This is a genomic window from Hydrotalea lipotrueae (assembly GCF_019249625.1).
Lineage (GTDB): Bacteria > Bacteroidota > Bacteroidia > Chitinophagales > Chitinophagaceae > Hydrotalea > Hydrotalea flava.
Map to the genome: position 1 here is coordinate 115,343 of NZ_JAESDL010000003.1, position 57,671 is coordinate 173,013.

The window sequence follows — 57,671 nt, forward strand, 5'->3', positions numbered from 1 at the left end:
TTCCCCAGCATCAAAACAATACATCCAATTCATATCTATCTAAAAATAGCTATTTACCAAACAAGCAGTTATTGCGCCCTCAAAGTACCACCAGCCATAACGCATTATCAGGCCAAACCTTCTCCCCCACATTCAATCGCAATTTACCCGGCTACTCAGATAATAATCAAGATGCAGCAAATAACTTCTCTTATAATCAGGTAAATGCTTTTATTTCATTAAAAAATAATTTATTATATAATACTGGTTCCCTGCATTTACCACCGCTTAATTTACGCCGCATTTTAGGTTTGGATGCCTGCCCTAATGCCAATGGCAGCCAGCGAAACGACTGGTATATTGAATTATATGGTGCGCCGGATTATACCATGAAATCAGTATTAACCAGTGGCGCCAGTGCCAATTACCTGCAGAAAAAAGACAGTAGCGAACGCATGAAAGGCGGCTTTACGTTTGGTGCCAGATTTAGTAAAACCATTGGAGAACACACTTATCTGAAATTAGGCTTGCAATACAGCCAGATGAATGAATTATTTAGCCAGCGAAAAGAAAACGAAACGCAAACAACTACAGTAATTGTACGGCGCACCATTACAACACCACAAGGCAATTCAACAACTATTATGGATACTTCTTCTGTTACTCAAATTGGTTATAGAGTTATCAGAAGTCTCAATCATTATAAAAACTTAGAAATCCCGGTAATGCTGGGTTATGAATTTGGCCGGACCGATGATAACTGGCGTATGGCAGTTAATGGCGGACTCATTTTTGATCTTTCCTCCTGGTACATGGGCGAAACTTTAGATACCAGTTTACAGGTAGTTGCCATCAATAGTAAATCAAACAATGGGGTGTATCAGCATTCACTTACCACCAGCATTTATGGAAGTGTTAGTATTTACAGAAGGCTCTCGGATCTGGTTGATGTATTTGCAGAGCCTTATTTCAGGTATAATCTTTTTGGTACAAATAGTCTTTACGGCGTGAACCAACGTTTTGGTGCCGCCGGTTTAAACATTGGCACCCGCATAAAGTTAAATGGCCGAAGGCAGCATTTATAACCCATTCCATATCTTATTCAGTAACCATGAAAAAAGTATTTTTTTATATATTCATCATTTTCGCAACCATTACAAGTTGTAAGAAAGATTTTTCTGATGAATTTACGCCTTATCAGGGCATGTCGTTTAATGACACAACCTGGACCAATGAGCCTATTAGCAATGACCTTATTGATTCATTGCAAGTGCAATTAGGCTTACCGATGGCTTACTATACTACATTTAATCCCACCCATGATACAGCTTTTTGGCTGAATAATGATATACAACTAAAAATTCCTGCTTATACCAGTGCGTATGTGAGCAATACAGCCAATCCTGTAACAGATCCTGTTTACTTGAGGCTAATTACCTTAAAAGAACGGGGTGATTTTATCAGATATCTGATTTCCACTACTTTTAATCAATATCCACTGGTTTGTGCGGCAGATTTTTATGTGAGTTTCACTTCAAACAATCAGCCCATTGCGATTGCACCTGCTAAACCTATTACCATACAATGGATGGATGATAATGTAAACAACGCCATGCAATTTTATTCGGGATCATCCAACACAGGCGGCCAATATGAAGTGAATTGGCAACAGGACAATAATGGTTCTGTTACACGTTGGGATACTTTGGTAAATGGAATGCACAAAACCGGCTATCGTTTACAATCGCCGCACTTGCAATGGATGGGTGCCAATTATTTAATGGATACCACACAGGCTACTACCAATTTGAATGTAGTATTACCGCTTAATTTTAATAATAAAAACACAATAGCTTTTGCAGTTTTTAATAATGTAAAGTCTGTTATTCGGTTAACACCATCGGCAATTGAAAAAGGCTTTTATACCACTAATCTTCCTACAAATGCCAATATTACCATTGTTAGCATTTCATTGATTAACAATAGTTTTTATCTGGGTACAAATACATTATTTGGGCTCAGTGCAGGTTTGCAAAAATTATACCCTAAAAAAATTAGTGTTCAAAGTTTAAATGTATTTTTAAACAGTTTATAAAGGGTAAGCATTTATTTTTGGAAGTGCTACTTAAAATCGAATAAAGTAGCTGTAAATACTGCACGTTCACGTTTCTTAAATATCACATCCCAATTACCTTTATATCTTAAAACAGCGGGTACTAAAAAATTTTTATAATGTGTCATTTCTACTTCCATGCTTACATCAAAATCGTATACACCGGCTTTATAACTTAAAATATACCTTCTGCCCTGCACTTCTAATGTATTGGTATTAAACCAGGTAACCATTTCATCAACCACTACATCATCTCTTTGCGATGCTGTTAAATCTTCTTTTGGAGTAATGGTAAACACATAACATAATTGATGATGATATTCCTGAATATCTAATCGGTAATCGTATAATTTGTGCGCTTTCTCATCGTATAGATCTAACTTATTACCTATAAAAGGTATACCGGCAATTTTTTTACCGGGATTAAAAAATAACATTTTTAATTGTTCTTTATGCTTATCTATACCACTTTTAGCAGATGTAGAAATTTCATGACCCTTTACAATATTATTTTCGCCGCAAATGGTGCCTTTCGTAAAAAATAAAGCTGCATATAATTCGGGGGTTAGGTAGTTATACTGATGTTTTTTATTGTAGAAATCACCGGTTGTTTTTTCTTCCAGTACATCCATGGTGCGGCAACCATTTACATAATTTTGTCTGATTTTACTATATAATGATGCAATAGTATTACCCGTTTTATCCTTCATTTGTATATCGTTGTAAGCAGAATAACCCAAAATCCGTAAGTTGCGAAAAGCCTTATAAAAACTGGTATCTTCTTTAATTTGTTGCAGTAATTTTTCGTAGTTAAAGTTGGTTCGCACCATTACTTCGGGTAAAGTAAACAGACCCGATTTTCCAAAGCCCACCGTAGTATCTGCCTTTGATGGATGCAAAGTGGTATCCTGAGCGTATACAGATGAAATGCTACAGCAGATTAGTACCAATATTTGTACATATTTCATTTAACAAAAAGCATTTTGTAATCCACTTTCACCTTGCCTTTACTAATATCATTCAACTTGCCTTGCAGTAATTTTTTCTTGAGAGGTTTTAAATAATCAATGAATAATTTACCATCAATATGGTCGTATTCATGCTGAATAATTCTGGCGGTTAAGCCGGTAAATGTTTCTCGGTGTGGTACAAAATGTTCATCCACATATTCTATTGTAACTAATTCAGGGCGTTGAATATCTTCCCGTATTTTAGGAATACTCAAACATCCTTCATTATACACCCATTCTTCTCCATTTAATTCCACTAATCTGGTATTGATAAATACTTTTTTTATACCCGGTTCATCCGGATAGGTTTCATCTTCTTCTTCGCGGTTAGCGAAAATTTGAGCACTATCCATTACAAACAAGCGGATGGGTTTATTGATTTGAGGTGCAGCTAACCCTACGCCATTACTGGCATACATGGTTTCCCACATATCTTCAATCAATGTATACAATCCGTCATAATCAGATGTTATTTCTGCTGCCGGTTTTCTTAATACAGGATTGCCGTATGCAACTATTGGTAAAATCATATACAAAAAGGGAGAAATTATAAATTTAAATACAACTGCAAAGATAATTGAATGTGGCTACATAGCCCTTTCCTGCAGGTAAGTTTGTAACATAATGGTGGCAGCAATCTGATCTATATTTTCTTTGATTCTTCTTTGTTTTTTCTTCATGCCCATTTCTACCATGGCTCTCGATGCCATTTTAGAAGTGTATTGCTCATCTACAGTTTTTACGGGTATTTGCGGAAAATATTTTTTTAGCTGTTCGATTGCTTTTAACACCAATGGGGTTGCATGGGTAGCTGTTTGGTCTAAATTATAAGGTTCTCCAATTAAAATCAGCTCTACTGGTTCTTTGGCTATATATTCTTTTAAAAAAGAAAATAATGTTTGTGTAGGAATGGTGGTTAAAGGCGTAGCAATGATTTGCAATGGATCGGTAACAGCAATGCCGGTTCTTTTTCCTCCATAATCAATACAAATAATTCTGGCCACAATTTCATTTTTAAAAAATAAATAAATCGGCAATTACAAAAACACTAAACACCACACTGGCAATACCATTGGCAGTCATAAATGCAATATTTACCCTGCTTAAATCATTGGGTTTAACAATGGAATGCTGGTAAAGCAACATACCTGTAAAAAGCAAAATTCCTATCCAATACAACCAGTGAAAATGACCATAATAACCGGCCAATATTACACAAGCAGCACTTAAAAAATGTAAAAACGAGGAAATACGTAGTGCGGCAGCTTTTCCAAATACAGCAGGAATGGAGTATAAATCCTGCGATTGATCGAATTCTATATCCTGTAAGGCATAAATTACATCAAAGCCACTTACCCAAAATATTACTGCAAATGAAAATAAAACAGGCAGCAGGTTAAAGGTTCCGGTTACTGCCAGATAAGCCCCAATTGGTGCCAATGAAAGCCCTAAACCCAGCACTAAATGGCATAATGCAGTAAACCGTTTGGTATAACTGTAAAATAATACTACAAAAAGCGCTACCGGTGCCAAATAAAAACAAATTTTATTGATGAAATAAGTTGTACCCATAAACAAAAGGCAATTCAGCAAAACAAATCTTAGCGCACTTTCAGGAGAAATAATGCCTTTGGGAATTTCGCGAATGGCGGTACGTGGGTTGCGTGCATCGAAATGCCGGTCTAAATATCTGTTAAATGCCATTGCAGCATTTCGGGCAGTAACCATACATATTATTACCAATAAAAATTTTTCCAATACATACTGATTACTAAAATAGCTGTGTTGTATAATTGTTTTATTATTGCCAACTTCCTGAAACATATTAGATGTTTTCCGGTGTATTACACCAAGAAAAAAACCAATGAATGCAAAAGGCATGGCAAAAATGGTATGAGAAAACTTTACGAGACTTAAATATTTTTTTACCTTATGCATAAATTTTATTTTCTTTTAAAATGATTGGATTTTCTTCACCAGCTCCCATAAAACAATACCGGCTGCAACAGATACATTCAGTGAATGTTTGGTTCCCCATTGTGGAATTTCAATACATCCATCGCACAAACTTAATGCATCTTCACTCACCCCTTCTACTTCATTTCCCAGTACAATAGCAATTTGGGTGTTTGAAGTTATTGCAAACTGCTGTAATGATATACTTCCTTTAGCCTGTTCTACACCCCAAACGGAATAGCCTAAACTTTTCAATGAATGAACTGCGGCGGAGGCAGTTGGCACATACATCCAGTCTACCGTTTCCGTAGCTCCCAAAGCTGTTTTATGGATATCCCGATGCGGTGGTTGAGGAGTATAACCGCAAATACAAATTCCTTCCATTAAAAACGCATCGCAGGTTCTAAAAATACTGCCCACGTTGTGCATACTGCGAATATTATCTAAAACAACAATCAATGGGTGTTTAGCAGATGCTTTAAATTCCTGAACCGACTTGCGGCCCAATGCATCCATACTTAATTTTTGCATATGCAAATGTACATAGTATGTATGCTTTGAAAAGATGAGCAATTAAAAAGTTCCCCCATAAATATGAAGGAACTTAACCCTTAAAACAACCAACATGAAAAAATACAATAAACAACATAATTAATGGTTGTTTTGTTCATGCGGCTGGCTACATATTTTATACCAATGCCAAATCAAGCACTTGTTGCATGGTTTTAACATAATGAAACTGCACACCGGTTATAAAATTGCTATCTATTTCCTGTACATCTTTTTCATTCTGCCAACACATAATAATTTCTTTAAGACCGGCTCTTTTTGCTGCCAGTACTTTTTCTTTAATACCTCCTACTGGTAATACCTGGCCACGCAAAGTTATTTCACCTGTCATAGCTAAATAAGGTTTTACCTTTCGGCCGGTAAATGCTGAGGCTAACGATGTAAGCATGGTAATACCGGCACTTGGCCCATCTTTTGGTGTTGCGCCTTCAGGTACATGTACATGCACATTATGGGTAGTAAAGGCACTCATTTCAATCCCAAGTTTTTTGGCGTTGGCCTGTAAATAAGTGTAGGCTGTGGTGGCACTTTCTTTCATCACATTACCCAGATTGCCGGTAAGCTTCAATTCTCCTTTTCCTTCACTCAGTACTGTTTCAATAAATAAAATATCGCCGCCTACATAAGTCCAGGCTAAACCTACTGCTACACCGGGCATATTCGCCATTTTGTATATTTCATTATTATAGCGCTGCGGACCTAATATTTTTTCAATATCTGCTAATGAAACCGATAGTTTAATTTTATTTTTTGTAGCCAGTTCCTTGGCTTCATAGCGCATAACGGAGGCTAATTGACGGTCTAATTCTCTTACGCCACTTTCACGTGTATAGTTTTCAATAATTTTTTCTAAAATCTTATCACTGAATTTCAGATTTACTTTTGCTAACCCATGCGCTTCCATTTGTTTTGGAATGAGGTGTCGTTTGGCAATTTCAACTTTTTCTTCAATGGCATATCCACTTAAATCAATTATTTCCAACCTGTCGCGAAGTGCGGGTTGTATGTTTTGAATATCGTTGGCAGTAGCAATGAACAATACCTTGCTTAAATCATATTCCAATTCTAAATAGTTGTCATAGAAACTGTTGTTTTGTTCGGGATCCAATACCTCTAACAATGCAGAGGATGGGTCGCCGCGAAAATCGTTACCAATTTTATCAATTTCATCTAAAATCATTACAGGATTAGATGTTTTGATTTTTCTGATATTCTGAATAATTCTCCCTGGCATAGCACCAATATAGGTTTTCCGGTGCCCTCGTATTTCACTTTCATCGTGCAGACCACCTAAACTTACACGCACATATTTTCTGCCTACTGCATGGGCTATACTTTTACCTAAAGATGTTTTACCAATTCCGGGAGGGCCAATAAAACAAAGAATCGGGCTCTTCATATCGCCTTTTAATTTGAGCACGGCCAAATACTCCAGAATTCGGTTTTTTATTTTTTGCATGCCATAATGGTCGGCATCTAAAATTTTTTTGGCATTTTTTAAATCGTAATTATCATCGGTATATTCTCTCCATGGTAAATCAAGCAATAAATCTAAATGATTGTACACCACAGAATAATCGGGTGTACTGGGATGCATTCTTTCTAATTTCTCAATACCAGATTTAAACATGGCTTTGGCAGCTTCAGGCCATTTTTTGGCTTCAGCTTTCTTTTTCATTTCAGCAATTTCTCTTTCATTGGGATCGCCGCCTAACTCCTCTTTAATGCTTTTAAGTTGTTGCTGTAAAAAATAATCACGTTGTTGTTTATCCAGTTCTGTTCTGGTTTTTGTGGTAACCTTATTTTTCAGTTCTGCAAACTGCAATTCTTTGTGTAAAATACCGGTTAATTTCTCTGCCCTTATTTTGATGTTTTCAAGGGATAACAATTCCTGCTTTTCTGTAATAGAAGTATTTAAATTGCTGCTTACAAAATTGATGAGAAAGGAAGGATTTTCTATATTTTTTAAAATGATAGAAGCCTCGGTAGGTAAATTGGGAGACAACTGAATAATTTCTGTTGCCAGATCTTTAATAGTACTGATGTATGCATCAAAATCCGGGTCATTTAAAACCGGTTGATCTTCTAATAATTGTATTTGGGCTTTAAAAAATGGTTCTTCGGCTATTACTTGCATTAATTCAAACCTTTTTTTACCCTGAATAATGATGGTTGTCCCACCATCGGGCATTTTAATCAGTTTCAAAATTTTTGCAACTGTACCAATTTTACACAAATCTTTTACCGCAGGATCTTCTACTTCGGTATCGTTTTGTGCCAATACGCCAATCAGCTTATCGTTTTTATAAGCTTCATTTACTGCCTTTATGCTTTTATCCCGCCCTACTGTTATGGGCAATACCACCCCCGGAAATAATACTGTGTTTCGTAAGGGTAACAAGGGTAAAGTATCGGGAATTACAATTTTTTCTTCTTCACCTTCCCGTTCATTAATGGCAATGATGGGCATAAAATCATTCTCGTCTTCTGCTGAAAAAAGAAATTTGTTTTTGTTCATACACTACAATCTATGGTAAAAAGTCATTTTGTCACTTACAACCAATAAAAATGATTTATTTATTGGCGTATGTTTGGGGCAATATTAATGCCATTGGCAACAAAGATGGGCAAACGGTACAAAATGGCGCAAAAAAATGGCATACCCGGTAAGATATGCCATGCCATGCATTATGCAGAAATTTACATTAAAACCTAAATCCCATACCCATTTGTATTTGCTGACTTTTCCAATTATTTTGATTACTTACATCGTTCAAATTATTCAAACCTACCGCATAACGACCATAAATACGCAATACGTTAAAATTCAACTGCACGCCTCCAACCATGGCAAAATCGCCCGATTTAAAAGCATTTTGCCCATTCACCAACAAGTTGTCATTTTTATTCAGCAGTATACCAAATTGCGGCCCAAGATTGAAGGTTACCAATTTTCCAACATTATAGCGCAACAATACCGGAATGGTTAAATAATCTAATTTAATATTTTGATCGGGCGGAAAAATACCAGAAAATGTGGCTGATTTTGTGGCAGATTGGCTCCAGAGTAATTCCGGCTGAATACCAAATTTTTTATTAAAATCTATTTCGGCAAAACCACCCACCTGATATGACAATTGAAAGCCCTGATCAAAAGTTTGCCCATCAATCTTAGTTAAATTACCGCCTGCTTTAATACCGGCTCTAAAACCTTGCGCCTGTGCTATGGCCGTTAAACAAAACACACCAATGGTTAATACTATTATTTTTTTCATAAATGATTGTTTTACAGGGATAAAAGTCAATGATTGTGCCAAACTTAATTCTATATGTAAACAAGTTGCAAACAAGCAGTATTGTATGATAATATTTAAAATTAACGCTTTGTTCTATTAAGCTCTGAAAAGCTTACTGGGCATGGGTTTTAATAAACTTGGCTCAACAGTCATTAGTTATACAGAGTTTACTGAAACACTATTTGGCAATGAGTTTCAAACGAAAACAGATTTTAATAGCACAACACGTTATTTAAAATTAAAAAAGGCTAAAATTTTTTCTTGATACAATGAATGACCAATTAACTGTGCTATTGCTGCTGATTTAAACCAGTTCTATTATGGTAATTTCAGGCAAAAAACCTACTCTGCCCGGATAACCAATGAAGCCATATCCGCGGTTTACATATAAATACTGCGAGCCTTCCTGATATAATCCTGCCCATTGTTTGTACATCCATTGTACCGGACTCCATTTAAAAAAAGGCGTTTCTACACCAAATTGCATACCATGTGTGTGGCCAGACAGTGTTAAATCAATATCGGGATATTTTGTTCTAACTTCAGCATCCCAATGGCTGGGATCGTGGCTCATTAATATTTTAAAAGAATATTTTTCTGTTCCGGGATAAGCTTCCTCCATTTTACCATATTTTGGGAATCTGCCTTTTGCACCCCAGTTTTCAATTCCCAGTAATGCAATGGCATCACCGTTCTTTTCCAAAATAGCATGTTCATTCATTAAAAGGCGCCAGCCTAAAGCTGCATGTACTGCTTTCAACTTTTCCAAATTCAGTTGTTTAGCCTGTATAGATGGCCATTGAACATAATCGCCATAATCATGGTTACCCAATGTACTGTACACGCCCATTGGCGCTTTTACTTTTTCAAATACATCCATATAATCGTTCATCTCTTCGTAGCGGTCGTTTACCAAATCGCCGGTAAACAATACCAAATCGGGCTTTTGTTGCAACAACATGTTTACCCCATGCGCAACAGCCTGTTTGTTGTTAAAACTGCCGCTGTGTATATCACTAATCTGAGCAATCCTTAAACCTTTAAATGCATTGGGCAAATTCGCAAATTGCAGGCGTATATATTTTATTTGATAATTGTATTTATTTCCAAAACCATATAAAAGGATACCCATTAATGTAATACTCATACCAATACCCATCCAGCTTAAAAATAAGGAACGTGAAATAGTTTCAGCTCCATTATCGGCAAAATGAGTACCAGATTTCGTGGAAAAAAATGTTATAAGCCAAACTATACCACGCCGAATATCATCCATTAAAAAGAATACGGAAGCAATCAGTTTGGCCATGAATAAGCCAACTAATATAAAAAAAACATAATTTCTAAAAAATTTAGAAATCTGTAAGTCCTGAATATAGGGCAATGCAATTAAAGCAATCCAGCAAAGTAGGGCAATCAACCAGTAAATAACAGTTACCCATATCCGGGTTTTTTCTGAAGCGTTTTGCAGTACTGTTTTAACAGCCTGAAATACATAAACATCTAAAATAATTAAAATGGAGATAATGATCCACCAAATTCCGGTACTACGCATAAATATTTTTTTAACAGGCAATATTTTGTTCACTAAAGTTTTAATAGCATTGCAACATTGTTTAAACATCTTTCTACTAATTTTGTTAAGCAGATGACATTAAATTTTTAAATGCTTAATAATACAACTATGCAATTTACGTATTACGGACATTCTTGTTTTTTGGTTGAAGTGAAAGGCAAAAAAATTCTTTTCGATCCATTTATTACTTACAATGAATTAGCAAAAAATATTAAGGCAGATGCCATTGAAGCCGATTATATTTTTTTAAGCCATGGCCATGCCGATCATATAGCCGATTGTATTTCCATTGCCACCAAAACAGGAGCAAAAGTGGTTGCAGTTTTTGAAATTCATGAATGGCTCAATAAAAATGGCGTTGCCAATACACACCCCATGAACACAGGCGGCAAATGGCAATTTGATTTTGGAACCGTTAAATGTGTGGTAGCACAACATAGCAGCGCACTGCCCGATGGAACTTATGGCGGCAATCCGATTGGATTTGTTTTTACTACTGATGAAGGTAATTTTTATTATAGCGGCGATACGGCACTTACCTTAGACATGCAACTCATTCCCGGTTGGGCTGCCTTAAATTATGCCATTTTCCCCATTGGAGATAATTTTACCATGGATGTTGCCGATGCGGTAAAAGCAGCCGATTTTGTGCAATGTAAACATATTATAGGCGTACATTATAACACATTCGGTTTTATTAAAATAGACACCGAAGCTGCAAAAATAGCATTTGCCACCGCCGGCAAAACGCTGCATTTACCAGCTATAGGCGAAACCATTCCGCTTTAAACATTCTAATCAATCATAAAATACCAGCCTCTTCCGCAAAAAAGAAGGGTTTTTTTAAGTTTTGGCAACAACCACCACCGCTTATTATGCATCATTCATTTTTTTGCAACCCCGCTATTAAAAAAATTCTAACTGAAAAAACACATCAAAATATGAGAAATTAAATATGAACACATGCAACAGAATACTTTAGATTTGCAATCTTGATAAATTGGGAAATCCTTTCTTATTTTTAATTGCATTTTAAGCAATCAACCCTATGGCGAGAATTATTAGTATTGCAAACCAAAAAGGAGGTGTAGGTAAAACCACTACAGCTATTAATCTGGCTGCCAGTTTTGCAGTTTTAGAGTACAAAACATTATTGGTCGATGCTGATCCACAGGCCAACAGCACTACCGGTGTTGGTTTCGATTTGCATAATATTACCAACAGTTTATACGATTGTATGGTAAATAATGCATCCGCAGAAGATGTGGTTTTGAAAAGTGAAATGCCTTATTTAGATGTTATCCCTTCTCATATTGATTTGGTAGGCGCCGAAATTGAAATGATCAATTACCCCAATCGGGAAAATGTTTTAAAAACAGTTTTAGAACCCATTAAAGAAAAATACGATTTTATTGTTATTGATTGTTCCCCTTCTCTTGGATTGATTACTGTAAATTCATTGGTTGCGGCCGATAGTGTTGCTGTTCCGGTTCAATGCGAATTTTTTGCTTTGGAAGGATTGGGGAAATTATTAAATACCGTAAAAATTGTGCAAAACAGGTTGAATCCGAATTTACAAATAGAAGGCATATTAATGACGATGTATGACGGCCGCTTACGTTTATGCAATCAGGTAGTCAGTGAAGTGAGAAGGCATTTCGACGATTTGGTTTTTTCAACCATTATTCATAGAAATACCAGATTAAGTGAAGCACCCAGTGTAGGCAAACCCGTTATTTTGTACGATGCAGAAAGCAAGGGCTCTGTTAATTATCTGAATTTAGCCAAAGAAATTTTACAAAAAAACGAAATGACCAATATGTCGAACACAGAACGAATAATTGAATAGACCTTTTTACCTGTCATTTCAAAATAACTAATTCATCAGAACACATCATTGATTATGAGTGCACCAAAACAAAATAAAGCTTTATTGGGTAAGGGCATCCGCTCTTTACTGCAAAATATTGATGAAGATTTAAAAAATACAACCGGCCATCTTAAGAACCAGGTAGTTGAACAGGTTACCGGAGTAATGCGCATACCCATTCAGGATATTCAAATCAATCCCAAACAGCCCCGGCGTGATTTTGATGAAAATGCTCTTCAGGAATTAGCAGCTTCAATTAAATTACACGATATCATCCAACCTTTAACAGTATCTAAATTAGCCTCCGGAAAATACCAGCTCATTGCAGGCGAAAGAAGATACAGAGCAAGCAAATTAGCCGGATTAAAAGATGTACCGGTATATATTCGACAGGCTAATGATACAGAATTATTAGAGCTGGCTTTATTAGAGAATTTACAGCGTGAAGATTTAAATGCGATTGAAATTGGCTTAAGCTACAAACGCATGATGGAAGAATTAAATTATACACAGGAGCAGGTAGCCGAAAGAATGGGTAAGGAAAGAAGTACCATCACCAATTATATACGTTTATTAAAATTGCCGCCTGATATTCAGTTGGCAGTAAGAGGCGGTAAAATTAGTATGGGGCATGCAAGAGCATTAATCAATATTGATAGTGTTGATAAACAGCTATTTGTTTTTAATGAAATTAAATCAAAGGAATTAAGTGTGCGCCAAACCGAAGAATTGGTGCGCCAAATGTATAAGGCACAAAACCATCAGGCTGTTAAATCTTCCTCAAAAAACCAATTACCACCGGCTTATAAAAAAATTGAAGATAATTTAGCCTCTCACTTTGGTACCAAAGTTTCGCTGGCACATCAAAAAACAGGGAAAGGAAGTATTACATTGGAATATTATTCTTTACAGGAATTGAATAAAATTTTAGAGCTTATGAATATAAGCGTTAGCTAAAAATGAAGGTAAGCATTACAATATTCGGTATCATTATTTTTTTGAATACTGTATCTACTGCATTCAGCAGGAATGGCAGCAGTTTACCCGGCAGCAACATTCATGAAAAATTTCTGATGGATACTACGGGTGAAAACAACCAGAAAGAGGCCACAGGTCCTATTATCAAAAAAAAACACAATCCAAAAATTGCCACGCTCCGCTCTGCCATATTACCAGGTTTAGGCCAGGCATATAATCGCGAATACTGGAAAATTCCTATTGTTTATGGTGCTTTGGCTATTCCTACCATTACCTATTTATACAACAATACCTGGTACAAACGAACCAGAGATGCATACAACATAAAAATTAATAACGATACTGCTCATTTTGCCAATATTTATCCCATTTTACAAAATGTAGATCCGTCTGCTTTACAAACCTATCGCAACTCATTTAGAAAAGACAGAGACTACTCTATTCTCTGGTTCATGATTTTATGGGGTTTAAATGTAGTAGATGCCACAGTATATGGGCATTTAAAAGATTTTGATGTTAGCAACAATTTAAGTTTACATATTGAACCCACTTATAATCCTATGCTTTCGGCACCGGGATTAAGTTTTACCTTTAGTTTCAGAAATAAACACAATATTTTAAAACCATTACCCGATGTCAGGTAAATGGTATTTGTTTAAACCCCAAGCAATCGAATCATGAAAATTGCATTAATAGGTTATGGTAAAATGGGCCAGGCCATTGAAAAAGTGGCAGTAGCCAAAGGTCATGAAATTGTTCTAAAAATTGATGTAAACAATGCACATGAATTGAATGCAGCACATTTACAGAAAGCAGATGTTGCGATTGAGTTCACGGGCCCGCACAGCGCCTTCAGCAATGTAATGCAATGCATCAACAGCGGCACACCGGTAGTTTGTGGTTCAACCGGCTGGTTAGCAAAATGGCATGCAATAGAAGCGGCTTGTATACAACAAAAAGGTTCATTAATTTATGCCAGCAACTTCAGTATAGGCGTTAATCTGTTTTTTGAATTAAATAAATTTCTGGCACATTTAATGAAACAGCATCCGGAATATGAAGTAACTATTACAGAAATTCATCATACACAAAAAAAAGATGCACCCAGCGGTACAGCTATTTCATTGGCAGAACAAATTATGCAGGAAATACCATCGAAAAAAAAATGGGTTAATACCATTACAAACCTCGCAGATGAATTAAGTATCATTTCAGAGCGAATTGATCCTGCACCCGGCACACACAAAATTTTGTACCACTCAACAATTGATGATATTGAAATTGTACATACCGCACATAGCCGAATGGGCTTTGCCGACGGAGCAGTTTTGGCTGCCGAATTTTTGATAGGTAAACAGGGAATTTTTACAATGAAAGATGTATTAGGGTTACATTAAAACCGCTTACATGTTTTTTGAATCAGAAAAACAACTTCCTTTCTTGTAGCAATCAATACAAACTAACGTATTGTGCTATTAAGCTCTGAAAAGCTTACTGGGCATAAGTTTCAATAAAATTGGCTCAACAGCCATTAGTTATACAGAGTTTACTGAAACACCATTAGGCAATAAGTTTCAAACGAAAACTGATTTTAATAGTACAACACATTACAAACTACTCAACATTTAGCATGGTGATTGTTATTCTATTATCATGAATTTACAAATGCATAACAATAAAATAACTACATTTAACAGCATGTTGAAAAAGCAAAATAGTTCACGATATTCGTTAAAAGTTTTAACATTGAATATAAAATAACCCTGAGTATGCTGTCTAAAAAAACACAATATGCTTTTAAAGCACTGATTTATCTTGCACAACATCAGGATAATGATCCTGTTTTAATTGCAGAAATTTCTAAAAAGAAAAATATTCCAATAAAATTTCTGGAAAACATTCTGCTCGAATTAAAAAAAGTAGGCATTTTAGAAAGTAAGAAAGGCAAGGGTGGTGGCTATTTTTTTAAAAGTCCACCTTCATCCATTCCTTTGGCAAAGGTGATGCGTACTGTGGAGGGGCCTATTGCTTTATTACCTTGTGTAAGTTTAAATTTTTATGAGAAATGTAAAGATTGTGAAGAAGAAGTCTGTGGCCTGAATAGAGTGATGATAGAAGTAAGAGACGCTTCTTTAAAAATTTTAGAAGGTAAAACTGTGGCAGATTTAGCCATGTTGTCATGATAAAAAAAGCAAATATTATTTTTACTCCTGAACATTTTCATTGCCGTCATCGTATCTGCACAGCCCGTACACGAAATAAAACATAGTGATACAACAAAACCTGTATTATTCACTACAGTGTATCAAAATAATTTTTAAAACTAAACATGCGGCAAATTAGCAATCATATCTGCAGTCATTAATTGCAAATTAAAATCGGGTTGCCAGTTCCAATCTTTTCTTGCGGTAGTATCATCAATACTTTGCGGCCAGCTATCGGCAATGGTTTGGCGGTAATCGGGCTGGTATGCAATGGTAAAATCAGGAATAAGTTGCTGAATGGCTGCTGTAATTTCTTTTGGTGAAAAACTCATGGCAGCAACATTATAAGAAGTTCGTACAGTTATTTGATCCTGTGGTGCCTCCATTAAACTTAATGTGGCTTTAATGGCATCGGGCATATACATCATTGGTAAATAAGTGTCTTCTTTCAGAAAACAGGTATATTTTTGTTCTTCAAGTGCACCATGGAAAATTTCAATGGCATAATCAGTTGTACCACCACCCGGGGCAGACTTATAACTGATTAAACCTGGATAACGAAGGCTTCTTACATCAACACCATACCGTTGATGATAATAATTACACCAAAATTCACCTGCGTATTTACTGATACCATAAACAGTAATAGGCTCAATAATGGTTTGTTGCGGACAATTTATTTTTGGTGAAGTAGGTCCAAAAACTGCAATACTGCTTGGCCAGTAAACTTTATGAATTTGCTCCTCCCGAGCAATATCTAAAACATTTAATAACCCCTGCATATTCAGGTTCCAGGCAAGATTTGGATTTTTTTCGCCGGTAGCAGATAAGATAGCCGCCAATAAATAAATCTGTGTAATATTTTGCCGTATTACCTGCACATGCAACATTTCCTTATTCATTACATCTAAACTAACATAAGGCCCTGTACCCTTCAGTAAATCATTTTCTTCCCGTAAATCAGAAGCCACAACATTTACATTGCCATACACTTTTCTTAAAGCAAGGGTTAATTCTACACCTATCTGTCCGCTGGCTCCAATCACCAAAATTTTATCTTTCACCATTTAATTTAAATTTACTAACAATTGTTAGCGCAAAGAAAACAAAAATGCATGTAAGTTCGCATTTCAATAACTCATTTAATTTTATGATGCCTGCATACTTATCTTCTGTATTAAAAAATCAACAATATCATCCACAACAATTTTTTTTAATTGCCGGGCCCTGTGTAGTAGAAAATGAAGAATTGGTAATGGAAGTAGCAGATAAAGTATATAGCACCTGCATAAAATTAGGTATACCTTATATATTCAAGGCCAGTTATCGAAAAGCGAACAGAACCAGTGCTAACTCCTTTACCGGTTTGGGCGATGAAGTTGGATTATCGTTAATTGAAAAAGTAGGTAAAACGTTTGGCTTGCCTACAACATCAGATATTCATGCACATGATGAAGCAGCCGAAGCAGCAAAGTATATAGATATTTTACAAATCCCCGCTTTTCTTTGCCGGCAAACTGATTTATTGCAGTCTGCCGCAGTTACCCATAAAATTATTAATGTAAAAAAAGGACAATTTTTAAGTGGCCCTGCCATGCAGTTTGCAGTTGATAAAATTAAAAAAGCCGGAAACCAACAAATCATGTTAACAGAACGAGGTACTACATTTGGGTATCAGGATTTGGTGGTAGATTACAGAAATATTACCTGGATGAAAGCTTTAGATACACCGGTGATAATGGATTGTACCCATAGTTTACAACAACCAAATCAAACCAGTGGCGTTACCGGCGGTAACCCTGCGTTAATTGAAACCATTGCAAAAGCAGCAATAGCAACCGGGGCAGACGGTTTATTTATTGAAACCCATCCCAACCCGGCAAAGGCGCTTAGTGATGGAGCCAATATGCTGCCACTTCATTTACTGGAAAATTTACTTGAAAAACTGGCCGCTCTGAGGGAAACAGTGGTTAAAATTGGTTAATACAATTGAAAAATATTTTATAAATACTTCAGCGGATTTCTTCTCGCATTGAGAATGTATCGCTTTATATTCATCCAGAAAGCAAGAATCATATATATAATCAGTGGTGAGCCCATGGTTAGAAATGAAATATAAATAAACCACATCCTAATTCTTGAAGTGGCAATACCAAGTTTTTCACCTATTGCTGTGCAAACACCAAAAGCATGCATTTCCATAAACTCACGTAACTTATTCATCAGTTTCATAGTGTTTATTTTAGAAATAAACTTTATGCAATTTACTGTATTTACAAATAGTAACTGCAAAACAATTCATAAAACAGTTTTTTATCGCCTTTTGTTTTATCGTAATTTTGCATTTTTAAAAAACTTGAAACAGTTCACTTTATTAAAGTCATCTCTTTTCATTCATCAAATTATAAAATAGCAATTATGGCATTCGACATTGAAATGATTAGAAAAGTTTACGCTGAAATGCCGGCTAAAATAGCCGCAGCCCGTAAAACTTTAGGCAGACCCTTGACACTGGCAGAAAAAATATTATTTGCACACCTACACTCAGAACAACCTTTAAATAACTTTGAAAGAGGCAAAAGTTATGTTGACTTTGCTCCAGACAGAGTAGCGATGCAGGATGCTACCGCACAAATGGCCCTGTTACAATTTATGCAGGCAGGAAGGCCTAAAGTTGCCGTACCCTCAACAGTACATTGTGATCACTTAATTACAGCACGTGTAGAAGCAAAAGAAGATTTGCAGGTAGCTACTACCGAAAGCAAAGAAGTATATGATTTTTTAGCTTCTGTTTCTAACAAATATGGCATTGGTTTTTGGAAACCCGGTGCCGGAATTATTCACCAGGTGGTTTTAGAAAATTATGCTTTTCCAGGCGGTATGATGATAGGTACTGACTCTCATACTGTAAATGCAGGTGGCTTAGGTATGATTGCAATTGGAGTTGGTGGAGCAGATGCCTGCGATGTGATGGCGGGTTTACCCTGGGAACTGAAATGGCCTAAATTAATTGGCATTAAACTAACCGGAAAATTGAATGGATGGGCCGCACCTAAAGATATTATTCTTAAAGTAGCAGGCATACTAACAGTAAAAGGCGGAACCGGCGCCATTGTTGAATATTTTGGTGAAGGAGCAGCTGCCCTTAGTTGCACCGGAAAAGGAACCATTTGTAATATGGGGGCTGAAATTGGTGCCACCACTTCTACATTTGGTTATGATGATAGCATGAGCCGTTATTTAAAAGCCACCGGCCGCAAAGAAGTAGCTGCAATGGCAGATACCATCAAATCATATTTGAATGCTGATCCGGAAGTATATGAAAATCCCGAAAATTATTTTGATCAGGTGATTGAAATTAATTTAAATGAATTGGAACCGCATTTAAACGGGCCTTTTACACCCGATTTGGCTACACCTGTTTCTAAAATGAAAGAAGCTGCCGCTGCAAACGGATGGCCCACCAAAGTAGAAGTTGGGTTAATTGGCAGCTGTACCAACTCATCATACGAAGACATTAGCAGAGCGGTTAGTTTAGCAAAACAAGTTGCTGATAAACAATTAAAAACAAAAGCAGAATATACAATTACCCCCGGTTCTGAACAAGTAAGATTTACCATTGAAAGAGATGGCTTTTTAGATACATTTGAAAAGATTGGTGCAAAAGTTTTTGCCAATGCCTGCGGGCCTTGTATCGGCATGTGGGATAGAATGGGCGCAGAAAAGCAGGAAAAAAACACCATTGTACATTCATTTAACAGAAACTTTGCCAAACGTGCCGATGGTAACCCCAATACCTATGCTTTTGTGGCTTCGCCTGAAATGGTAACCGCATTAGCCATTGCCGGCGATTTAACTTTTAATCCATTAACAGATTATTTAACGAACGAAAAAGGTGAAAAAGTAAAACTAGACCCTCCGGCAGGCATTGAATTACCCGCCAAAGGTTTTGCGGTAGATGATCCCGGTTATCAGGCACCCGCCGCCGATGGAAGTAAGGTGAACGTTGTGGTTGACCCTCAATCAAAACGTTTACAACTCTTAGCACCTTTCCCGGCATGGGAGGGTACTGATTTAAAGGGATTAAAACTACTCATTAAAGCAAAAGGAAAATGTACCACTGACCATATCTCTATGGCAGGCCCATGGTTAAAATACCGTGGCCATTTAGATAATATTTCCAACAATTTATTAATTGGTGCTATTAACTTTTTTAACGAAAAACCCAATTTGGTAAAAAACCAGTTAACAGGCGCTTACGGCCCCGTTCCCGATACCCAAAGGGCTTATAAAGCAGCTGGTATTGATACCATTGTGGTGGGCGATGAAAATTATGGAGAAGGCTCTTCCCGTGAACATGCCGCCATGGAACCCCGGCATTTAGGTGTACGTGTAGTTTTAACCAAATCATTTGCCCGGATTCATGAAACCAACCTAAAAAAACAGGGCATGCTGGCATTAACTTTTGCTAATAAAAACGATTACGACAAAATTGCTGAAAATGATACCATTGATATTATTGGTTTAACCGAATTTGAACCCGGTAAGCCTTTAACCATAGTTTTACATCATGCAGATGGCAGTTCAGAAGCAATTATTGCCAACCATACCTACAATCAGCAACAGATTGAATGGTTTAAAGCTGGGGCTGCTTTAAATATCATCCGCAAACAAGTAGCCGGGAAATAAATAGGTTGATCAATTCAATTAAAAAAAGAGGAGCGCTGAGCAATAGGCGCTCTTTTTTTTATTTCATCCGCATTGATCGGATCAATGTATGAATAACTTAGCCTTCCAAGAGCATATCTACACTTATTTTAAAAAACAGTTTCTTATTTTAACCATAAACACTTACTTTTGCAGCCCCAATTCTGTTTTGGCAGAATCATACTTTCAAAAGGAAGTTTGTCCATTGGGTAAAAACCAATTTAAACAATTAAAAAAAGGGTAATGAACAATTACGAATTAATGATCATTTTTACCCCGGTACTTTCAGAAGATGATTTTAAATCAGCACAAAAAAAGTATACGGAACTGGTAACCGAAAATGGCGGCACCATTGTGCACAGCAATCCCTGGGGATTGAAATCACTGGCTTATCCCATTCAGAAAAAAACAACGGGTATTTATTGGGTATTAGAATATACCGCCAATCCCGGTTTCAATGAAAAATTGAAAATTCAAATGTTACGTGATGAGCAAATCATGCGTCACATGATTACAAAACTCGATAAAAACGCCGTCGAGTACAACTATGTAAAAAGAAATGGCGGATTTAAAATAACCGAAAAAATGGAGGGATAAACCATGGCAAAGAATGAAATTAAATACCTTACCGCCATTAAACAGGAAAAACCCAAAAAGAAATTCTGCCGGTTTAAAAAATATGGCATTAAATACGTTGATTATAAAGATGTTGAATTTTTAAAGAAATTCATCAATGAACAAGGTAAAATGTTGCCCAAACGCTTATCAGGCAATTCTTTAAAATACCAGCGTAAAGTAGGTGATGCCATTAAAAAAGCACGCCAAATGGCCTTATTACCATACGTAACCGATCTCTTAAAATAAAATTTCTTAGTAACCTCCCTAACCTCTGTAAAATTGAATGAGGGACAGTTTCATCAACTGGGTAAAGGGAACTAAATTCAATAATATGCAAGTTATTTTAATTCAGGATGTAGATAATTTAGGAGGCAAAAACGAGTTAGTAGCTGTTAAAAACGGTTATGCCCGCAATTACCTTATTCCTCAAAAATTAGCAGTAGAGGCTAGTCCTTCCAATTTAAAACAATTAGAAGAACGCTTAAAAGTACAGACCAAAAAAGAAACAGCTATGCTGGCTGAAATTCATAAGGTTACTGAAGTACTGAAATCATCTCCAGTAAAAATTGGCGTAAAAACCGGTACCAGTGGCAAAATTTTTGGAACGGTTACTGCTTTACAAATTACCAGCGCCATTCGCAACCAAAAAGGATATGAAATTGATCGCAGAAGAATTCATATTGTATCAGAAGTGAAAGAAATTGGCCTGCACAAAGCATCGATCGATTTTGGCAATGGCAACCTTGCAGAAATTGAATTTGATGTGGTAGCTGAGTAAAACAGCCTTTTCACCATATTTTAAACCGTAGCAAGTGCTGCGGTTTTTTTGTGCCCATCCACCACAAACCCACTTATTTAAAAAAAAATTGGGGAACCAAATAAAAAAATTATCTTCGTTTGTCCAATGACCAGTTCTTCCATTTCTCTAGAAGGTTTTCACGTAAATGCTTCAGGGCTTTTGGTTACTGTTTTCATCATTGGTATCACTTAACTTAATTTTTTAAAATGAACATTTACGTTGGAAATTTGAACTGGAACATGACCAGTGAAGACCTGCAAGAACTTTTTGCGCCTTATGGCGAAGTTACCTCAGCAAAAATCGTAACAGACAAATTCAATAACAACCGCAGCAAAGGTTTCGGTTTTGTTGAAATGCCTGATGACGAAGCTGCAAGAACTGCTATCAGTGCATTACATGACACAGATGTGCAGGATCGCAAAATCGTTGTAAACGAATCTACCCCTCGCCCTGAAGGCGAAAGAAAAAGCGGTGGCTTTAAGAAAAGCTACGGCGGTGGCGGCGGAAGCCGCGGTGGTGGATTTGGTGGTAACCGTGGCGGAAGCGGCGGTGGCTACAATCGCGATCGCGGTGGTAACGGTGGTGGATATAACAGATATTAATACCCGCAGTTCTTCTTACCTCAAAACAATTCAATCCCATTCCAAATATGAACGGAATGGGATTTTTATGTAGCATAACCTTATGGTTAAAATATCAGCATTCCTTCGTATTTACGCGTTTCAACCGTTATTTTTGCATTGAAAAATTTTTGAGCATGTCAATTGTAAATGTAGGACTGGCACAAATGAGCTGCACCAAAGAAAAACAATCCAATTTATTAAAAGCTATTGAACAAATAAAAGTTGCAGCTGCCAAAGGCGCTCAAATAGTTTGTTTACAGGAATTATTCACTTCACTATATTTCTGTGATGTAGAAGATTATGATAACTTTCTTTTGGCAGAAAATATTCCGGGGCCATCCACCGATGCATTATCAACTGTAGCAAAAAAATTGAATGTGGTAATAATAGCCTCCTTATTTGAAAAAAGAACACAGGGAATATATCATAATACCACTGCTATTATTGATGCTGATGGCACTTATTTAGGTAAGTACCGTAAAATGCATATACCAGACGACCCTGCTTATTATGAAAAATTCTATTTCACGCCAGGCGATTTGGGTTATAAAACCTTCAAAACAAAATATGCTACCATTGGGGTACTGATTTGCTGGGATCAATGGTATCCGGAAGCAGCCCGTATTACCAGTTTAATGGGGGCAGAAATACTCTTCTATCCTACTGCTATTGGTTGGGCTTCGGCACAAGATGAAGCTACAAATATTGAGCAATTTAATGCCTGGCAAACCATGCAAAAAAGCCATGCAATTGCCAATGGAGTGCATGTAGTATGTGTGAACAGAGTAGGTACAGAACAAAATGGATTAATGAAATTTTGGGGTGGTTCATTTGTTTGTAACCCATTCGGCACCATACTTCAGCAGGCATCGCATGATCATGAAGAAGTAATGGTAGTGCCTATTCATCTTGAAAAAACAGATAGCTATCGAGTACACTGGCCTTTTATGAGAGATAGACGAATCGATTCTTATCAACCCATTACAAAAAGATTTATAGACGAACCATAATGGAACAGACAACCCCGCAACAACAAGGCTATTTTTTCCCCGCCGAATGGCACCCACACAGGGCTACATGGCTTAGCTGGCCACATAAAGAAGCCAGTTGGCCCGGAAAAATAGATGCTATCTATTCGCCCTATGCACAATTTATAAAAGCAGTATCGGCAGGAGAAAGAGTGTGTATTAATGTGGCTGATGGAAAGATGGAACAATTTGCCGCAGAAATTTTACAACAGGCTTCAGTTGATCTTTCGATGATCGACTTTTTTCATCATCCTACCAACGATGCCTGGTGCCGCGATCACGGCCCCGCATTTCTGTTACACCGTACTGAACAAAAAAAAGCCATTGTTGACTGGAATTATAATGCCTGGGGCAACAAATACCCACCCTATGATTTGGATGATATTATTCCAACTCGCATTGCGGAAAAATTAGGATTACCAGTTTTTTATCCGGGTATTGTTATGGAAGGCGGTTCAGTAGATTTTAATGATGCAGGTACGCTAATTACCTCAGCTGCCTGCTTACTCAATAAAAATAGAAACCCACAATTATCAAAAACTGACATAGAAAAATATTTGCATGAATATTATGGGGTGGAGCAAATTTTATGGGTTGATGAAGGAATTGTTGGAGATGATACCGACGGGCATATTGATGATACTGTTCGATTTATAAATACCGATACCGTTGTTACTGTTGTGGAAGAAAATAAAAATGATGAAAATTATGCATTGCTGCAACATAACCTTAAACAATTGCAACAAATGCGATTATTGAATGGCAAACAACTAAATATTGTTGAATTACCCATGCCATTACCTGTTATTTATGAATCGCAAAGATTGCCTGCTTCCTATGCCAATTTTTATATTGCAAACAAAGCGGTTATTGTGCCTACATATCGAAATAAAAATGATGAAAAAGCATTTGATATTTTATCACAGTTATTCCCTGATCGGGCTGTTATCGGAATCGATTCAGCAGATGTTATATGGGGCCTGGGTAGCTGGCATTGTTTAAGTCAGCAAGAACCTACTAATTAATTTTATACTTAATAACAATAGCTATGCCTACAATAAAAGCACCAATAGCCGGTTGTATGCGCTGGGGGAAATGGGGCGCTGATTTTTCATTTACCGATTATAGTAATGTTATTGAAGCCTGTATTGAAGCAGGTATTACCAGTTTTGATCATGCAGATATATATGGAGATTATACAACTGAGGCTGCATTTGGCAAGGTGTTACAATCGCAGTCTTCAATAAGAACCAAGATTCAAATTATAACAAAATGTGGCATTGTTTTGCCTAATCCGCAGAGTGGCATTGATGCCATTAAAACCTATAATACAACTGCCAGGCATATTATACAATCTGCAGAGCAATCACTCCTTCATTTTGGAACAGATTACATTGATGTGTTGCTCATTCACCGACCCGATCCTTTAATGCATCCTTTGGAAATTGCAGAAGCAGTACACACATTACAACAACAGGGGAAAATATTGTCATTTGGCGTTTCAAATTTTCTACCCCATCAATTAAAAATGCTTTCAAAATACTTGAAAATTGAATACAACCAAATTGAAGCATCTATTTTACATCTTCATCCTTTTGTGGATGGCACTTTAGATGCGTGTATTGAACACAATATTACACCAATGGCCTGGTCGCCTTTAGGGGGTGGATTAATTAATGATGACAATCATCCCCGATATAGAAGTATTATTCAGGTGGCAACCACCATTGCAACAAGATTCAATACAGGAGCGAATGAAATTTTAATTGCCTGGTTGCACAAACATCCCTCAGGTATTTTACCGGTTGTAGGTACTACTAAAATGGAAAGATTAATTCAGGCAAAAAATGCCGCCTCCATTCAACTCACCAATGAAGATTGGTTCCGGTTATGGGTAGCAGCAAGGGGTGAGGAAATTGCCTGATTTAATCAGCATCTTTTTTCCCGGAATCTGGTATCAAGACAAATGCAGCACGCATTGGTTTTGGAACAGTGGTATGTAACCCTTTTATTCCTTTCCAAAGCACTTCATTAAATGCTTCTTCAGGCACTCTGTCTTCTTTGGTAAAATCAAAATGCTGGCTCATCATTGATAACCTGTTCTTATGAACATTTATTTCATCCAAATCTACGTTTGAAGGAATGTGCTGATAAGGCGTATAATTAGCCTGATTGGTAAACGAGCGCCACAATGGTGTAGCAGCCGCATCATACTGCGACATAGGTGGTAAACCTAATATTAATTCAATGGTTCTTAATACAGAACTGGTTGAATACATGGTATGATCAACAAATCCTCTTTTAATAAAGGGGCTGATTACATAAACAGGCGCCCGATGCGCATCTACATGATCGGGTCCATTTTGTGCATCATCTTCTACAATAAATACTACAGATTGATTCCAGACAGCACTATGCGATAAATGCTCAATAAATAAACCCACTGCTAAATCGTTATCAGCCACATGAGCAAATGGGGAAGGCCTGCCTAATTTCATACCTTCAGTATGATCGGTAATAAGCCTTAAAGTATTGAATTGTGGTAATTGATGAATAGCTACTAACGAATCAAAATCTCTTTTCCACTGAGTCACCCGGCTGGTATCTCTAACATACATATCCCAACCTGTAAAATATGGGCAAATATGGTTTTTTAGCACCGGGATGTTAGGTTTATAATCATCTGCAAATTCACCATAAGTTCGGTAACTGATGCCTTGTTTTTTACACCAGCTCCATATAAATCCATTTTTATTATTAGCAATAGGTCTTTTACCTTCCGCATCATAGGAACCACCTCTACCGCCATAGCTGGTTGGCCATGTTTTTTCCAGATAATCGTTGGCATAAGCACCTAAACTCCAGTTATGTCCATCGGCACTTACTTCTGCATCACAATAAAAATTATCTAATAAAACAAATTGTCTGGCCAATGCATGCTGGTTAGGCGTAATTTTTTCACCGAATAAAACCAATGACGTATCTCCATTGCCTTCTGGCATATCACCCAGTACCTGATCATAAGTACGATTTTCTTTAATAATATAAAAAACATACTTAATAGGGGAAGTATCACCAACCTTTGCAGGAATAGGGTTACCGGCCTCACCCTCGGCATGTAATTCTTTATACTTATTATAGGGTGTATTTTGATATACCTGTTGTGAATACAGTGCCAATAATGCTTTATCAGGTTCAGGAATAATACTCAGGCTACCTTTAAACATTCCTGCAATATATTCAACAGGTCCTTTTACTGTATTATCGGCTTTATGATACCATACACTTTCACTTTTAGAAGCAGGATTGGGGCCTAAAGGATTCGCAAAAGATTGTAAACCTTTCCCGTTCGTAACAAAAATATTTTTGCCAATTACTTTTACATTGGTAGGATACCACCCAACAGGAATAAAACCTTTAGAAAAACTTTTTCCGGGAATAGCAACATCAAACACTGCAAGACAATTGTTATCTGCATTTGCAACATATAAAGTATGACCATCTTCCGACAAAGCAACACCGTTGGTAGTTGACCCCGTTGGTGCATTCGGATACAATGCAGTGTTGAGCGTTTCAATTACTTGATGTAAGTTTGTATTAATAACGGATACGGTATTATCATCCGCATTTGCTACAAAAAGATATTTTCCGCTGTGCGATAAAACCATTTCATTAGGATGACTGCCTACATGAATACTGTCTGTAATTTTTTGTTTCAAAGTATTGTAACAGAGAATTTTTTCTCCACCCCATACACTGATATACAATTTATTCTTTTTAGGAGAAAATAAACAGGTATAAGCTTCAGCACCTAATGGAAGTTTTGAAAGAATGGTATTTTTTTGTAAATCAATGATATAGAGGCTATTGTTTTCTTTGGTAACAACATACAATTGATGCTGTTGATGATCAACAGCTATGCCTGCCGGTGAAACTTTTACCGGCCATTTTTTATCTAAAATAATAGAGTCATGTAAGTGCAGTTTACTATTATTGATTTTGTAAACCAAAATACGATTATCATTTCCGCCGGATACGTATAGATACTGATCATTTTTACCAAATACAAGGCCATACCAACTTTTGGGAATGGTTACACTATCTAATCTTAATTGCTGTTGAGCATCAAATAATTCAATGGATTGTGTGCTTTGTCCATTATTGGTTACTGCCAAATATTTTTTTGAAGTACTAACAGCCATATTCAAAGGCAAATCGTCCAAAGATAATTGTTTACCGGCGGGGGTTAAGCTCCATCCATTGGGTAGCATAGTTTTAGTACCGGGCAAACTAACCTGTTGTGAAAACAAGGACGAGCCATACAACATAGCAACAAACATTAAAATACGATAGCGCATCATGGTATGTTTTAAAAATAAAGTTATGAAAGATTTCATAAACCTTGGTTTAAGGAATTATGAAATGCCATATTATTGGAATACTTCAAATTTTTAGAGTGATTGAATATATTGCCTACAACGGTTTCGCATTGGCGATATGGCGACATTAGAATTCCGTACTTCAGTTTTGCTTTTGTCAATTAATTACAAATAAATATACTATTATAAATTTTCTTTTTTTGCTACTTTTTTCTTTTAGTATACAGTCCGGAAACAATGATAAAAAATACAAAAGTTCATTATTTATGCTAAAGATCAGCATTCTTCGTCTGCCGAAACTGAAGCTGATTAGCGATATGCAGCCGATTTTTCTTACGTCGCCACGCTATATATGTCAATGCAATTTTGCAGGCAGGCACTGTTATATTTACTCAAACAAAATTTTGTCAATAAGAAAGAAAGGCTTTTTATTAAATCTTTCAAATCCCTGTATAATTATACTTCTTATGCAAATAATTAATTTAGGCCGCATCGTATTTCAGTTCTTTGAAAGTCTTGGTTTAAATCTGCGGCTAATCTTTATTAACCTATAATTTTATTTTGGTTTTGCGTAGTATATAACAAATTATAAGCATAATTGTCAATATCCTTATAAGGTAAATAAAGTAAAATATTGCTTCCTATTGAAGTAAGCCCGATAGCTGTTTTATAATTTTTAAGTATTAATAATTCCTTTAGAACTTAACTTGTGCATAATGCTTCTTTTCTTCCAATTTAAACGTACACTCGGCGTATGTTTTCAACTACGCCGTACTTTTTTGTGCATTGGCTACTTTACACTTATTCTACCCTCATAAAACGAATGTACAAATTTTACAAATCGTATATCATCATTATTTTGTATAGCACATGCTACTTAGAAAAAGGGCGTAGCACAGCCATATGCCCAGTGTCTTTTCGTTTTTATTTAAATAAACTACGCTGAGTTGAGCTTGCGTGAAAAATTAACCACAGAGAATACACAAAGGGTTACACAGAGTGCACAAAGAAAAGTGCCAATAACCTCTACGAAAATGCCCATCCCCCCACCCTCCTCCCTCCTCCCATACAAGTTCAATTCAACAGCGTTGTACAACGCTGTAAACCCGGAGGTGGGTGGAGTTTGAATGGGCTGTGTTGCGGTTGTTTACCTGCGGATTGTACGGTAAATTTTTGCGGAAAATAACACCAAAAAAATTTGGAAAAGGAGGTTACGGTGTTGTATATTGTATGCAACAAATTGAATATACTATGGCTACCATTTCTAACTGCTTTGTATCGGGTACGTTCAACGGATTAACGTTTTATGTGGTGAACGGTAGGCAATTGGTGCGCACCAAAACTTCTATCAACAAACAACGGTTTTTGAGCGATCCGGCTTTTGCCCGCCTGCGCCAATACAGCGAATGGCTAAAGCTGGCATCACCCATTGCCAGTAAACTATACCGGCAATTACTCCCTTAAAAAGGATTACAACAACGCATGACAGGTAAACTCATTCAATGGCTAAAACAGGGTGTACAGTTGGCGGCGACTGTGCAACGTTTAATAGCTGCTTATTTTCCTGTGCAAGAACCGGTACAGAAACGACATGCCGTTGTATATTGGAAACCGATTGATATGGTACATGGCAATGCTAACAATGCTTTGCAGCAACCCGCTATTGTAAAATGGCCATGGCTTTTTTGGAAAGTGCATGCCGATATGCGTACCTAACAAAAGGGTGGTACCCAATTCATGGCACCATCCTTTATATTGGAATTTCAGACAGATCATCTGTTTATGCTTTCACTGCTTTAATAAAATTGCCGGCAGTATCAAAAATTAAATCCTGACCATTTACTTCGGCTTCGTAATGCACGGTACCATTGGTCTTGGTGATGCGAGAGGCAGCTCTTATTTTATAATTGGTAATTTTATTTTCAAGATACAGCATTACTGCAGGCGGTAATTCAGCTATTGCTATAACCACCTCTGTTTGCAACATATTTCCATTGGCATCAAAGCATATAATGGTTGCTTTTCCATTTTGCTGAAAAGCTGCTTCATAATTAGCATGCTCTTTTTCCCAAAATGGGATAACACCGGGATAATGTTTAAAAAAAGCTGTTTTTACCAATTTAGGAACATCCATTTTATACAATTGTTGCGCAAATAACTTTCCGTTATATAAAACTAAGCATACAAAAAACAGTGTTATTTTTTTCATGACATTTATTTTGTTGTAACACATAAGAATTCAATGATGTTAAAAAGTAAAATGCAGGCTTGCCCTTAACCCAAATGACGGAGTATTGGGCTGATGCAAGTAAGTTAAACGCCAAATGGCATCTAACCTCAACACATGAAATATATTATCGATACCATAACCCACTTCTGTGTAAGGCACACCATCCGGCACTTTAAAATGATAATTGATAGTTTGGTCATTATAAGCATTTGCAATTTTATTGGCTTCTGTCATACTGCCTTCCAATGCCCTTACTGAAAATACACTTCGCCATTTTAAACGGTAAATCAGTGGCAAATGATTAAATGGAAAACCACCCAATTGCTGTTCCGCAAAAAAACTAAGATACCTGTCGCTGGCAAACTCATACCGGTACATATTATTAAAGGCATATTGGTTGTAATAATACGTATCATTACCTTTTGCTACATCTAACAAAACAAGGGGCAACACACCATTCGTAATTCCAGCATTGAAAGCATATTTTAAATCTCCAACACCATGTATCATCAAGTGTTGGGAAATTGAAAAATGATATTTTTGATAGGCTAAATCTGATTGCAGGGCATAAATATTACTGGCAATTCCATTTGTGAAGGTAAATGCAACAATCGGAAATTTACTGCTGATGCTACTGCGTTGAAAAGAAGTAATCACATATTTTTCTTTAAATGCGTAACGTACACCGAAGGATACATTGTTATCCCGGTATCCATCCATCTGCGGATTGGGATCATTCACAAGAATGGGTTTGTAGTTCTGATAAGAGAAATAGGAATTAAACAGCGGACTCAACTGTTGGGTAGCAATCTGAATATGAAAAGAGAGCCCGCTTGCATAAAATTTTTGGTATTGAATCTGGAAAGATTGATTGTCTACCAAATAAATGGCTGAACGGGGTATTCGCAACAACAATGAGCCGAAAAGGCTATTCTCGTTAAGTTCATCTGCATTATCTTTTAAAGGAGAAAAATCTTTTTGCCAGGAAAACCTGAGGGTTTCCCATGCATAATGATTGAATACAAACAGTGTATGGAATGCATATCGGGGTTTCTTGTCTTTCATACCCATTCCTACATATCCGCCTAATTGCACTGTTTTACTGAACAGGGTATTGGTGCGTAAACCCAGGTTAAATCGCTTGCCTTCTATATAGTTGGATGTAAATGATTTATACAGATTTCCAATATCTATTTTACCCATTGGGTAATATCCGGTTGCCAGTGTTTTTAACACATTACTATAGGTTTTAAATTCCGGAATTTGTTTCAGAGCATCTACTTTTTGATATAAATATTTTTTGGAACCATCAAAAGTAAACAGGTCATTATCGGCAGGCAGCATATTGTGCTGTTTGCTGCGTAAACCAACTTCAGGATGTGTAGAAGGTTCCCGAACCAAGGGTATAATGGGCTCATTCACCCGTACATTTTTATAAGCTTCTGTTTGAATGGCTGTAAAACCGGGTTGTTTGTTAGATAACAATTTAAATGAAATACTAGTATTACTTGCAGTTAAAGCATACACTGAATCACGTATTAAACTAAATTGCTGCTGTAAACGTATTTCATCTACCCAGTTCAAATTGGAGCCTTTTGCAGTTACCATACTCATTTCAGCAATGGCATACCGTTTAGCATCTACCCAAACATACCCTTCAAATGTATTACCACCTGCACTTAATGGTGCAAAATTAAGTTTATACAATGTTTGTGATTCTTTCACACTTGTATCGGTAATGGTATAATGATAATGATTGAGTCCATTGGCAGATAGTGGACTGATGAATTGAGCTTTTAAAAGTGTGATGTAATTGTCATAAATATTGATGGGCATTTTAAAATCGTCCATATTTTGAATAATACTTTCATTTTTAATGCCGGATGTTTTTTGTTGATACAGTTGATAGTTTTGCTGATGAGTAGTCAGATTAAATTGATAAGCCCCTATTTGTTCGTGTATAAAAACGGGTATATTCACTGTTGCAGTACCCTGTACTGCACTATCAAAAAAAAATTGTTTAAAAGGCCTCAGCAATTTGCTTTGTATCATTTTATTTGATAAATGATTCACATCAATTTCAATGGCATGATACACATCATACTGCAGGGTATGAAAAAAAACAGGGTTATTGGCAGGTTTATGTTTCATGATTTTTTTAAACAGGCTGATGGCAGGATCATATCCTTTTGGGTAAACAATTACATCCTGTAATGTATTGTTGGTTTCCATTAATGCTACCCTAATTTTTGCAAGTAAATTAACTGGTACCGGATATAAAACAGGCGCATAACCCATGCAGCTAATGCGTAAAGTATCAGGAACAGGTGCATGATACAAATGAAACAAACCCAATGAATCGGTAACTGCCCCTCTTTTTTGATGCAACCATCGAATGGTTGCATTACGAATGGGTTGCTGAGTTAAGCTATCCATAACCTTTCCTTCAACAAAAAAGCCTTGAGCTACAACAGCACTATGGATAAAAAATAGGCATATCCACAAGAAAGTTGCGTATAATATGGTACGGTATTTTTGCATATTTAAAAAAAGTAAATGAAAGCCCTTTAGAAAAAGGGCTTTGGATATATTTCCGGTTATGTGATGCATCGAAACTGTACTATACTATGCCCGGAAAATATATTTTATGTTGGGGGGATGATGAACAAATCTAATCATACTCTGTATCTGTTTCACAAGAACAACCTTCTTTAAATAATTTACCCGGTTGCCCGGTTGAATCTTCATATTGCCCGGTTTGCTCCACTTTTGTTTCTGTATTCAGCAATGCACCGTTAGTAGAAAACAATGCAAGTTGTTGCATACCGTTGATTATAAAGTATGCACAATAGCCTATACTGTCTTTTACATACCATTTTACTGGAATAACTTTTGCATATTTTGCGATAAATGAATCTCTCACTATCACAGGTATGGAATCGGCCGGAACTACCCTGCAAAAATTACTTATTTCATTTTTTTCATGTCCCTCTTTTTTACAGGCAAATAAAAAAAATGCAGCCAGAACAAAAGCGGGTATTAATATTTTGCAAATGGTAAGCCTCATAAAAGTGTTTTCAGGTAAGATGCTGATAATATGAAAATAGTTGGGTTACTTTTTAATTTTTAGAAAGAAATATTTATCCCTGCTTCAATACCCAACTGATACGGTATGGTTGAAGGCAGTTTACTATTGGTAATAGATTGCATACCCATCTGAAAATTAGGAGTAATGAATAAAGAAGTACCGGTACTAAAAGCGTATTGAAAAGAGGTACCTGCAAAAACACTGAAATACATTTTCTTCAAACCCTGTAAGGAAGTAATTACTTCCTGTTCAGACTGGCTACCATTTTCAAAGCTTGTTTCTATGGTGGCATTCTTTAATACATTCAGTGCAATACCAACAGTGGGTGTTATCGACCATTTATTTTTATTCAACTGATAGCCCAATCTAAGCGGTACGCTGATATATTGCAAAGTATGTTTCGCCGTAGTGGTATACAGACTGTCACCAATTTGAGGTTGCACACTAAAAGAAGGTGATACATATGCATAGCCGGTTGAAGTAGTATATTTATACTGCACCAAACCATTGCTGTTTTGTGAAGCATAAATGGTTTTTGGCTGAATGGTTACGAATGATTGTGTGTACTGTAACCCAGTTGAAATCTGCCAATGCTTTACCCGATATTGTGCCAAAACACCGATTGAATAAGACAGCTCATTATTCTCTCCCTGATTGCCTTGCTGATTGCCCTGTCCCGGTTGGCTAACACCACCCGATGTATTGTGTAAATAGTTCATAAAATAGGGAGCAGCCACCAATGCAATTGAAAAATGTTGCCGTGTTAATTTTGAAATGAGCATGGAGGAAACCGGTATGGAAGGTGCAATCGTACTTGCATTGAATATGTATTTATTTTTTTCATCATTCAATTGATAAACATTTGCAAACAATACAGGTGCAACAGAATATGCGGTGTGATAATTTTGGGTGTAAAAACTATCTTCAGCAGGTAATGGTGTGTTATTTATAGTTCTATGAATACCAACAGAACGTAATAAATGAGCCGAAAAGGGAATAACAGCAGATTTTTGAACCAGAGGATTTTTTTGTTGATTTGCATAAGAACGGATTTTATTTTTATTGAGAATTTTGCTTTCAGGCTGAGCCCAATAAGGGTTTACAGATGGCGCCATAATAGCTGTCTCTGATTTTTTTGAATTGTTTATTTGAGATAGCGGCGCATTTTTATCAGATGGCATTTGCTTTCCGGAAGATGGGCCGGTTAATGCTCTCTGTACATAATCATTTTTCACCTGATGAATAGAAGGGCGTATGGTTAATAAAAGCAGTGCTACAAATAAACATATAGCAATAATGGCAGCAGCACCTCTCCAGTAAATAAATTTTCGTTTATATTTTTTATTTGCTTCGTTATTTAAATGGAGTGCAATATTTTCCCAAATGTCGGTATCGGGCATTTCACGCATATTATCAATATGCTGTTTAAAAATATCGTCTATATCTTCTAAAGGGTTACCCATGTTAATTGGCTATTTTAGTATGAACCTGAATTAAATGCTGTAATATTTTTCTGGCATCATGCAAATTAGACTTAGAGGTACCTTCACTGATATGCAACATTTCTGCAATTTCTTTATGTTTGTACCCCTCAAAAACATATAAATTGAATACTATTTTATAAGCAGCCGGAAGTGATTGTACCAATTTTAATAAAACTTTGCCATCTATACGCTCTGCCATTTGTAAATACTCATCTGAACTTTGCTCTATATTTTCCATCGTAACAATGGGCATTAATTTATTTTTATCTCTGAATTTTGCAAGTGCGGTATTCACAAATATTCTTCTAACCCATCCTTCCAGTGAACCTGTACCATTAAACTGCGCTAGATTTTTAAATATCTTTAAAAAGCCCTCCTGAAGTAAATCCTCGGCATCTGGCTTTGTAGTGCTGTACCGTAAACAAACAATCATCATTTTAGGTGCATATTTCAAATAAAAATGTTTCTGTGCATCAGGTTTTCCTGAAATACAGTCATGTATCAGTTCCTTTTCATCTTCATCCTGATATACTTTTGTCAAAACGCCAACATTGATTTCTTGCATAGATGCTATTATTCTCAAAAAGGTTGGTTGATTGGTTAAAAAAAAAGCAATTCCTTGCGGAAATAATTTTTTTTGCCTCCACAGATAATGAGGTTACACTTTTAAAGCATTCATAAAATTACCACTACATCAAAAATCAAGTCCCAGCTATTTACTTCGGCTTCATAATGTACGGTACCATCAGCTAAAGTAATATAATATATGATACTTCTTTAATTTTTTACCCAGATGATTTTTTTGAATATACTGGTGTATGGCAGCAGGTAACGCAGCGATTGGAATGGCTACCTCTGTTTCAGATAACTTGCTATTGGCATCGAACAAAGCACTCATTTCTTTACCATTTTGGTGAAAAACGGCTTCATAATTGGCATCCTCTTTTTCCCATTTGGCAGTAACACCGGGAAAATGTTTGGCAAATGCAGCTTTCACGGCAGCAGGCACTTGTGCCCACTTGAATTTTTGTGCGGTTACTGTTCGGGCCATCAATATAACGCTGGCTAACAATCCCATTAACCTTTTCATACAGGTAATTTTTTAATGATACATGAATTTGATACCGCAAATCTACCACTGAATTATGAAGCAAAACTATAGCAGCAATAAGCCATTTGTTAAAAAAGAAAAAGTCAATGGCAGAGTTAATGAGGCTTTGCAGCCATTAATAATGTTTAAACAATATTTAAACTGCTCCCATACAATAGATTTGCCCCTTTTTTGTGCTACTCTACCGATTTAATGGCCTGAAACCTAAAACTGCTTTTTACTTTGCAAGTATTAACCTTAGCACCATTGTATGAAGAAAACTATACTTTATATCTTTATTTCATTTCTGTTACAGCAATCCATATCCGTTGCACAAAGCACCGGCACCATTCGGGGTATCCTCAAAGATTCTATAGGGAAGCAGGTATTGCGGGATGCTTCGGTACTGGCATTGAATGTAAAAGATTCTTCTGTTGAAGCATCTACACTTTCCGGAGCCGGTGGTGTATTTATTTTAAGAAATGTTCCCCTCAATAGCATTTTGCTTCAAATCAGCTTTCAGGGATATGCCCCTTTTTTTAAAATCATTACCCTTAGTAACAATAAAACAACTGTAAACTTAGATACCATTTACATGGCCATACAAGCCAAAGATTTGGGTAATGTTACTGTAAAACAAGCACCTATTGCGGTTAAAAAAGATACTGTTGAGTTTAATGCAGGCAGCTTTAATGTTAAACCAAATGCTACAGCAGAAGATTTATTGAAAAAATTACCAGGTGTTGACATTGATAATACCGGCGTTATTAAAGCCCAGGGCGAAACCGTACAACGGGTACTGATTGACGGTAAACGCTTTTTTGGTGATGACCCCAAAATGGCTACCAAAAACCTACCGCCGGATGTGATTGATAAAATTCAGGTATTTGATGATTTAAGCGATCAGAGTAAGTTTACCGGCTTTGATGATGGCAACCGGGTAAAGACCATTAATATTACTACCAAAAAAAATACACGGAAAGGTTATTTCGGCAAAGCAGTTGCCGGAGTGGGTTCAGATGAAAACTATGATGAAAGTTTTAACCTGCACCGCTTTGATGGCGACCAGCAAATTTCATTGTTAGGGCAGGCCAACGACATCAATAAACAGAATTTTACACCACAGGATATTTTAGGCGGCAACACCGGTGGCAGAAGAGGCGGCGGACCACCACGTGGCGGAACGGCAGGTGTTAATGCTACCGGCATTACCTCTACCTGGGCTGGCGGTGGCAATTATAAAGATACCTGGGGCAAAAGCACCGATGTTACGGCCAGTTATTTTTACAATAACCTGCATACTACCAACGATCAGCAAAGCCTTACCCAAAACCTGTTGCCCGGCGATTCTTCTATTTTCAATAACCAAAACCAGTATAGTATTTCAAGGAATCAGGACCATCAGATTAATATGAATATGGAAAGTACTATAGATACCAATAACTCTATTATTTTCAGACCCAATGTAGTGTTCCAAACCAGTACACCCAATAGTTCCTCCACTACCCTTACAACAGGGGGACTGGGCGGCAAACAAATTAACCAGTCGGTTAGTACCGCCTCCAGCACCAATACAGGCTTTAACATCAACAATGCTAACCTGATGTTCCGGCATAAATTTGCCAAAAAATCACGTACCTTTTCTGCCAATGTAAATATGAGTGCAGGATCAAATAACGGTGTTGGGTTTATGTATTCGGTAAATAATTTTTATGTACCCTATATTAAAACAGATACCATTAACCAACGGTATATTGATTCCAGCAATAATTTTACCATTAGCCCCACCCTCTCATACACAGAACCCATTGGTAAAAACCAAATCATTGAACTGAATTACAATTACAGTTACAGCAGCAACAACAGTGTGAATAAAACGTTTAACTACGATGCCAATGCACATGATTTTCTGCAGTTTGACAGTTTATTCAGTAATTCGTACAAATTCACTTCACATTCCAATCGCTTTACAGTAAATTATCGCATGCAAAAAGAAAAAATGCGTTTCAGTGTGGGATCGGGCATACAGTGGTTAGACCAAAATAGCTTAAACACTACCAAAAATATTATGGTGAATACCCACTTCGTGAATTTAACCCCTACAGCTAATTTCATGTACAGTTTTTCACGCACCAGAAACTTACGTATTTTTTACATGGGGCGTACCGGGCAACCTTCGGTTAACCAGTTACAACCCTTAAAAACCACTTCCGATTCTATTAATTTTCAAATCGGCAACCCCAATTTAAAACCACAGTTTACACACAGCATCCGGGCATTGTACACTTCCTTCGACCCGACTACCCAGCGGATCATCTTTGCCACCGTCAATGCATCGACCGTTACAAACGATATTCAAAGCTCCATCATTCAAAATACCAATGGCGGTAAAACCACCACCTATGCCAACTTAGGCGGTACCTATAATTTCTCGGGTTACTTTAACTATGGTTTCCCACTCAGCAAACCCAAATCCAATTTAAATTTTGTCACCAACATTAATTATAACCAAAGCCAGACGCTGGTGAACAACGTGAGTAACTTTACGTACAATACCACATTGGGGCAAACCATTAAATGGACCTCCAACCTGAAGAAAATATTTGACATGAATTTCAGTTCTACCACTACATACAATATTACCCGCTATACCTTACAAGCCAACCAGAATGCCAATTTTTATACAGAAACCCTTTCTGCCGAAATCACCTGGTACAGCAAATCGGGCTGGATTGTGGCTTCTAGTTTTGATTATACTTACAATGGCAATCGTGCTGCAGGTTACAATACAAGTGTGCCTTTGTGGTCACCCAGCGTTGGCAAACAGGTATTTAAAAACAAATCCGGTGAGTTCAGGTTATCAATATTCGATTTATTGAATCAAAACACCAATGTTGCCCGCAACATTACGGCCAATACCATTCAGGATGTACGCAGCAATGTATTAACACGATATTTAATGTTAACCTTTACCTATAACCTGCGCAATTTTGCCAGTCAACAGCAAAGAATGCCCGGTATGTTCAGAGGCATGGGGCCCGATGGCTTTGGCGGTGGCATGCGGAACTTTAGAAACGAACCGTAGTTAGTTTTATGTGATGATAACAATCAAAGCTGTAATACCTTGCCAGATTGCATTGTAGCTATACCACCCACTTTTGTGAGCGGTATTTTTTTATAAAGCACCTTAAATTTTTGAATTAACGATAATTTTTTAAAGAAAAACGTTTTTTATTTAGAAACTGTACTACTTTTACGGCCTGAAATTAAAGTTGACCAAATTTATACCGAATTATACCGAACAACATTGAAACAGAAGGCAACCCATACTTATCAATTCGCAAATTGCTCCAAACAATTGGATCAGGCCTCTGCATTGGGTAACAGCAACTTCCGCTTTTTACTGCGACGACCTCGTATCTAATATTTTGACACCCGACTCTTTCCTTATTGGAATGGCCTTGCAATGGCCTGTTTTCTATTTTCAAACATCGCATTTAAAATATTGAACCAGCAGTGGAGAATCAACAAGAAATTATTGTACGTGTTGCGCATCATTTAGATACGCACTATGCTTTGCGCATTACAACCGAAATGGAGGCATCGGCAAAAGCTCGTGGTACCGGTATTGCTAAACGCTCGCCGGAATATGTGGCTGCTAAAATGCTGGAAGGCAAAGCCGTTATAGCCGTTACCACTACGGGGCAATGGGTGGGCTTCTGCTACATTGAAGAATGGAGCCACGGCAAATTTGTTGCCAATAGTGGTTTAATTGTTTCGCCCGAATTCAGAAAAACGGGCGTAGCCAAAAAAATTAAACAACGCATCTTCCAACTATCTCGCGAAAAATATCCGGAAGCGAAAATATTTGGACTGACTACCGGACTGGCCGTAATGAAAATTAACAGCGAGTTGGGTTATGAACCCGTTACCTACAGCGAATTAACCGATGATGAAGAATTTTGGGCAGGTTGTAAAAGCTGCGTGAACTATGATATTTTAATGAGCAAGGATAGAAAAAACTGCATGTGTACCGCTATGCTGTTTGATCCGAAAGATAAGCACGAACCCAAAGAAACCACTGCTAATTTTGAAAAAAAACGCAAAGTGTATGAACGTTTGTTGCATTTAAAACAAATCAGTTTTGGCAAAATATTTAAACGTAAAGAAACCAATGGCAACCCTACCAAAAATAAAAGCCTGTTCCACACCTTTTTATCATTTTAAACAACCGATACATTAAAATATTGCAAGCATGAAAACCAAAAAAGTTGTACTTGGATTTAGCGGTGGTCTAGATACTACCTTTTGTGTAAAGTACCTGAGTGAAGACAAAGGTTATGAAGTACACAGCATTTTAGTAGATACCGGCGGTTTTACCGAGGCTGAATTAAAACGCATTGAAGCACATGCCTATAGCCTGGGTGTTAAAACACATACCACGGTAAATGCCGTGCAATCGTATTACGAAAAAATTATTAAATACCTAATATTCGGTAATGTATTAAAAAACAATACCTATCCGTTAAGTGTAAGTGCCGAAAGGCTTAGCCAGGCACTGCATATTGCCGAACATGCCCAACAACTGCAAGCCGATGCCGTTGCCCATGGCAGTACTGGCGCCGGTAATGACCAGGTACGTTTTGACATGATTTTTCACATCTTAATACCCGGTGTAGAAATTATTACCCCCATCCGCGATTTACAACTAAGCCGTGAAGCCGAAATTGATTACCTGAAGCAAAAACAGGTAAATATGAATTTTGAGAAAAGTATGTATTCCATTAACAAAGGATTATGGGGTACCAGTGTAGGCGGTAAAGAAACCCTGAGCAGCAAAGGCATGTTGCCTGAATCGGCATGGCCCACACAGGTAACCAAAACACAGGAGGAAGAAGTAGAGTTGGGTTTTGTACAAGGAGAATTATTATCAGTAAACGATACCCATTTTGCGCACCCCACCGATGCCATTAAACATTTACATAGTATAGCTGCGCCTTTTGGCATTGGCCGCGATATTCATGTGGGTGATACCATTATTGGCATTAAAGGCCGCGTTGGTTTTGAAGCAGCCGCACCTATGATTATTTTAAAAGCACACCATGCTTTAGAAAAACATGTACTCACCAAATGGCAGTTAAACTGGAAAGATCAGTTGGCCGCTTTTTATGGCAACTGGTTGCATGAGGGCCAGATATTAGACCCCGTGATGCGGGATATAGAAGCTTTTTTAACCAATAGCCAGCAACAGGTTACCGGAAAAGTGTTTGTACAATTAATGCCTTATCGCTTTCAGGTCATCGGCATTGAATCGCCATTTGATTTAATGAACAGTAAATTTGGAAAATACGGTGAAATGAATACAGGTTTTACTGGCGAAGATGTAAGAGGCTTCAGCAAAATTTTTGGCAACCAGGTATCTATCTATCATAAAGTAAAGGAACAGCACCATGCAGAATAAAATAAAAGTGGGCATTATTGGCGGTGCAGGGTATACCGGTGGCGAATTAATTAGATTGCTGTTGCACCACCCTTTTGCAACCATCCATTTTGTGCACAGTAACAGCCACGCCCAACAGAAAATCGCTTCAGTACATACCGACCTGGAAGGTGATACCAACCTTCAATTTACCAATGCATTAAAGCAGGATGCCGATGTATATTTTTTATGCGTAGGCCATGGCGCTGCCAGAAAATTTTTGGAAGAACACGCCATTGATACTTCCATTCGCATCATCGATTTATCGCAGGATTTTCGGTTACACCAACATGCAACAATAGACGAACGTCACTTCGTGTACGGCTTACCCGAAATGAATAAAAAAGCCATCCAATCGGCCCGTAATATTGCCAATCCGGGTTGTTTTGCCAGTACCATTGAGTTGGGTTTACTGCCCTTGGCCAATGCGGGTATTTTGGGCGATGTGTTCACAACCGGAATTACCGGCTCTACCGGTGCGGGGCAAAGTCCCTCGGCTACCACGCATTTCAGTTGGCGCTCCAATAATATTTCCGCCTACAAAACCCTACAGCACCAGCACATTCATGAAATAGGACAAACTTTAGAACAATTGCAGGGCAATGATGGAATTACCGTTCATTTTATACCCTGGCGGGGCGATTTTACAAGGGGTATTTACGTAAGCTCAATGATAGATTGCGCCTTTCCTTTAAACGAATTAAAAGAAATGTATCAACTATACTATCGTGAAGCAGTCTTTACCCATGTATCAGATACCATGATCGATTTAAAACAGGTAGTGAACACCAATAAATGCCTCATCCATTTAGAAAAACAGGGCAATAAATTAGTGGTGCACAGTGCATTAGATAATTTATTGAAAGGCGCTTCGGGACAAGCTGTACAAAATATGAATCTGATGTTCGGATTTCCGGAAACAGCAGGCTTACAATTAAAAGCCACAGCATTTTAAACAACGGCAAAGCAGGATAGATATATAGGGCGCCATATAATAAATAATAACAACGCATCAATAAACAACTGAAACAGAATATAACAATTGATTTAAAGAATTAAACAACTAAACCATGAAACTTTTTGAAGTGTACCCATTGTATGATATTGCCATAACACGGGCAGCAGGCGCTTATGTTTGGGACGACCAGGGTGTACAATATTTAGACATGTATGGCGGCCATGCCGTTATCAGCATTGGGCATACCCATCCGCATTGGGTAAAAAGAATAGAAGACCAATTGGAAAAAATTGCCTTTTATTCCAACTCAGTACATTTACCCATACAACAAGAGCTGGCCGATAAACTGGGTAAAATCAGCGGCAAACCCGACTACCAATTATTTCTGTGTAATAGTGGCGCCGAAGCCAATGAAAATGCTTTGAAATTAGCCTCTTTTTATACCGGCAGGAAAAAGATGGTAGCCTTTTCAAAATCGTTTCACGGGCGTACCTCCCTTGCCGTAGCCGTAACCGATAATCCGGCTATTGTAGCACCGGTGAATGAAACCGACAATGTGGTATTTCTTCCCTTTAATGATGTAAGCGCATTGGAAAACTATTTTGCAGAAAATGGGCAACAGGTAGCCGCCGTAATTGTTGAAGGCATACAAGGCGTGGGTGGCATTAATATGGCTTCAGAAGCATTTTTACAAACTATTCGCACACAATGCACTGCACACAATGCCGTTTTTATTGCCGATAGTGTACAATGTGGCTATGGCCGCAGCGGCCGCTTTTTTGCACATGATTATGCTAATGTAGCCGCCGATATTTATACCATGGCCAAAGGCATGGGTAACGGATTTCCCGTTGCCGGTATTTTAATAGCTCCGCATATACCTGCCAAATATGGCATGCTGGGTACTACCTTTGGCGGTAATCCTTTAGCCTGTGCAGCAGCCTTAGGTGTTTTGGAAGTAATGGAACAGGAGAACCTGATTGAAATGGCCAAACAACGCGGCATGTATATCATGAATAAATTAAAAGAATTTCCTGAATTGGAAAATGTTCGTGGACGTGGATTGATGATAGGATTTGATGTGCCGGATTATTTAAAAGAATTAAGAAAAAAGCTGATATTCGATTACAATATTTTTACCGGCGAAGCCAAACCCAATACCATTCGCTTATTGCCCTCATTGGCCTTAACCCGTAAGCAAGCCGACGAATTTTTAGAAACCTTACGGGAAGCCATTGATGCAGTAAAAGAAGATCAAGGCTTATTGGAAAAAACCGAACAATAAATTACCCATCATACCCTTTCAACTATATTACATGAAACAGTTTATCAATGTATATGATGTATTAACGCCGGAGATGCAACATACCGGCACTGCCATCAACAACATGGTAGCAGCGGCATTGGCTTATAAAGCCCATCCGTTAAAAGATCAACATTTAGGTAAAAACTTACGTATAGGTATGTTGTTTCTTAACCCCAGCTTACGTACCCGTTTAAGCACACAGGTAGCCGCCGCTAATTTGGGTATGGAAAGCATTGTGTTTAATGTAGACAAAGAAGGATGGGCATTAGAGTTTGAAGAAGGTGCCATTATGAGTGGCAATACGGTTGAACATATTAAAGATGCTGCCCCCATTTTGGGCAGCTATTTTGATGTGTTGGCCATACGTACCTTTCCCTCATTAAAAAACCGGGAAGATGATTACAGCGAATTATACATCAACCAGTTTATTCGCTACGCCAATGTACCGGTTATTAGTTTAGAAAGCGCTACCCTACACCCCTTACAATCGCTCACCGATATTATTACCATACAGGAAGATTTACTGCGTAAATCCGGTACCGCACAAAAAAAACCAAAAGTAGTACTTACCTGGGCACCGCATGTAAAACCCTTACCGCAATGTGTAGCCAATAGCTTTGCACAATGGGTTAATGCCTGGGGTGAGGCCGATTTTGTAATTACGCATCCGGAAGATTATGCCTTAGATACCCAATTTACCAACGGTGCCACCATTACGCATAACCAAACAGAAGCATTACAAGATGCCGATTATGTATATGTAAAAAACTGGAGCACCTACCACGACTATGGCAAAATATATGAAAACGACCCGGCCTGGATGTTGACCAATGAAAGGCTGGCACTTACCAATAATGCCAAAGTAATGCATTGCCTGCCGGTTAGAAGAAATGTGGAATTGAGTGATGAAATATTAGATGGCCCCAACAGCCTGGTAACGACAGAGGCAGGTAACCGCGTATGGGCCGCGCAGGCAGTATTGACCAATATTTTACAAACCCTGAAACAAGGCTAATGGAACAGGTATTTATTTTAAAAGTAGGCGGCAATATTATTGATGACGAACAGCAACTCGCTGCTTTCCTGCAGGCCTTTGCCGAAATACCAGGAAAAAAAATATTGATTCATGGCGGCGGTAAACTGGCTACCCGCATGGCAGCACAATTACAAATACCACAACAAATGGTGGGCGGACGCAGAATTACGGATGCAGAAACGCTTAAAACTGTTACCATGGTGTATGCCGGCTACATAAACAAAAATATAGTAGCCCAATTGCAATCTTTTCAATGTAATGCAATAGGTTTAACCGGCGCCGATGGCAATTTAATACAAGCCCACCAACGCATACACCCAACTATTGATTATGGTTTTGTGGGCGATGTAGATGGTATTAACACCGCATTATTACAACAATTGCTCAACAACAATAGCAGTGTGGTAGTAGCGCCTATTACCCATAACGGCAATGGGCATTTACTGAATACCAATGCCGATACCATTGCGCAGGAAATAGCAACAGCGCTGGCACCACACTATGCAGTATCGTTAATTTATCTGTTTGAAAAAGCTGGCGTATTAATGGATGTAAACGATGATACATCGGTGGTTCCATTGATCACGCCCCAAATATATGCACAACTGAAAGCACAGGGAATTATTGCAGATGGCATGCTGCCCAAATTAGAGAATGCGTTTACCGCATTGCAAAAGGGGGTGCAGCGTGTTATAATTGGCAAAGCAAACGTATTATCCGAACTATTGAAGGGTACTTCCGGTACCACCCTTACTTCGGGAACATAAAAAAATTCTTTATGCAGTCAAACGAATCGGTTACAACGGTAGCATATTTAGCAAAAGATGCAACCCGGCTTTTAAAAAAATTAATTGCTACCCCTTCCTTCAGCAAAGAAGAGGAGGAAACAGCAGAATTAATTCAAACATTCTTAGAAAGCAAAGGGGTAACTACCCATCAGTTCTTAAATAATATCTGGGCAAAAAACAAATACTTTAATCCCGATAAACCCACTATCCTCTTAAACTCACACCACGATACGGTAAAACCCAATAAAGCCTATACCCTGCCTCCATTTGAACCTATTGAAAAAGATGGTAAATTATACGGCTTAGGCAGTAATGATGCCGGCGGATGCTTAGTTTCTTTAATGGCTGTTTTTTTACATTTTTACCAGCAGGAAAATCTGGCTTATAACCTCATTATGGCCGCAACGGCAGAAGAAGAAATTTCAGGCAGCAATGGCGTAGAAATATTGTTACCCCGCCTACCTAAAATAGATTGCGGCATTGTAGGCGAACCTACTTTAATGAATATGGCCCTGGCTGAAAAAGGTTTACTGGTTATTGATTGCACGGCACAAGGCAAACCCGGCCATGCAGCCAGAGAAGAAGGCGATAATGCCATATTAAAAGCCATGAAAGATATTGAATGGTTTACACAATACCGGTTTGAGAAAGTGAGCGATTTATTAGGGCCTGTTAAAATGAGTGTTACCGTTATTCAAACCGATAATAAACAGCACAATGTAGTGCCGGCACAATGCCAGTTTGTAGTAGATATTCGGGTAAATGAATTGTATACTTTTGAAGAAATACTGGCGGTAATTCAACAAAACATACAAAGTCAGTTTCAGCCAAGAAGCTGCCGTTTACGTTCTACCTCCATTGCAATGGAACATCCGCTGATACAAGCAGGACTTAGTTTAGGCAGAACCTGTTACGGATCGCCCACTACCAGCGATAAAGCATTGATGCCCTTCCCTACGTTGAAAATGGGGCCGGGCGACAGCGCCAGAAGCCATAGTGCGGATGAGTTTATTTTTACGGATGAGATTACCAACGGTATTGCATTATACATTGAACTATTGAACAAAGTATTACTACCTGTTTCCGAAAAAAAGCAGCCGGTAAAACAATAAAAACTGATTTATTTTTTAACCACGTATATACAACATCATGAAACTCTGGCAAAAAGATAGCGGTGCATTACAGGCAGTAGAACAGTTTACTGTAGGCAACGATAGGGCTATGGACATGTACCTGGCATCCTTTGATGTATTGGGTTCAATGGCACATATTACCATGCTGGCATCCGTGGGATTATTGGAAACATCAGAAGCCCGATTATTGAAAAAAGAACTGCTTCATATTTATACTACCATTGAAGCCGGCCAATTTCAGTTAGCAGATGATGTGGAAGACATACATTCACAAATTGAAATTTTGCTTACCGAAAAATTAGGCGAAGTAGGCAAAAAAATACACAGTGCCCGCAGCAGAAACGATCAGGTGTTGGTAGACATTAAATTGTTTTTACGCCACGAAATTACCGATACCGTTAGGGCCATACAGCTATTTTTTTCCCTACTGCAACAACAAAGCGAGCGGTTCAAAAACCATTTACTGCCCGGCTACACGCATTTGCAATTGGCCATGCCCTCTTCTTTTGGGTTATGGTTTGGCGCTTATGCCGAAAGTTTGGTGGATGATTGTATTACACTGCAATCGGCGTATAAAGTGGTCAATAAAAATCCCTTAGGCAGTGCAGCGGGTTATGGTTCATCTTTCCCCATTAACCGTACATTGACCACCAATTTATTAGGCTTTGATGATTTGAATTACAATGTAGTTTATGCACAAATGGGTAGGGGTAAGGCAGAACGCATCACCGCACAAGCTTTGGCCAATGTAGCTGACACCTTAGCTCGTTTAAGTATGGACATGTGCCTGTACCTGAACCAGAATTTCGATTTTGTATCTTTCCCGGCTGAGTTAACAACCGGCAGCAGCATTATGCCGCATAAAAAAAATCCGGATGTATTTGAACTCATTCGTTCGCATTGTAATCGTATCAAAGCATTGCCGAATGAAATTACCTTGCAAACCACCAATTTGCCATCAGGCTATCATCGCGATTTGCAATTATTAAAAGAACATTTGTTTCCTGCCTTTAGCATTGTACGTCAATGCCTGCAAATGGCTACGCTGATGCTAGAAAATATACACATTAAGGAGCATATTATTGCCGATGAAAAATACCGCTATCTATTTAGTGTGGAAGAAGTAAACAAATTAGTATTACAGGGCGTACCTTTTCGCGAAGCCTATCAACAAATTGGCCGGCAAATTGAAGCCGGGCAATTTACCTACAGCACCCAATTGCACCATACCCATGAAGGCAGTATAGGTAATTTGTGTAACCCGCAAATACAACACCAAATGGATACCGTAATAGCCGGATTTGGTTTTGAAAAAGCAGCACAGGCTATTGCTCAATTGCTGGCCGATGCCAAAGGATGATGACAGAAATCTGTTAAAAACAGCATTGCCAACCTATAAAAAACCGGCATCCTGTATTTCCATTCAAATTTGTTGCTTATCATTGCTTACGAAATAAAAATTGTTGTTCAAAAAACAACCGATGAAAGTTATACAGATTGTACATTATCAACACATCCTATTAAGCTAAGTATATGACTAAATTATTCCTTCCTATCGCTATTTTATTAGGCAGCCCAGCATTGCATGCACAAATCAAAAAGCCCATGCCAACGCACAGCACGACACATCCTAATACCCTTCTACTCAAAACAGAAAAAGACTCAGCCAGTTATGCATTGGGTATTAGTGTGGGGCAATCGTTAGAAGCACAAAACCTATCCAATATCAATACCGAATTATTTTTGAAAGGCTTAAAAGAAATTACCGAAAAGAAAAAAGTGCAACTAACCGATGCGCAGGTAATGAATATCATTACTGCTTATGCAGCCAAAATGCATGAGCTGAGAACTCAGGCCAATATAGCAGCCGGCAAAAAATTTCTGGAAGCCAATGGCAAACGTCCTGGTGTAGTTACCCTGCCCGATGGATTGGAATATGAAGTACTGAAAGCCGGTACCGATACCATAAAACCCACCTTAGCCGATAAAGTAACCTGCCATTACCACGGTACACTTATTGACGGAACAGTATTTGATAGTTCGGTTGATAGAGGCGAGCCAGTAACCTTTCCATTGAATGGCGTGATAAAAGGCTGGCAGGAAGCCCTGCAATTAATGACCATAGGCAGCAAGTGGAAAATTTACCTTCCCTCCGATTTGGCTTATGGCAACAAAGGAGCAGGCGAAAAAATTGGCCCCGGCGCTACCTTGGTTTTTACGGTAGAACTGTTGGGTGTTCAAAAATAATGGACATCACCCCCTAAAAATTACATAAAAGCAATCTTAAAAGCTATTAGCGTAGGTTGCAGTTGATGGCATGTGGTACATATCATTAAGATTTATTACTTTCGTATGGTATGGATCAATTGTACACCTTTATTTGGCTAATTGTTACACTACTGTTCATCGGTTTTTTTGCCGGTTATGAAATTGCTTTTTTAAGTGCCAATCGTTTAAGCATTGAATTAAAGAAAAAGCAGGGCCGCAGCGGTGGCATTATTGTAGGTAAATTTTTAGATAAGCCCACACAATTTATAGGCACCTGCCTGATTGGTGTGAATGTTTTTTTGGTGGCCTATGGCTTGTTGTTTGATGAATTACTCAACTCCAGTATCTGGAATTTCTTTAAACGCTTTTTCGATATTGAAAATAGCTATTTGAAATTGATTTTCAATACCCTGCTCTCTACTCTGATTGTATTAATTTTTGGTGAATTTATACCTAAAGCCATTTTTCGTGCCAGGAACGACAGTTTATTGATTGTTTTTGCACCTTTGGCAAAATTCTTCCACAATATTTTTCAACCATTGGCCGTATTTTTTGTAGGCATTTCACAATGGATTTTAAAATACATTTTTAATGTGCCGGTGAAAGATAAAAGTGAGGTATTCAGTAAAATAGATTTGGAGCATTTATACCAACAAAATAAAGATACCGATGAAGAAAATGCAGAGGTAAACAATGAGTTGTTTGAAAACGCATTGAGCTTACCCATGGTTAAAATACGCCAGTGCTTAGTACCCCGAACCGAAATTGAAGCAGTTGAAATCACCGCAACCTTAGAGGAAGTACGCGAACGCTACATACAAACCAAACTCAGCAAGCTGATTGTATATGAAGATACCATCGATAATATTTTGGGCTATATTCATCAGTTAGACTTGTTTAAAAAACCCGCTGCCATTAAAGATATTTTGTTGCCAATACCAGCCGTTCCTGAAACCATGAGCGCCACCGATTTAATCAACAAATTCACCAAAGAACGCAAAACCATTGCCTGGGTGGTAGATGAATTTGGCGGCACGGCAGGTATTGTTACATTAGAAGATTTATTGGAAGAAATTTTTGGAGAAATTAAAGATGAATACGACACCGAAGATTTGGTGGAAAAACAAATAGCCGAAAAAGAATTTTTGTTCAGCGGCCGGCTGGAATTGGACTATCTGAACGAAAAATACCATTTGGAATTTAATGATGAAGAATCAGAAACACTGAGTGGATTTATTATTAACCAGCATACCACCATTCCCAAGCCCAAAGAAAAAATCATCATCGGTCCTTACCAGTTTGATATATTGAATGTGAGTGAAACCCGCATTGATATGGTAAAATTAAAAATATTAGAATAAGCAATACCCCTGTTGGTAGAAGGTTACAAGGTTTATTTTGTTAAATACATATTTTTCGTTTTTTGCTAACTTCATCCCATTAACTTTGTGCCCTAATTGAATGTTGCAGGATCAATGGCAAATTTTCGTAAAAAAAATGGAACCGCCGAAACCGTTGAGATGACCTTTATTGATCATCTGGATGCTTTACGGATGCATATCATCCGCAGTGTTTTGGTGATATTTATAACCAGTATTGTTATTTTTATTTACCGTAACTGGGTATTCGATAATATTATTACCGGTCCCATCAATCCCAATTTTATTACCTATCGTGCTTTATACAAAATAAGCCATTGGTTGGGTATGGGCGATGGATTAACCCTACCACCCGTTCAGGTAAACATGCAAACTACCAGTTTCGGCGGTCAGTTTCTGGGCAGTATTACATTAGCTTTTACTATGGGCGCTATCGTATCGGCTCCTTATGTATTTTGGGAATTATGGCGTTTTATTAAACCGGCATTAACCCCCAAAGAATTGAAGAATACCCGCTTTGCTATTTTTTGGGTTTCGTTTTTCTTTTTTCTGGGTGCTGCATTCGGCTTCTTTTTATTAGGCCCCTATACCTTTAACTTCTTAGCCAATTTTAAATTAGGCACGCTTTCTATGTTAGAAACCCGGCCTACCCTTACCGATTATTTAGAGAACTTAACTAATATTATTCTGGGTTGTGGACTGGCCTTTGAGTTGCCTGTGGTAACCTTTGTACTCACCCGTATTGGTTTATTAACCCCCATGTTCATGCGCCGCAGCAGGCGTTATGCCATTGTTATTTTGCTCACCATTGCTGCATTCATTACGCCCAGTCCCGACTGGATGAGTATGATGATTGTGTTTGTACCCTTAATGTCGCTGTACGAATTGAGTATTCTGGTGGCCGCTAAAGTGTATAAAGATGAGCAAAAGAAAGAAAAAGAAGAATGGGGATAATGGGAGAACCCTACCATTAGTGTAATTCTTTTCAATTTACTTGCCGCTCCTTCTTATTTTCGATACGTATTTTTTAAAATGGTCAATATGCCGGAATAGACACTATTTTGCATATTAACCATGAATTATTTTTTACTTAAACCAATGCACATGATGAAGAAAATGTTACTCTTTGTTGCGCTGTTTGCCACCTGGCAGTTACAGGCACAAACCGGTGAGGATGCTGCACAAAAATTTGCACAACTCATTAATCCTACAGCTTTAAAAGAAAAATTAACCATTTTAGCCAGCGATGAAATGGAGGGCCGCGAAACCGCTACTCCCGGCCAAAAGAAAGCTGCTGCTTACATTGAATCAGAATTTAAAAAATTTGGATTAAAGCCAGGCAATGGCAACAGCTATCAGCAATACTTCCCCGTTTATCAGGATGAATTAACCGATGAACAGTTTCGTATTAATGGCGTAAACTATGCATGGAATAAGGATTATAATTTTTCTATCAATGCGTTGCAAGATGGTCAGTTTAATTATCAGAACACTGTTTTTGCCGGATATGGCATTGTAGATGAAAATGCCAACATTAACGAATACAAAGGTTTAGATGTTGCCGGTAAATTAGTGATTGTATTAGAAGGCGGACCTAAAGACTTAATGGAAAAAATCAAAGTTCCCAACAATCGTTTCAGTCCATTTGGTATGTATGCAAAAGTAATGGCAGTCCGCCGTTTAGGTGCAGCCGGCATTTTATTGGTTTCTAATGAATACCCAAGAGAAAAGCCTGTTTCTAAAATGGGCAATATGTACCTGAAACCCAATGAAGGAAAACCCTTTATCAATGCCACCATTTCTACGGCAATGACTTCTGCGTTATTGGGCAGAACCGCCACATTAAGCTGGCAACAATTGGCAGATATAAATCCGGGCACCTATTATGCGGATGTGCAAATTGCTATGCACAAAAAAACCAATGAATTACAAAGCAGCAATGTAATTGCCATTTTACCCGGTACCGATAAAAAAGATGAATATGTATTTTTAACCGCTCATTATGACCACTTAGGAAAACATGATGGCAAAATATATTATGGTGCCGATGATGATGGTTCTGGAACAACCGCTGTACTACAAATGGCAGAAGCTTTTAGCGCCGCAGCTAAAGAAGGCTATAAACCACACCGCACCATTGTATTTATGACGGTTAGTGGTGAAGAAAAAGGTTTATGGGGTAGTGAATACTATTCAGAACATCCCATCTTCCCATTAGATAAAACCTCTGTTGATTTGAATACAGATATGATAGGCCGATTAGATACCGAACGTAAAACAGCCGATTCATTAAACTATGTATATGTAATTGGGCACGATAAATTAAGCAGCGAATTACCCATTATTAATGAAGCCGTCAATAAAAAATATGTAGGCTTGAATTTAGATTACAAGTACGACTATCCACAGGATCCTAATCGTATTTACTACCGCAGCGATCATTATAATTTTGCCAAGAAAGGTGTACCCATTCTATTTTTTTATGATGGCATGTTGTTAGCCGATTACCACAAGCCAACCGATACAGTTGATAAAATTAATTTTGAACTGATGAGTAAAAGAGCCCAGATGATATTTTACACAGCCTGGGAAATGGCCAACCGCGATAATATGTTGGTACGCGATAAACCATTGAATATGCCCAATGCCCGATAATGCGCAATATTCCATTATTTACAGCAACCCCATACCGTTTGGTATGGGGGTTTTTTAATTAGGGAATATGGATTATAAAACTGAATCGTAGTAATAGAAATATTTAATACTCAAAAATAGCATGTAGCTGCTGTTTTAATGCAGGAATATAAGCAATGGGAGAAGTATAGTAGCCACCATATTTCGCTACAATACAACCTTGTTTATCTAATAGCAGCATAGATGGAATTGTTACTATTTGATAGGCATCCCCAATTTTTTGTAATTGCCCTCCATCTTTTTTAATCACCGGCTGATCAAATATTTGAATCCAAGGCAGGTTGGCATGTTCTACCCAACGGTGCCAGTCTGCAGCACTTTCTTCAGTAGAAATACTTATAATAGCTAAATGATTCCGATATAGTGAATCTATATTTTTGAGATACGGTTCTATTTGCCGGCATGGCAGGCAATAAGAGGCACCGAACTCCAATAAAACATATTGCTGCTGTTTGTATGCTGCCAAATGTATGGTATTACCTTTTACATCTGTTATGGTAAAATCGGGCACAGTATTTCCTACTGCAAATTTTTTTTCATTGGCAATATATTGCGCAATCATCTTACCATTCTTACTCTTCTTTAAATCATCAGGAAAAGAGGCATACATTTTTTCTATAGTAGCAAGGGGCATCCAATCATTTTTGGCAGACGCTAACCAACTTAATATAAAATAAGAAAATGGATGTTGTAAAATAAACAATGAATCATCCGTTTTTTCACTGCGATTAAACAGATGTACCCTTTCCTGAAGCTGTTGTAGCAATGACCGATATACAGCAATTAGCGAAGTATTATTTTCATGCGCAGCTTTTTGAATAATTTGCTGATAAAAAAGTATACTATCACGCAATGGTTTTAGCAAGGCCTTATAGCGTGCTTCAATACGTCTGTACGCATTAAAAATACTGTCTTCTTCAGAACCTGTTAAGTGTGCATTGTAATATACATTATTCTTAGGAAGTGTTAGGTGCATGGTTGCAGGCGATAAGAAAATATCACAATACTCATTACTGGCTATAGCATTCATTACCGGCCCAATAGAACAGGAAGCCATTACCGGTTCTGCAATGCAGCCTTTAAAATAAAAACTTTGGTTAACCACTTTACAACTGTCTGTTACAAATTTTGTAAGAGTTGCCGCATATTGCAGGTAAATCGTTGTACCATTTGGCCATTGTGTAGTACCTTGTAAGGTAAAAGATTTACAGGCACCCTGTTGGGCGAATAGGCAAGGAAAAGAGAATAAAAGAAGAAAGGGGGAAAAGAAGAAAATTGACTTTCGCATATTTTTTTATAAATAAAATAAAAATATAGAAAACAAAAAATAAATTAAGCACCTATTAAATAGGTGCTTAAAATTTTAGGAACATGCATAATAATAATAAGGTAGCGATTGCGTATTACATAAAGTTCTTGTGCATGTACCTGAAGTGCCCGCAATAGTTGTGCAAGTTGTACCCGGCCCACTTCCTGCAGGGCATTCTTGATTACAATCATCACTACCACCTTTAATTTGTTTCATTTCTTCTTTAGTTAATTGTTTCATTTTTGTAAAATTTAAAAGTTTAAAAATATACCTGTACACCTGCACAGGCAACCCTTGCGCTTAGGTAATAGAAAGTAACTCATTTTTAAATAGCATATACAGTATATGTAGTATTTTATTTTATATGAATATATTTTTTTGTCTCTAGTTGAATTAATAATGGTAATACAGAATTTTGAAAAAATTCTTTTGCCTCCAAGATATCTTGAGAACCACCACGTCGAATATATGCCTGTTCCCATTTTTCTGTCCATATTATATTTGCAGGAAAAATTGGCGCACCTTGTAAAAAATCATTTTGCTCAGAAGAGATTGAATAAACTGGGAAACGAATTTGATAACGTTTTTTAAAAATATTAATCGTGTCCTGATTCTCCATAGCAAAAGATAAAAAAATAATATCAGAATGTTGCTTTAAACTATCATACAAATTATTTAACGCTGGAAACTCAGCAATGCATGGTGGACAGTTGGCAAACCAAAAATTGGCAAAAATAATTTTATGATTCAAAGACAAACCGGTGATGCTTCTAAGCAAATCTATTTGCTGGTTATTCAATATTTTTTTTGTTGGATTGGTTATTTTCCATTTCATATCTATTGAGGTAGCAGAATTTACACGCTTTAACTTAACATATCCATCCTCAGGTTTCTTTTGCTTGAAAACATAGTTTTTTTTATTTAAACATATAGTATCTGAAAATAACCGTACATTACTAACCATTTTTTGGCTGATATCTACAAGTCTTATGCTATACAAATATTTTTGCAACACTAATTGACTAAAACTAAAAGGGACAAATTCAATTAACTGGAATGAATAACTATTCCCATTAATTTTCTTGTTACCGATGTAACTTTTTGTATCGGAAAGCTCAATTGTACTATATTGAATTTGCGTTGTAGGACTAACTTTTACCGATGCTTCAAATTTAAAATGCAAAAGCTGGTTGTTATAACAACCTGATACATTAATGAATGTAATTCTATGATGTTTTTCATTTGGTTGAACATTCATATTTGTTAATACAATAGCAGAATCATTGAAAAAACTACCATCATTATTACTATCGGGTACAATGAAATACTGGTCATTGGAAAGCTTTCCTAAAAATATTTTAATAGTAGTAGTCGTGTTGGTATCTTGACAAATACACAAAAGTTCATCATGTGACAATTTTTCTTTGATTGAATCGTAGGCAATTGTACTAATCTTTCCAGATAGCCATTCATTGTAATACCTTTGTGGCCGATTGAAATAAAATTTACAAACAGTAAATGATTTACAACCTTTGTATTTAGCATATAAAGAATCGTGTTTATTTAACTGACCGTCATTTCCCATTATAATTAAATTATGGCTTTTATAAAAATCCGCTTCATTTTTAACTACTGGAATTTTTATACCACAAGAAGTAAACAGGAATAAAACTATCAGAATGTGAAAGAATTTCATTGATTAAATTTATTGAATGGTAGTATGCTTTAAACTTTTTGGAAAGGAAGGACAATATGTATTTGCATAGCTTTGTCCTTCCTTAAGAGAATACTATTCTGCTATTAAGAATATCAACAAAAATGATTTGTTCTGTTACTGTAGCAGTTTTAACAACCTATACTACGCCCATTACAAATCAGTTCTTTATCCGATTTTCCTCTTTCACATTGTTTCGTTGGGCCACATAATGGTCCATACCAACATGAAATACAAACAGAAGGATCAGTACCTCCTTTAATTTGTTTCATTTCATCTTTTGTTAATTGTTTCATTTTTGTAAAATTTAAATGTTTAAAAATATACCTGTACACCTGCACAGGCAACCCTTGCGCTTAGGTAGTATAAAAATATAAACATTTTTTGAATACTACGTGTAGGGGAAGCCCTACAATTTTGAAAATGAATTATTAAGAATTTTTTTTTAGTTTTCAAGCACAGATAATATTACTTCCATCATAAATTCTTTAGAAAATATCAGATCGGTTTTACCATTATATTTATTTTTAATTAGTACCATCAATTTTCATTTATTGAAGAATAATATACCTGAATACGCGCTAACAACTCATTCAAATTATTCACAAACTCAGGATGATTGGCTCGGAGTGGAAAATTGGTAGAAAGAATATCACCATTGGCAAGTAGCACCATAAAGCGAGGTACTTGAGCTATTTGGTATTGTTGTAAAAAAGGATTCTTGTCAATTTTATCAAGACAATAAGAATAGGCCTGCATAGATGACCGTTGTTGAAGAAAATTCTGCCAGACTTTCTTATCCTTATCAATTGATATTGTATAGAGATCAATTTTATCTTTTAATACTTTTTGCACACTATCCAAAGCAGGCATCTCTGCTAAACATGGCCCACACCAGGTAGCCCAATAATTAAGAACAATTGGTTTGTTGGTTTTGAGTAAATGCGAAAGGGATATTTGTTTCCCAGAATAGTTAATTAACGAAGTGTTTTTATAAGGCAATATATTAGCATATGCATTTTTAAAATTGTTATAACGAGTAATAATGGCTTGTTGATCTGCTTTAGCTACACGATAGACACCATATAATAAACTGTCTCTAATGTTGGTGACTAATGGCAAATAGGCGGTATTATACCAAAAAGTAATTTTACTGAATTGGTTTAAGCTAAATACACGAAACGTAGCTTTAGAAAATAACTGATTGGCAATAAAAAAACATTGTTTAAACTGCTTTTTGGTGAATAGCCCATCTGCAGTAATATTGGCATTGGCTTTCACCACTGCATCTAATGCCATTCGATAATAAGGAACTACTGATTTTAAAGATTCAATACTATCTAAGAAAGGAACAAATGTGCTAAAAATTTCTTTTTCTTTAGCGGTTAAGGGTAATTTATGATTAACAAAATATTGGTACAATACATCAATGAAAGCACATTTTGAATTATTTTTAAAAAGCTTTAAATTATTATCATCTTTTTTATTAAAAAACGAATCTATAAAACGAGAATCTAATAGAAATTTTTGATTGGAAAAATTTAGATATTCGTTAAAAGTAAGCGTGGTATCTTTTAAAGTACTTAAAATAAATTGTGATTGAGCGCTATTATTATGGGCAGCATAATATTTTAAATAAAAATAACGTACCGGGTTTTTGTCTGACAAAACAAATCTTTGAGTTTTATCTATTTCTAAAAAAACAGTGTCTCCATCTTTTACACTAATAGTTGGGTTATATGCTACTTGAATGTTGGTATAAGGTAGTTGTATCTTAAATATTTTTTTAGTAGAATCATTTACAATAGAAAAGGTTTGATTGCTGAGTGTCACAAAAGGATAAAAACTATTATAAGATATACTTAATGTTTTAGTCTGAAAATTTGCATTTGAAAAATCAGTCTGTATATATAGGTTGTATAACCGGTTATTTTGAATTTGAGCATCTGCTGCAGCTAAAAAAAAAAGAAATAGAACAAAAACCAATAGTTTACTGATAAAATTGTAAA

Annotated in this window: 54 protein-coding genes (2 of these 54 running past the window's edge); 32 read left to right on the forward strand and 22 right to left on the reverse strand. The window is 37.1% G+C overall.

Features of this window, described 5'->3' with window-relative positions:
- Positions 1–1,064: the 3' portion of an outer membrane beta-barrel protein gene (locus JK139_RS03595; RefSeq protein ID WP_074419222.1), read on the forward strand. The gene continues 376 nt to the left of window position 1, outside the view; the window shows 1,064 of its 1,440 coding nt (coding positions 377–1,440); the start codon falls outside the window, past its left edge; the stop codon is at positions 1,062–1,064.
- A gap of 26 nt (positions 1,065–1,090) precedes the next feature.
- The gene (locus JK139_RS03600) at positions 1,091–2,074 is read left to right on the forward strand and encodes a hypothetical protein (protein WP_074419223.1); all 984 of its coding nucleotides are present in this window, start codon (positions 1,091–1,093) and stop codon (positions 2,072–2,074) included.
- Between the two features lie 26 nt (positions 2,075–2,100).
- On the opposite strand, the gene JK139_RS03605 is transcribed toward JK139_RS03600, so the two are convergent.
- The 8 genes from JK139_RS03605 to JK139_RS03640 all read right to left on the reverse strand — a co-directional run bounded on the left by JK139_RS03605 (position 2,101) and on the right by JK139_RS03640 (position 10,479).
- Complete coding sequence (locus JK139_RS03605) at positions 2,101–3,060, reverse strand: hypothetical protein (protein WP_074419224.1); 960 nt, start codon at positions 3,058–3,060, stop codon at positions 2,101–2,103.
- Positions 3,057–3,632, reverse strand: a complete 576-nt coding sequence (def, locus tag JK139_RS03610; RefSeq protein ID WP_074419225.1) for a peptide deformylase — start codon at positions 3,630–3,632, stop codon at positions 3,057–3,059. The genes JK139_RS03605 and def overlap by 4 nt, the downstream gene beginning before the upstream one ends.
- 57 nt (positions 3,633–3,689) lie before the next feature.
- Positions 3,690–4,106, reverse strand: coding sequence for a Holliday junction resolvase RuvX (gene ruvX / locus JK139_RS03615; RefSeq protein ID WP_074419229.1), 417 nt, complete (start codon positions 4,104–4,106; stop codon positions 3,690–3,692).
- A gap of 10 nt (positions 4,107–4,116) precedes the next feature.
- On the reverse strand, positions 4,117–5,040 hold the full coding sequence (locus JK139_RS03620) for a UbiA-like polyprenyltransferase (RefSeq protein WP_074419226.1): 924 nt from the start codon (positions 5,038–5,040) through the stop codon (positions 4,117–4,119).
- Positions 5,041–5,055: 15 nt separating this feature from the next.
- On the reverse strand, positions 5,056–5,589 hold the full coding sequence (locus JK139_RS03625; protein ID WP_074419227.1) for an RNA methyltransferase: 534 nt from the start codon (positions 5,587–5,589) through the stop codon (positions 5,056–5,058).
- 157 nt (positions 5,590–5,746) lie between these two features.
- Entirely contained in the window at positions 5,747–8,146 is a 2,400-nt protein-coding gene (lon, locus tag JK139_RS03630; protein WP_218330607.1) for an endopeptidase La, read from the reverse strand.
- A gap of 187 nt (positions 8,147–8,333) precedes the next feature.
- A complete protein-coding gene (locus JK139_RS03635; protein WP_218330608.1) occupies positions 8,334–8,903 on the reverse strand; it encodes a porin family protein in 570 nt (189 codons plus the stop codon).
- A 325-nt stretch (positions 8,904–9,228) separates the two neighbouring features.
- On the reverse strand, positions 9,229–10,479 hold the full coding sequence (locus JK139_RS03640) for a metallophosphoesterase (RefSeq protein ID WP_218330609.1): 1,251 nt from the start codon (positions 10,477–10,479) through the stop codon (positions 9,229–9,231).
- A 129-nt stretch (positions 10,480–10,608) separates the two neighbouring features.
- Between JK139_RS03640 and JK139_RS03645 the strand changes: the two genes are divergently transcribed.
- From JK139_RS03645 to JK139_RS03670, 6 genes are all read left to right on the forward strand, one after another.
- Positions 10,609–11,289 carry a metal-dependent hydrolase gene (locus tag JK139_RS03645; RefSeq protein ID WP_218330610.1) on the forward strand — a complete coding sequence of 227 codons (681 nt, stop codon included), beginning with the start codon at positions 10,609–10,611 and terminating at the stop codon, positions 11,287–11,289.
- 259 nt (positions 11,290–11,548) lie between these two features.
- Positions 11,549–12,349: a ParA family protein gene (locus JK139_RS03650; protein ID WP_218330611.1), complete on the forward strand. Its 801-nt coding sequence runs from the start codon at positions 11,549–11,551 to the stop codon at positions 12,347–12,349.
- 54 nt (positions 12,350–12,403) lie between these two features.
- A complete protein-coding gene (locus tag JK139_RS03655) occupies positions 12,404–13,327 on the forward strand; it encodes a ParB/RepB/Spo0J family partition protein (protein ID WP_218330612.1) in 924 nt (307 codons plus the stop codon).
- Between the two features lie 41 nt (positions 13,328–13,368).
- Positions 13,369–13,992, forward strand: a complete 624-nt coding sequence (locus JK139_RS03660; RefSeq protein WP_218330613.1) for a DUF5683 domain-containing protein — start codon at positions 13,369–13,371, stop codon at positions 13,990–13,992.
- 33 nt (positions 13,993–14,025) lie between these two features.
- A complete protein-coding gene (gene dapB / locus JK139_RS03665; protein ID WP_218330614.1) occupies positions 14,026–14,745 on the forward strand; it encodes a 4-hydroxy-tetrahydrodipicolinate reductase in 720 nt (239 codons plus the stop codon).
- A 372-nt stretch (positions 14,746–15,117) separates the two neighbouring features.
- Positions 15,118–15,531, forward strand: a complete 414-nt coding sequence (locus JK139_RS03670) for an RrF2 family transcriptional regulator (protein WP_218330615.1) — start codon at positions 15,118–15,120, stop codon at positions 15,529–15,531.
- A 140-nt stretch (positions 15,532–15,671) separates the two neighbouring features.
- On the opposite strand, the gene JK139_RS03675 is transcribed toward JK139_RS03670, so the two are convergent.
- Positions 15,672–16,619 carry an NAD-dependent epimerase/dehydratase family protein gene (locus JK139_RS03675; RefSeq protein ID WP_218330616.1) on the reverse strand — a complete coding sequence of 316 codons (948 nt, stop codon included), beginning with the start codon at positions 16,617–16,619 and terminating at the stop codon, positions 15,672–15,674.
- 83 nt (positions 16,620–16,702) lie between these two features.
- Between JK139_RS03675 and kdsA the strand changes: the two genes are divergently transcribed.
- Positions 16,703–17,536, forward strand: coding sequence for a 3-deoxy-8-phosphooctulonate synthase (gene kdsA / locus JK139_RS03680; protein ID WP_228733106.1), 834 nt, complete (start codon positions 16,703–16,705; stop codon positions 17,534–17,536).
- Positions 17,537–17,553: 17 nt separating this feature from the next.
- Here the strand turns inward: kdsA and JK139_RS03685 are convergent, their stop codons facing one another.
- On the reverse strand, positions 17,554–17,784 hold the full coding sequence (locus tag JK139_RS03685; RefSeq protein WP_228733107.1) for a PspC domain-containing protein: 231 nt from the start codon (positions 17,782–17,784) through the stop codon (positions 17,554–17,556).
- A gap of 186 nt (positions 17,785–17,970) precedes the next feature.
- Between JK139_RS03685 and JK139_RS03690 the strand changes: the two genes are divergently transcribed.
- From JK139_RS03690 to JK139_RS03725, 8 genes are all read left to right on the forward strand, one after another.
- Positions 17,971–20,241 (forward strand): aconitate hydratase, encoded by a 2,271-nt coding sequence (locus JK139_RS03690; RefSeq protein WP_218330617.1) that lies wholly within the window; start codon positions 17,971–17,973, stop codon positions 20,239–20,241.
- 261 nt (positions 20,242–20,502) lie between these two features.
- The gene (rpsF, locus tag JK139_RS03695; protein ID WP_218330618.1) at positions 20,503–20,856 is read left to right on the forward strand and encodes a 30S ribosomal protein S6; all 354 of its coding nucleotides are present in this window, start codon (positions 20,503–20,505) and stop codon (positions 20,854–20,856) included.
- Between the two features lie 3 nt (positions 20,857–20,859).
- Complete coding sequence (gene rpsR, locus JK139_RS03700) at positions 20,860–21,123, forward strand: 30S ribosomal protein S18 (protein ID WP_068247180.1); 264 nt, start codon at positions 20,860–20,862, stop codon at positions 21,121–21,123.
- A gap of 85 nt (positions 21,124–21,208) precedes the next feature.
- On the forward strand, positions 21,209–21,655 hold the full coding sequence (rplI, locus tag JK139_RS03705) for a 50S ribosomal protein L9 (RefSeq protein ID WP_218330619.1): 447 nt from the start codon (positions 21,209–21,211) through the stop codon (positions 21,653–21,655).
- A 227-nt stretch (positions 21,656–21,882) separates the two neighbouring features.
- Positions 21,883–22,278 (forward strand): RNA recognition motif domain-containing protein, encoded by a 396-nt coding sequence (locus tag JK139_RS03710; RefSeq protein WP_074420477.1) that lies wholly within the window; start codon positions 21,883–21,885, stop codon positions 22,276–22,278.
- Between the two features lie 155 nt (positions 22,279–22,433).
- Positions 22,434–23,309 carry a carbon-nitrogen hydrolase gene (locus JK139_RS03715; RefSeq protein ID WP_074420478.1) on the forward strand — a complete coding sequence of 292 codons (876 nt, stop codon included), beginning with the start codon at positions 22,434–22,436 and terminating at the stop codon, positions 23,307–23,309.
- A complete protein-coding gene (locus JK139_RS03720) occupies positions 23,309–24,352 on the forward strand; it encodes an agmatine deiminase family protein (RefSeq protein WP_074420479.1) in 1,044 nt (347 codons plus the stop codon). Before JK139_RS03715 ends, JK139_RS03720 begins: the two co-directional genes overlap by 1 nt.
- A gap of 23 nt (positions 24,353–24,375) precedes the next feature.
- Positions 24,376–25,251: an aldo/keto reductase gene (locus JK139_RS03725; RefSeq protein WP_074420480.1), complete on the forward strand. Its 876-nt coding sequence runs from the start codon at positions 24,376–24,378 to the stop codon at positions 25,249–25,251.
- 1 nt (position 25,252) lies between these two features.
- On the opposite strand, the gene JK139_RS03730 is transcribed toward JK139_RS03725, so the two are convergent.
- The gene (locus JK139_RS03730; protein ID WP_074420481.1) at positions 25,253–27,724 is read right to left on the reverse strand and encodes a bifunctional YncE family protein/alkaline phosphatase family protein; all 2,472 of its coding nucleotides are present in this window, start codon (positions 27,722–27,724) and stop codon (positions 25,253–25,255) included.
- A gap of 1,212 nt (positions 27,725–28,936) precedes the next feature.
- Between JK139_RS03730 and JK139_RS03735 the strand changes: the two genes are divergently transcribed.
- Positions 28,937–29,170 (forward strand): hypothetical protein, encoded by a 234-nt coding sequence (locus JK139_RS03735; RefSeq protein WP_218330620.1) that lies wholly within the window; start codon positions 28,937–28,939, stop codon positions 29,168–29,170.
- An 18-nt stretch (positions 29,171–29,188) separates the two neighbouring features.
- The gene (locus JK139_RS03740) at positions 29,189–29,422 is read left to right on the forward strand and encodes a hypothetical protein (RefSeq protein ID WP_218330621.1); all 234 of its coding nucleotides are present in this window, start codon (positions 29,189–29,191) and stop codon (positions 29,420–29,422) included.
- 64 nt (positions 29,423–29,486) lie between these two features.
- Here JK139_RS03740 and JK139_RS03745 read toward each other — a convergent pair whose 3' ends face one another.
- From JK139_RS03745 to JK139_RS03770, 6 genes are all read right to left on the reverse strand, one after another.
- Positions 29,487–29,915 carry a PepSY-like domain-containing protein gene (locus JK139_RS03745; protein WP_074420406.1) on the reverse strand — a complete coding sequence of 143 codons (429 nt, stop codon included), beginning with the start codon at positions 29,913–29,915 and terminating at the stop codon, positions 29,487–29,489.
- Between the two features lie 39 nt (positions 29,916–29,954).
- Positions 29,955–32,546: a DUF5686 and carboxypeptidase-like regulatory domain-containing protein gene (locus JK139_RS03750; protein ID WP_317196291.1), complete on the reverse strand. Its 2,592-nt coding sequence runs from the start codon at positions 32,544–32,546 to the stop codon at positions 29,955–29,957.
- A 61-nt stretch (positions 32,547–32,607) separates the two neighbouring features.
- Positions 32,608–33,003 (reverse strand): hypothetical protein, encoded by a 396-nt coding sequence (locus tag JK139_RS03755; RefSeq protein WP_075051678.1) that lies wholly within the window; start codon positions 33,001–33,003, stop codon positions 32,608–32,610.
- A 59-nt stretch (positions 33,004–33,062) separates the two neighbouring features.
- Positions 33,063–34,487: a hypothetical protein gene (locus JK139_RS03760; RefSeq protein ID WP_075051677.1), complete on the reverse strand. Its 1,425-nt coding sequence runs from the start codon at positions 34,485–34,487 to the stop codon at positions 33,063–33,065.
- Position 34,488: 1 nt separating this feature from the next.
- Complete coding sequence (locus JK139_RS03765) at positions 34,489–35,073, reverse strand: RNA polymerase sigma factor (RefSeq protein ID WP_074420408.1); 585 nt, start codon at positions 35,071–35,073, stop codon at positions 34,489–34,491.
- Positions 35,074–35,253: 180 nt separating this feature from the next.
- Positions 35,254–35,598, reverse strand: coding sequence for a PepSY-like domain-containing protein (locus JK139_RS03770; RefSeq protein WP_081299054.1), 345 nt, complete (start codon positions 35,596–35,598; stop codon positions 35,254–35,256).
- 271 nt (positions 35,599–35,869) lie between these two features.
- On the opposite strand from JK139_RS03770, the gene JK139_RS03775 reads away from it, so the two are divergent.
- The 13 genes from JK139_RS03775 to JK139_RS03835 all read left to right on the forward strand — a co-directional run bounded on the left by JK139_RS03775 (position 35,870) and on the right by JK139_RS03835 (position 52,600).
- Positions 35,870–38,683, forward strand: a complete 2,814-nt coding sequence (locus tag JK139_RS03775) for a TonB-dependent receptor (RefSeq protein WP_074421024.1) — start codon at positions 35,870–35,872, stop codon at positions 38,681–38,683.
- A gap of 431 nt (positions 38,684–39,114) precedes the next feature.
- Positions 39,115–39,825, forward strand: coding sequence for a GNAT family N-acetyltransferase (locus JK139_RS03780; RefSeq protein ID WP_074421023.1), 711 nt, complete (start codon positions 39,115–39,117; stop codon positions 39,823–39,825).
- Between the two features lie 28 nt (positions 39,826–39,853).
- A complete protein-coding gene (locus JK139_RS03785; protein WP_074420488.1) occupies positions 39,854–41,059 on the forward strand; it encodes an argininosuccinate synthase in 1,206 nt (401 codons plus the stop codon).
- Entirely contained in the window at positions 41,049–42,032 is a 984-nt protein-coding gene (argC, locus tag JK139_RS03790; RefSeq protein ID WP_218330623.1) for an N-acetyl-gamma-glutamyl-phosphate reductase, read from the forward strand. Before JK139_RS03785 ends, argC begins: the two co-directional genes overlap by 11 nt.
- 115 nt (positions 42,033–42,147) lie before the next feature.
- Entirely contained in the window at positions 42,148–43,320 is a 1,173-nt protein-coding gene (locus JK139_RS03795; protein ID WP_074420486.1) for an aspartate aminotransferase family protein, read from the forward strand.
- Between the two features lie 31 nt (positions 43,321–43,351).
- On the forward strand, positions 43,352–44,356 hold the full coding sequence (locus JK139_RS03800) for a Rossmann-fold NAD(P)-binding domain-containing protein (RefSeq protein ID WP_218330624.1): 1,005 nt from the start codon (positions 43,352–43,354) through the stop codon (positions 44,354–44,356).
- Entirely contained in the window at positions 44,356–45,144 is a 789-nt protein-coding gene (gene argB, locus JK139_RS03805) for an acetylglutamate kinase (protein ID WP_074420484.1), read from the forward strand. The genes JK139_RS03800 and argB overlap by 1 nt, the downstream gene beginning before the upstream one ends.
- 11 nt (positions 45,145–45,155) lie before the next feature.
- Positions 45,156–46,277, forward strand: coding sequence for a M20 family metallo-hydrolase (locus JK139_RS03810; RefSeq protein ID WP_074420483.1), 1,122 nt, complete (start codon positions 45,156–45,158; stop codon positions 46,275–46,277).
- Between the two features lie 37 nt (positions 46,278–46,314).
- Positions 46,315–47,658 (forward strand): argininosuccinate lyase, encoded by a 1,344-nt coding sequence (argH, locus tag JK139_RS03815; protein ID WP_218330625.1) that lies wholly within the window; start codon positions 46,315–46,317, stop codon positions 47,656–47,658.
- Between the two features lie 173 nt (positions 47,659–47,831).
- Positions 47,832–48,545: an FKBP-type peptidyl-prolyl cis-trans isomerase gene (locus tag JK139_RS03820; RefSeq protein WP_228733109.1), complete on the forward strand. Its 714-nt coding sequence runs from the start codon at positions 47,832–47,834 to the stop codon at positions 48,543–48,545.
- 110 nt (positions 48,546–48,655) lie between these two features.
- Positions 48,656–49,927 carry a hemolysin family protein gene (locus JK139_RS03825; RefSeq protein WP_074421021.1) on the forward strand — a complete coding sequence of 424 codons (1,272 nt, stop codon included), beginning with the start codon at positions 48,656–48,658 and terminating at the stop codon, positions 49,925–49,927.
- Between the two features lie 114 nt (positions 49,928–50,041).
- Positions 50,042–50,899, forward strand: a complete 858-nt coding sequence (gene tatC, locus JK139_RS03830; protein ID WP_074421020.1) for a twin-arginine translocase subunit TatC — start codon at positions 50,042–50,044, stop codon at positions 50,897–50,899.
- A 150-nt stretch (positions 50,900–51,049) separates the two neighbouring features.
- Positions 51,050–52,600, forward strand: a complete 1,551-nt coding sequence (locus JK139_RS03835) for a M28 family peptidase (protein ID WP_074421019.1) — start codon at positions 51,050–51,052, stop codon at positions 52,598–52,600.
- A 103-nt stretch (positions 52,601–52,703) separates the two neighbouring features.
- Here JK139_RS03835 and JK139_RS03840 read toward each other — a convergent pair whose 3' ends face one another.
- The 5 genes from JK139_RS03840 to JK139_RS03860 all read right to left on the reverse strand — a co-directional run.
- Positions 52,704–53,927, reverse strand: a complete 1,224-nt coding sequence (locus tag JK139_RS03840; protein WP_074421018.1) for a TlpA disulfide reductase family protein — start codon at positions 53,925–53,927, stop codon at positions 52,704–52,706.
- A 44-nt stretch (positions 53,928–53,971) separates the two neighbouring features.
- Positions 53,972–54,148 carry a hypothetical protein gene (locus tag JK139_RS03845; protein WP_218330626.1) on the reverse strand — a complete coding sequence of 59 codons (177 nt, stop codon included), beginning with the start codon at positions 54,146–54,148 and terminating at the stop codon, positions 53,972–53,974.
- Positions 54,149–54,303: 155 nt separating this feature from the next.
- Positions 54,304–55,644, reverse strand: a complete 1,341-nt coding sequence (locus tag JK139_RS03850; protein ID WP_218330627.1) for a TlpA family protein disulfide reductase — start codon at positions 55,642–55,644, stop codon at positions 54,304–54,306.
- 149 nt (positions 55,645–55,793) lie between these two features.
- Positions 55,794–55,958 (reverse strand): bacteriocin, encoded by a 165-nt coding sequence (locus JK139_RS03855; protein WP_143439263.1) that lies wholly within the window; start codon positions 55,956–55,958, stop codon positions 55,794–55,796.
- A 244-nt stretch (positions 55,959–56,202) separates the two neighbouring features.
- On the reverse strand, positions 56,203–57,671 hold the 3' portion of the coding sequence (locus JK139_RS03860) for a TlpA family protein disulfide reductase (protein WP_218330628.1). 13 nt of this gene lie beyond the right edge of the window; the window shows 1,469 of its 1,482 coding nt (coding positions 14–1,482); its start codon lies off the right edge, out of view; it ends in the stop codon at positions 56,203–56,205.

Bases quoted from the DNA above. Each gene is read 5' to 3' on its own strand.
- dapB (WP_218330614.1), top strand. From the start codon at position 14,026: ATGAAAATTGCATTAATAGGTTATGGTAAAATGGGCCAGGCCATTGAA.
- JK139_RS03770 (WP_081299054.1), bottom strand. From the start codon at position 35,598: ATGAAAAGGTTAATGGGATTGTTAGCCAGCGTTATATTGATGGCCCGA.
- def (WP_074419225.1), bottom strand. From the start codon at position 3,632: ATGATTTTACCAATAGTTGCATACGGCAATCCTGTATTAAGAAAACCG.
- JK139_RS03685 (WP_228733107.1), bottom strand. From the start codon at position 17,784: ATGAAACTGATGAATAAGTTACGTGAGTTTATGGAAATGCATGCTTTT.
- JK139_RS03690 (WP_218330617.1), top strand. From the start codon at position 17,971: ATGGCATTCGACATTGAAATGATTAGAAAAGTTTACGCTGAAATGCCG.
- argC (WP_218330623.1), top strand. From the start codon at position 41,049: ATGCAGAATAAAATAAAAGTGGGCATTATTGGCGGTGCAGGGTATACC.
- JK139_RS03710 (WP_074420477.1), top strand. From the start codon at position 21,883: ATGAACATTTACGTTGGAAATTTGAACTGGAACATGACCAGTGAAGAC.
- JK139_RS03650 (WP_218330611.1), top strand. From the start codon at position 11,549: ATGGCGAGAATTATTAGTATTGCAAACCAAAAAGGAGGTGTAGGTAAA.
- JK139_RS03755 (WP_075051678.1), bottom strand. From the start codon at position 33,003: ATGAGGCTTACCATTTGCAAAATATTAATACCCGCTTTTGTTCTGGCT.
- JK139_RS03735 (WP_218330620.1), top strand. From the start codon at position 28,937: ATGCAACAAATTGAATATACTATGGCTACCATTTCTAACTGCTTTGTA.
- JK139_RS03725 (WP_074420480.1), top strand. From the start codon at position 24,376: ATGCCTACAATAAAAGCACCAATAGCCGGTTGTATGCGCTGGGGGAAA.
- JK139_RS03620 (WP_074419226.1), bottom strand. From the start codon at position 5,040: ATGCATAAGGTAAAAAAATATTTAAGTCTCGTAAAGTTTTCTCATACC.
- JK139_RS03745 (WP_074420406.1), bottom strand. From the start codon at position 29,915: ATGAAAAAAATAACACTGTTTTTTGTATGCTTAGTTTTATATAACGGA.
- JK139_RS03730 (WP_074420481.1), bottom strand. From the start codon at position 27,724: ATGAAATCTTTCATAACTTTATTTTTAAAACATACCATGATGCGCTAT.
- JK139_RS03715 (WP_074420478.1), top strand. From the start codon at position 22,434: ATGTCAATTGTAAATGTAGGACTGGCACAAATGAGCTGCACCAAAGAA.
- JK139_RS03825 (WP_074421021.1), top strand. From the start codon at position 48,656: ATGGATCAATTGTACACCTTTATTTGGCTAATTGTTACACTACTGTTC.
- JK139_RS03605 (WP_074419224.1), bottom strand. From the start codon at position 3,060: ATGAAATATGTACAAATATTGGTACTAATCTGCTGTAGCATTTCATCT.
- JK139_RS03675 (WP_218330616.1), bottom strand. From the start codon at position 16,619: ATGGTGAAAGATAAAATTTTGGTGATTGGAGCCAGCGGACAGATAGGT.
- JK139_RS03655 (WP_218330612.1), top strand. From the start codon at position 12,404: ATGAGTGCACCAAAACAAAATAAAGCTTTATTGGGTAAGGGCATCCGC.
- JK139_RS03600 (WP_074419223.1), top strand. From the start codon at position 1,091: ATGAAAAAAGTATTTTTTTATATATTCATCATTTTCGCAACCATTACA.
- JK139_RS03835 (WP_074421019.1), top strand. From the start codon at position 51,050: ATGATGAAGAAAATGTTACTCTTTGTTGCGCTGTTTGCCACCTGGCAG.
- JK139_RS03785 (WP_074420488.1), top strand. From the start codon at position 39,854: ATGAAAACCAAAAAAGTTGTACTTGGATTTAGCGGTGGTCTAGATACT.
- argB (WP_074420484.1), top strand. From the start codon at position 44,356: ATGGAACAGGTATTTATTTTAAAAGTAGGCGGCAATATTATTGATGAC.
- lon (WP_218330607.1), bottom strand. From the start codon at position 8,146: ATGAACAAAAACAAATTTCTTTTTTCAGCAGAAGACGAGAATGATTTT.
- rpsF (WP_218330618.1), top strand. From the start codon at position 20,503: ATGAACAATTACGAATTAATGATCATTTTTACCCCGGTACTTTCAGAA.
- rplI (WP_218330619.1), top strand. From the start codon at position 21,209: ATGCAAGTTATTTTAATTCAGGATGTAGATAATTTAGGAGGCAAAAAC.
- JK139_RS03740 (WP_218330621.1), top strand. From the start codon at position 29,189: ATGACAGGTAAACTCATTCAATGGCTAAAACAGGGTGTACAGTTGGCG.
- JK139_RS03855 (WP_143439263.1), bottom strand. From the start codon at position 55,958: ATGAAACAATTAACAAAAGATGAAATGAAACAAATTAAAGGAGGTACT.
- JK139_RS03810 (WP_074420483.1), top strand. From the start codon at position 45,156: ATGCAGTCAAACGAATCGGTTACAACGGTAGCATATTTAGCAAAAGAT.
- JK139_RS03670 (WP_218330615.1), top strand. From the start codon at position 15,118: ATGCTGTCTAAAAAAACACAATATGCTTTTAAAGCACTGATTTATCTT.
- JK139_RS03760 (WP_075051677.1), bottom strand. From the start codon at position 34,487: ATGGGTAACCCTTTAGAAGATATAGACGATATTTTTAAACAGCATATT.
- JK139_RS03840 (WP_074421018.1), bottom strand. From the start codon at position 53,927: ATGCGAAAGTCAATTTTCTTCTTTTCCCCCTTTCTTCTTTTATTCTCT.
- JK139_RS03750 (WP_317196291.1), bottom strand. From the start codon at position 32,546: ATGCATCACATAACCGGAAATATATCCAAAGCCCTTTTTCTAAAGGGC.
- tatC (WP_074421020.1), top strand. From the start codon at position 50,042: ATGGCAAATTTTCGTAAAAAAAATGGAACCGCCGAAACCGTTGAGATG.
- JK139_RS03795 (WP_074420486.1), top strand. From the start codon at position 42,148: ATGAAACTTTTTGAAGTGTACCCATTGTATGATATTGCCATAACACGG.
- rpsR (WP_068247180.1), top strand. From the start codon at position 20,860: ATGGCAAAGAATGAAATTAAATACCTTACCGCCATTAAACAGGAAAAA.
- JK139_RS03820 (WP_228733109.1), top strand. From the start codon at position 47,832: ATGACTAAATTATTCCTTCCTATCGCTATTTTATTAGGCAGCCCAGCA.
- JK139_RS03640 (WP_218330609.1), bottom strand. From the start codon at position 10,479: ATGCGTAGTACCGGAATTTGGTGGATCATTATCTCCATTTTAATTATT.
- JK139_RS03625 (WP_074419227.1), bottom strand. From the start codon at position 5,589: ATGCAAAAATTAAGTATGGATGCATTGGGCCGCAAGTCGGTTCAGGAA.
- JK139_RS03720 (WP_074420479.1), top strand. From the start codon at position 23,309: ATGGAACAGACAACCCCGCAACAACAAGGCTATTTTTTCCCCGCCGAA.
- JK139_RS03635 (WP_218330608.1), bottom strand. From the start codon at position 8,903: ATGAAAAAAATAATAGTATTAACCATTGGTGTGTTTTGTTTAACGGCC.
- JK139_RS03645 (WP_218330610.1), top strand. From the start codon at position 10,609: ATGCAATTTACGTATTACGGACATTCTTGTTTTTTGGTTGAAGTGAAA.
- JK139_RS03850 (WP_218330627.1), bottom strand. From the start codon at position 55,644: ATGAAATTCTTTCACATTCTGATAGTTTTATTCCTGTTTACTTCTTGT.
- JK139_RS03775 (WP_074421024.1), top strand. From the start codon at position 35,870: ATGAAGAAAACTATACTTTATATCTTTATTTCATTTCTGTTACAGCAA.
- JK139_RS03765 (WP_074420408.1), bottom strand. From the start codon at position 35,073: ATGCAAGAAATCAATGTTGGCGTTTTGACAAAAGTATATCAGGATGAA.
- argH (WP_218330625.1), top strand. From the start codon at position 46,315: ATGAAACTCTGGCAAAAAGATAGCGGTGCATTACAGGCAGTAGAACAG.
- kdsA (WP_228733106.1), top strand. From the start codon at position 16,703: ATGATGCCTGCATACTTATCTTCTGTATTAAAAAATCAACAATATCAT.
- JK139_RS03800 (WP_218330624.1), top strand. From the start codon at position 43,352: ATGAAACAGTTTATCAATGTATATGATGTATTAACGCCGGAGATGCAA.